The 57,671-nt window shown below is 36.6% G+C and carries 47 protein-coding genes and 1 tRNA gene (1 of these 48 only partly in view); 32 read left to right on the top strand and 16 right to left on the bottom strand.

Annotated elements, in window-relative coordinates; genetic code table 11:
- A protein-coding gene (locus JEM65_RS05410; RefSeq protein ID WP_199597904.1) for a dihydroorotase crosses the window boundary here: on the top strand, window positions 1-320 show its 3' portion. It extends 1,027 nt beyond the left edge of the window; only the last 320 of its 1,347 coding nucleotides appear in the window; its start codon lies off the left edge, out of view; its stop codon occupies window positions 318-320.
- Entirely contained in the window at window positions 317-748 is a 432-nt protein-coding gene (locus tag JEM65_RS05415) for a DUF4296 domain-containing protein (protein ID WP_199597906.1), read from the top strand. The genes JEM65_RS05410 and JEM65_RS05415 overlap by 4 nt, the downstream gene beginning before the upstream one ends.
- 3 nt (window positions 749-751) lie before the next feature.
- Here the strand turns inward: JEM65_RS05415 and JEM65_RS05420 are convergent, their stop codons facing one another.
- Window positions 752-1,771: an NAD-dependent epimerase/dehydratase family protein gene (locus JEM65_RS05420; RefSeq protein WP_199597908.1), complete on the bottom strand. Its 1,020-nt coding sequence runs from the start codon at window positions 1,769-1,771 to the stop codon at window positions 752-754.
- Window positions 1,772-1,863: 92 nt separating this feature from the next.
- Here JEM65_RS05420 and tyrS point away from each other — a divergent pair, with 92 nt between their 5' ends.
- Window positions 1,864-3,174: a tyrosine--tRNA ligase gene (tyrS, locus tag JEM65_RS05425; RefSeq protein ID WP_199597914.1), complete on the top strand. Its 1,311-nt coding sequence runs from the start codon at window positions 1,864-1,866 to the stop codon at window positions 3,172-3,174.
- Window positions 3,175-3,484: 310 nt separating this feature from the next.
- Here tyrS and JEM65_RS05430 read toward each other — a convergent pair whose 3' ends face one another.
- Together JEM65_RS05430 and JEM65_RS05435 are read right to left on the bottom strand one after the other, a co-directional pair.
- Window positions 3,485-4,465 carry a LuxE/PaaK family acyltransferase gene (locus tag JEM65_RS05430; RefSeq protein ID WP_199597916.1) on the bottom strand — a complete coding sequence of 327 codons (981 nt, stop codon included), beginning with the start codon at window positions 4,463-4,465 and terminating at the stop codon, window positions 3,485-3,487.
- Between the two features lie 144 nt (window positions 4,466-4,609).
- Complete coding sequence (locus JEM65_RS05435) at window positions 4,610-4,942, bottom strand: T9SS type A sorting domain-containing protein (protein ID WP_199597918.1); 333 nt, start codon at window positions 4,940-4,942, stop codon at window positions 4,610-4,612.
- Between the two features lie 189 nt (window positions 4,943-5,131).
- On the opposite strand from JEM65_RS05435, the gene JEM65_RS05440 reads away from it, so the two are divergent.
- Entirely contained in the window at window positions 5,132-5,815 is a 684-nt protein-coding gene (locus JEM65_RS05440; RefSeq protein ID WP_199597920.1) for a response regulator transcription factor, read from the top strand.
- Entirely contained in the window at window positions 5,815-6,858 is a 1,044-nt protein-coding gene (locus JEM65_RS05445) for a sensor histidine kinase (RefSeq protein ID WP_199597922.1), read from the top strand. Before JEM65_RS05440 ends, JEM65_RS05445 begins: the two co-directional genes overlap by 1 nt.
- On the opposite strand, the gene JEM65_RS05450 is transcribed toward JEM65_RS05445, so the two are convergent.
- A complete protein-coding gene (locus tag JEM65_RS05450; RefSeq protein WP_199597924.1) occupies window positions 6,832-7,887 on the bottom strand; it encodes a glycosyltransferase in 1,056 nt (351 codons plus the stop codon). The two genes, JEM65_RS05445 and JEM65_RS05450, sit on opposite strands and share 27 nt — an antisense overlap.
- A 301-nt stretch (window positions 7,888-8,188) precedes the next feature.
- Here JEM65_RS05450 and trmB point away from each other — a divergent pair, with 301 nt between their 5' ends.
- From trmB to JEM65_RS05485, 7 genes are all read left to right on the top strand, one after another.
- On the top strand, window positions 8,189-8,863 hold the full coding sequence (gene trmB, locus JEM65_RS05455) for a tRNA (guanosine(46)-N7)-methyltransferase TrmB (protein WP_199597926.1): 675 nt from the start codon (window positions 8,189-8,191) through the stop codon (window positions 8,861-8,863).
- A gap of 2 nt (window positions 8,864-8,865) precedes the next feature.
- Window positions 8,866-9,495 carry a LysE family translocator gene (locus JEM65_RS05460; RefSeq protein WP_199597929.1) on the top strand — a complete coding sequence of 210 codons (630 nt, stop codon included), beginning with the start codon at window positions 8,866-8,868 and terminating at the stop codon, window positions 9,493-9,495.
- Entirely contained in the window at window positions 9,492-9,821 is a 330-nt protein-coding gene (locus tag JEM65_RS05465) for an MGMT family protein (protein ID WP_199597930.1), read from the top strand. Before JEM65_RS05460 ends, JEM65_RS05465 begins: the two co-directional genes overlap by 4 nt.
- A 306-nt stretch (window positions 9,822-10,127) precedes the next feature.
- A complete protein-coding gene (locus JEM65_RS05470; protein ID WP_199597931.1) occupies window positions 10,128-11,279 on the top strand; it encodes an Mrp/NBP35 family ATP-binding protein in 1,152 nt (383 codons plus the stop codon).
- 47 nt (window positions 11,280-11,326) lie between these two features.
- Window positions 11,327-11,569: a NifU family protein gene (locus tag JEM65_RS05475; protein WP_199597990.1), complete on the top strand. Its 243-nt coding sequence runs from the start codon at window positions 11,327-11,329 to the stop codon at window positions 11,567-11,569.
- Window positions 11,570-11,761: 192 nt separating this feature from the next.
- Window positions 11,762-12,823 carry an NAD(P)/FAD-dependent oxidoreductase gene (locus JEM65_RS05480; RefSeq protein WP_199597932.1) on the top strand — a complete coding sequence of 354 codons (1,062 nt, stop codon included), beginning with the start codon at window positions 11,762-11,764 and terminating at the stop codon, window positions 12,821-12,823.
- 2 nt (window positions 12,824-12,825) lie between these two features.
- Window positions 12,826-13,158 (top strand): 2Fe-2S iron-sulfur cluster-binding protein, encoded by a 333-nt coding sequence (locus JEM65_RS05485; RefSeq protein ID WP_199597933.1) that lies wholly within the window; start codon window positions 12,826-12,828, stop codon window positions 13,156-13,158.
- 386 nt (window positions 13,159-13,544) lie between these two features.
- Here JEM65_RS05485 and JEM65_RS05490 read toward each other — a convergent pair whose 3' ends face one another.
- From JEM65_RS05490 to JEM65_RS05505, 4 genes are all read right to left on the bottom strand, one after another.
- Window positions 13,545-14,723: an acyl-CoA dehydrogenase family protein gene (locus tag JEM65_RS05490; RefSeq protein ID WP_199597934.1), complete on the bottom strand. Its 1,179-nt coding sequence runs from the start codon at window positions 14,721-14,723 to the stop codon at window positions 13,545-13,547.
- Between the two features lie 65 nt (window positions 14,724-14,788).
- On the bottom strand, window positions 14,789-15,520 hold the full coding sequence (locus JEM65_RS05495) for a tRNA1(Val) (adenine(37)-N6)-methyltransferase (protein WP_199597935.1): 732 nt from the start codon (window positions 15,518-15,520) through the stop codon (window positions 14,789-14,791).
- A 13-nt stretch (window positions 15,521-15,533) separates the two neighbouring features.
- The gene (gene rimM, locus JEM65_RS05500) at window positions 15,534-16,061 is read right to left on the bottom strand and encodes a ribosome maturation factor RimM (protein WP_199597936.1); all 528 of its coding nucleotides are present in this window, start codon (window positions 16,059-16,061) and stop codon (window positions 15,534-15,536) included.
- Window positions 16,062-16,295: 234 nt separating this feature from the next.
- Window positions 16,296-16,865, bottom strand: coding sequence for a 30S ribosomal protein S16 (locus tag JEM65_RS05505; protein WP_199597937.1), 570 nt, complete (start codon window positions 16,863-16,865; stop codon window positions 16,296-16,298).
- Window positions 16,866-17,570: 705 nt separating this feature from the next.
- Here JEM65_RS05505 and dnaE point away from each other — a divergent pair.
- The 6 genes from dnaE to JEM65_RS05535 all read left to right on the top strand — a co-directional run bounded on the left by dnaE (window position 17,571) and on the right by JEM65_RS05535 (window position 26,095).
- Window positions 17,571-21,959, top strand: a complete 4,389-nt coding sequence (dnaE, locus tag JEM65_RS05510) for a DNA polymerase III subunit alpha (RefSeq protein ID WP_199597938.1) — start codon at window positions 17,571-17,573, stop codon at window positions 21,957-21,959.
- Window positions 21,960-22,209: 250 nt separating this feature from the next.
- The gene (gene trxA / locus JEM65_RS05515) at window positions 22,210-22,527 is read left to right on the top strand and encodes a thioredoxin (RefSeq protein WP_146890162.1); all 318 of its coding nucleotides are present in this window, start codon (window positions 22,210-22,212) and stop codon (window positions 22,525-22,527) included.
- Between the two features lie 166 nt (window positions 22,528-22,693).
- The gene (locus JEM65_RS05520) at window positions 22,694-23,239 is read left to right on the top strand and encodes a ClpP family protease (protein ID WP_199597939.1); all 546 of its coding nucleotides are present in this window, start codon (window positions 22,694-22,696) and stop codon (window positions 23,237-23,239) included.
- Window positions 23,240-23,522: 283 nt separating this feature from the next.
- Window positions 23,523-24,452 carry a DUF58 domain-containing protein gene (locus JEM65_RS05525; protein ID WP_199597940.1) on the top strand — a complete coding sequence of 310 codons (930 nt, stop codon included), beginning with the start codon at window positions 23,523-23,525 and terminating at the stop codon, window positions 24,450-24,452.
- 120 nt (window positions 24,453-24,572) lie between these two features.
- A tRNA-Asp gene (locus JEM65_RS05530) sits at window positions 24,573-24,646 on the top strand.
- Window positions 24,647-24,874: 228 nt separating this feature from the next.
- The gene (locus JEM65_RS05535; protein WP_199597941.1) at window positions 24,875-26,095 is read left to right on the top strand and encodes a site-specific integrase; all 1,221 of its coding nucleotides are present in this window, start codon (window positions 24,875-24,877) and stop codon (window positions 26,093-26,095) included.
- Between the two features lie 524 nt (window positions 26,096-26,619).
- Here the strand turns inward: JEM65_RS05535 and JEM65_RS05540 are convergent.
- The 5 genes from JEM65_RS05540 to JEM65_RS05560 are packed head-to-tail and all read right to left on the bottom strand — an operon-like array spanning window position 26,620 to window position 31,296.
- Window positions 26,620-27,426, bottom strand: coding sequence for an alpha/beta hydrolase (locus JEM65_RS05540; RefSeq protein WP_199597942.1), 807 nt, complete (start codon window positions 27,424-27,426; stop codon window positions 26,620-26,622).
- A 6-nt stretch (window positions 27,427-27,432) separates the two neighbouring features.
- The gene (locus JEM65_RS05545) at window positions 27,433-28,557 is read right to left on the bottom strand and encodes a Zn-dependent alcohol dehydrogenase (protein ID WP_306465078.1); all 1,125 of its coding nucleotides are present in this window, start codon (window positions 28,555-28,557) and stop codon (window positions 27,433-27,435) included.
- Between the two features lie 13 nt (window positions 28,558-28,570).
- A complete protein-coding gene (locus JEM65_RS05550; protein ID WP_199597943.1) occupies window positions 28,571-29,815 on the bottom strand; it encodes an NAD(P)/FAD-dependent oxidoreductase in 1,245 nt (414 codons plus the stop codon).
- On the bottom strand, window positions 29,815-30,123 hold the full coding sequence (locus JEM65_RS05555) for a 2Fe-2S iron-sulfur cluster-binding protein (RefSeq protein WP_199597944.1): 309 nt from the start codon (window positions 30,121-30,123) through the stop codon (window positions 29,815-29,817). Before JEM65_RS05555 ends, JEM65_RS05550 begins: the two co-directional genes overlap by 1 nt.
- A gap of 3 nt (window positions 30,124-30,126) precedes the next feature.
- Window positions 30,127-31,296, bottom strand: coding sequence for a cytochrome P450 (locus JEM65_RS05560; protein ID WP_199597945.1), 1,170 nt, complete (start codon window positions 31,294-31,296; stop codon window positions 30,127-30,129).
- A gap of 163 nt (window positions 31,297-31,459) precedes the next feature.
- Between JEM65_RS05560 and JEM65_RS05565 the strand changes: the two genes are divergently transcribed.
- Window positions 31,460-32,311: an AraC family transcriptional regulator gene (locus JEM65_RS05565; RefSeq protein WP_199597946.1), complete on the top strand. Its 852-nt coding sequence runs from the start codon at window positions 31,460-31,462 to the stop codon at window positions 32,309-32,311.
- 108 nt (window positions 32,312-32,419) lie between these two features.
- Here JEM65_RS05565 and JEM65_RS05570 read toward each other — a convergent pair whose 3' ends face one another.
- From JEM65_RS05570 to JEM65_RS05580, 3 genes are read right to left on the bottom strand one after another with little or no spacing between them, the layout of a single operon-like run.
- Complete coding sequence (locus JEM65_RS05570; protein WP_199597947.1) at window positions 32,420-33,988, bottom strand: hypothetical protein; 1,569 nt, start codon at window positions 33,986-33,988, stop codon at window positions 32,420-32,422.
- 5 nt (window positions 33,989-33,993) lie between these two features.
- Complete coding sequence (locus tag JEM65_RS05575; RefSeq protein WP_199597948.1) at window positions 33,994-35,715, bottom strand: RagB/SusD family nutrient uptake outer membrane protein; 1,722 nt, start codon at window positions 35,713-35,715, stop codon at window positions 33,994-33,996.
- Between the two features lie 11 nt (window positions 35,716-35,726).
- Window positions 35,727-38,822, bottom strand: coding sequence for a SusC/RagA family TonB-linked outer membrane protein (locus JEM65_RS05580; RefSeq protein ID WP_199597949.1), 3,096 nt, complete (start codon window positions 38,820-38,822; stop codon window positions 35,727-35,729).
- A 931-nt stretch (window positions 38,823-39,753) separates the two neighbouring features.
- On the opposite strand from JEM65_RS05580, the gene JEM65_RS05585 reads away from it, so the two are divergent.
- The 13 genes from JEM65_RS05585 (at window position 39,754) to JEM65_RS05645 (ending at window position 57,265) form a co-directional block, all read left to right on the top strand.
- The gene (locus JEM65_RS05585; protein WP_199597950.1) at window positions 39,754-41,397 is read left to right on the top strand and encodes a hypothetical protein; all 1,644 of its coding nucleotides are present in this window, start codon (window positions 39,754-39,756) and stop codon (window positions 41,395-41,397) included.
- A gap of 213 nt (window positions 41,398-41,610) precedes the next feature.
- Complete coding sequence (locus tag JEM65_RS05590) at window positions 41,611-42,627, top strand: zinc-dependent alcohol dehydrogenase (protein ID WP_199597992.1); 1,017 nt, start codon at window positions 41,611-41,613, stop codon at window positions 42,625-42,627.
- Between the two features lie 27 nt (window positions 42,628-42,654).
- Window positions 42,655-43,425: an SDR family NAD(P)-dependent oxidoreductase gene (locus tag JEM65_RS05595; RefSeq protein ID WP_199597951.1), complete on the top strand. Its 771-nt coding sequence runs from the start codon at window positions 42,655-42,657 to the stop codon at window positions 43,423-43,425.
- Window positions 43,426-44,035: 610 nt separating this feature from the next.
- On the top strand, window positions 44,036-45,490 hold the full coding sequence (aldA, locus tag JEM65_RS05600; RefSeq protein ID WP_233530533.1) for an aldehyde dehydrogenase: 1,455 nt from the start codon (window positions 44,036-44,038) through the stop codon (window positions 45,488-45,490).
- 7 nt (window positions 45,491-45,497) lie between these two features.
- Window positions 45,498-46,592 (top strand): mandelate racemase/muconate lactonizing enzyme family protein, encoded by a 1,095-nt coding sequence (locus tag JEM65_RS05605; RefSeq protein WP_199597952.1) that lies wholly within the window; start codon window positions 45,498-45,500, stop codon window positions 46,590-46,592.
- Between the two features lie 4 nt (window positions 46,593-46,596).
- Window positions 46,597-47,715, top strand: coding sequence for a glycoside hydrolase family 117 protein (locus tag JEM65_RS05610; protein ID WP_199597994.1), 1,119 nt, complete (start codon window positions 46,597-46,599; stop codon window positions 47,713-47,715).
- A 30-nt stretch (window positions 47,716-47,745) separates the two neighbouring features.
- Entirely contained in the window at window positions 47,746-48,768 is a 1,023-nt protein-coding gene (locus JEM65_RS05615; RefSeq protein ID WP_199597953.1) for a sugar kinase, read from the top strand.
- 6 nt (window positions 48,769-48,774) lie between these two features.
- Window positions 48,775-49,107, top strand: coding sequence for a LacI family DNA-binding transcriptional regulator (locus JEM65_RS05620; RefSeq protein ID WP_199597954.1), 333 nt, complete (start codon window positions 48,775-48,777; stop codon window positions 49,105-49,107).
- A 154-nt stretch (window positions 49,108-49,261) separates the two neighbouring features.
- A complete protein-coding gene (locus JEM65_RS05625; RefSeq protein WP_199597955.1) occupies window positions 49,262-49,939 on the top strand; it encodes a bifunctional 4-hydroxy-2-oxoglutarate aldolase/2-dehydro-3-deoxy-phosphogluconate aldolase in 678 nt (225 codons plus the stop codon).
- A 16-nt stretch (window positions 49,940-49,955) separates the two neighbouring features.
- Window positions 49,956-51,515 carry a sugar porter family MFS transporter gene (locus tag JEM65_RS05630; protein WP_199597956.1) on the top strand — a complete coding sequence of 520 codons (1,560 nt, stop codon included), beginning with the start codon at window positions 49,956-49,958 and terminating at the stop codon, window positions 51,513-51,515.
- A 31-nt stretch (window positions 51,516-51,546) separates the two neighbouring features.
- Complete coding sequence (locus JEM65_RS05635; protein WP_199597957.1) at window positions 51,547-53,688, top strand: beta-galactosidase; 2,142 nt, start codon at window positions 51,547-51,549, stop codon at window positions 53,686-53,688.
- Entirely contained in the window at window positions 53,675-54,718 is a 1,044-nt protein-coding gene (locus JEM65_RS05640) for a family 16 glycosylhydrolase (RefSeq protein WP_233530534.1), read from the top strand. Before JEM65_RS05635 ends, JEM65_RS05640 begins: the two co-directional genes overlap by 14 nt.
- 30 nt (window positions 54,719-54,748) lie before the next feature.
- On the top strand, window positions 54,749-57,265 hold the full coding sequence (locus JEM65_RS05645) for a glycoside hydrolase family 2 protein (protein ID WP_199597958.1): 2,517 nt from the start codon (window positions 54,749-54,751) through the stop codon (window positions 57,263-57,265).
- The last annotated feature ends 406 nt before the right edge of the window (window positions 57,266-57,671 follow it).

Here is a 57,671-nt window from a genome sequence, read left to right on the forward strand (position 1 = left end):
TGATTGAAGCGTACCATAAAGGGAAGATAAGTTTAGAAAAGATTGCTGAAAAAATGTGTCATAATCCTGCCATATTGTTTCAAGTAGAAAAGCGTGGGTATGTCAAGCGTGGCTACTATGCTGATTTGGCCATTGTAGATATTAACAGCCCTTGGACGGTTAAAAAGGATAATATTTTATACCAATGTGGTTGGTCTCCTTTTGAGAACGTGTTGTTTAAATCGAGAATCACCCATACCTTTGTAAATGGGTCGTTAGTGTACAAAAACTTTAAATTTCTAGACGTTAAGGCGGGAAAACGATTAACTTTTAAAAGATGAAACACATTTGTTACATAATGGTTTTAATGATAATGGTTGGGTGTAGCGGTATGGATAAACCTAAAAAACCTAAAAATTTAATCGCCAAGGAGAAAATGGCAGAGATCATGTATGATCTGCACATTTTAAATGCCGCTAAAGGGGTCAATAGGAAAATATTAGAGGCCAGCGGAATCATGCCCTTAGAATATCTCTACCAGAAGTACAATATTGACAGCTTGCAATTTGCAGAGAGCAATACGTATTATGCCTATGATACCAAAGGCTATTTGGCAATCATAGAAAAAGTAAAAAAGGACCTCCAAAAAAATAAGGACCTTTACGAAAAATTGAATGTGGAAGAACAAAAAGTTAAAGACTCGATAACTAAACTTAACAAAAAAAAGAAAGATACGCTGGTGGATTTAGAGCGTTCTTTACCTCAATAAGGCTCATTTTTTCAAATCGTTTAAGAATAACTTAGCGGTATCCTTTATGGAAATAGCCATGGGTTTGAATTGAAAATCCAAAGCATTTTTTAACTTGGAGGCATCATATGTTGTGATGCTCTTTGCGCTTTTGGTCATTTGTTTGGACAATCTTCGGCGTTTGCCTGTTAGCAACTGATATAGCCAATCCAAACGCCAACCTAGTGCAAGGATAAAAGCTGTGGCCTCTTTTGCTGGGGGCTCTACATTGAGTGCCAAAGCCGTTTGGTGCTGAAATTCTTTAAACGATAGATTTTCTGAAATGACAATAAAACGTTCGTTTTTTATATCGCTGAGCATTAATAGAAGCATTGCATTAACCACATCATCCACATCTACATAGCCTGTAACACCATGCGTAAAATACGCCATGCCTTTGTAAATCTTTTTGATGAGACTGCTACTGCCGCCACTGTTCCAAAAGCCTGGCCCGATAATGATTCCCGGATTGAGTATCACGGCATCAACACCCTCTTGCGTACCGCGCCATACTTCAGTTTCAGCGCCATATTTTGTAATAGCGTAGGTGCTGTTATCGTCGTCTTGATTCCAAAACGTTTCTTCCGTGATGACTTGCCCCGGGTTTTGGTGATGGCCAATGGTGGCTATAGAGCTCACATAGCATAACTTTTTAATTTGGTTAGAAATACATAGGTTCACCACATTTGCTGTACCTTCAATATTGATTTTGCGAAGTTGGCGGTACTTATCAGGTTCAAAGCTTACAAGCGCAGCACAATGGTATACATAGTTGACCTGTTTAAAAGCCTCTGCCAAAGATGGTACATCAGTAATGTCAGCTTCTAGCCATTCAATTCTTTTGTAAAGCGATTCAACGTCTTCAGTGTAGTATGAAAAGACTTTCTTAACCAAATCCAATTTCTGTTCCCTTCTGTAAATTGCTTTCACTTTGGCATTGGTTTGCAGTAACTTAAAAAGTAAATGGGAACCTACTAATCCTGTGCCTCCTGTAACTAATATCATGTGACTAAAATAAAGAATTATTAGATATTAATTCCTAATTCTCTAGTGATGTTTATCTTTGCAGAATATTTGAAAATTAATAAAAAGAATTCATGACAAATGCGTTTGTAGAAGATTTACGTTGGCGAGGAATGGTCCACGATATCATGCCGGGAACAGAAGAGCAACTCAATAAAGAAATGACCAGTGCTTATATAGGCTTTGATCCTACTTCTGATTCATTGCACATTGGGAGTTTGGTACCTATCATACTATTGGTGCATTTGGAAAAGGCAGGCCATAAACCTTATGCGTTAGTTGGGGGTGCAACAGGAATGATTGGTGACCCTTCTGGCAAAAGCGATGAACGTAATTTGCTTGATGAAGAGGCGTTAGCGAAAAATGTGGCAGGAATAAAGTCTGTGTTGTCAAGGTTTTTAGATTTTAATTCCAAAGAAAAAAACGCCCCCGTATTAGTGAACAACTATGATTGGATGAAAAATTTCTCCTTCATAGATTTCGCCAGAGATGTTGGTAAGCGTATTACCGTCAATTATATGATGTCTAAAGATTCCGTTAAAAAGCGGTTTTCTGGAGAAGAAGGCAGTGTTGGGATGTCCTTTACTGAATTTACCTACCAACTGATCCAAGGCTATGATTTTTACTATCTACACAAGCACCATAATGTGGTGTTGCAAATGGGAGGAAGTGACCAATGGGGAAATGTAACTACCGGAACTGAATTGGTAAGACGTATGAATGTGGGCGAAGAAGCAAAAGCTTACGCCATGACCTGTCCGTTAATCACTAAAGCAGACGGTTCGAAGTTTGGAAAGAGTGAGGGCGGAAATATTTGGCTGGATACCGATAAAACATCTGTATATAAATTCTACCAATTTTGGTTGAACACGAGTGATGAAGATGCTGAAAGATACATTAAGATTTTTACGTTTTTAGACAAAGAAGCAATAATCAGTTTAATTGCTGAACACAAAGAAGCACCACATTTACGTCTGTTGCAAAAACGTTTGGCAGACGAAGTCACCACTTTTGTGCATTCTAAGGAAGATTTTGAAAATGCTGAAAGAGCCTCCAATATTTTATTTAGTGCCAGTTTTAAGCAAGACATAAAAACCTTAAATGAAGCCATGTTTTTAGAAGTTTTTGAAGGGGTACCTCTAGCAGAAATTTCTAAAGCAGAATTTGATGAAGGTGTAGATATGATTGCGGCACTTGCGGCCAAGACTAATTTTTTAAATTCTAATGGTGAAGCCCGCCGTGCATTAAAGGAAAATTCGATCTCTGTGAATAAAGAAAAGGTAGGCGAAGATTATATATTGTCTGCTGATGATTTGATTAATGGTAAATATATCATTCTTAATAAAGGAAAAAAGAATACCTATATCATAAAAGTGAACGCTTAGTGTGAAGTCATTTCACCTATGGGCGAAAATGATATGATTTAAATTTTCATTTAGAGATCCCGCCTAAAAGCGGGATTAGTTTAGCTACGCCATCTTAAAAAGTTGCTTTGAAGCTTTGTAAGATTACTGTATAACTAAAAAAACGCCTGACGAAGTAAACTTCAATTAGGCGTTTAAAAAACCAACCAATCAACTTAAAAACTTCTCTTTTTCAATTATAGAATACTTTTTTTTGGTTTCCCAAAGTTAGCTTTTTAAGTATAGGGTCAGTCGTATCTAACCCATTGGCATTACAGACTTTAACATAGATTTATAATACCATGAGGTTGCAACCTCTAATATCTGAGTTGTCAAATCGGCCAATAATTTCAAATCGGTTGCCCGGCAATAACTTCCCTAAATCTTGAGTGGCAATAAAAGCACAAGAATTGATATTTGCCAAATCAATTACATTAATGCCGCCAGTTTTATTTTTTGGAAGGATGGTCAGCGCATCTTCAGGATCTCTTGTCAATACCTGCATCCATTTTGGACATTCAAAAATACCTTGACCTTTAGAGTACGCCTGACTCAATAATTCAGTCATTCCATATTCACTATGGATAGCGGTTACGCCAAAACCTTTTTGCAAAATATCATGAAGTTCTTCTCTTATCAATTCCTTACGTCTGCCTTTCATGCCCCCAGTTTCCATGATGATGGTATTTTTCAATTGAAATTGATACAATTCAACAAGATCTAAAAGCGCAAAAGAGACCCCAATAAGCAATACCTTCTTTCCTTGCGCATCTAAAGAAATCAATATGTCCTTCAGTTCTGATAAGTTATCAAGATAAAAGCCACTCGCTAGTTGTCGAGACTGTTTGATTAAATCGTCTACCATATAGATCAATGAAGAGCCGTCGCGCTCCAAATAGGACGGTAATAGTGCTAATACGACATAATCTTCAATAGCGCCATAAAAATGTGAAAACGCACGTCTAAAGCTTTCTTTGTAAACCGCAATATCGGTTACTTGATGCTTGCTGGTGATTGCGCCCGTAGTTCCTGAGCTTGTAAATACCTTTTCAACGGGTTGTGCACTGCTTAATACATCGTGAGATTTAAAGAATTGGATCGGTAAAAAAGGGATGTTCTCTATTTTGGTCACATCACTAGGGTGGATGTAGAGCAAATCGCAAAATGAACGGTACACGCTATTGTTTTCAAATTGATATCTAAAAACCTCTAGGCACACCGATTCAAATTGCCCCCCTGTTTGAATATTAAAAATAGCGTTGGTCCTAATCATACTGCAAAAATATAGAAAATAAGAAAAGCGCTACCTATATAAGATAACGCTTTTCTATTATTTTAAAATGTGTTAGTTCATCATGGATGTCGCTGATCTAGTGGCATAGAATTAAATGTTTACCAACATAGCATGGGGTAGTAATTAACGCACCACCAATTTTCGAGTCGCAGAATTAACACCTTCCTTAATTTTTAAAATATAAATGCCGGGTGTGAGTCTAGAAATATTCAGCTCCTTTCCAAAAAGAGCGTTGGAAACAATTTTTTTCCCCAAGACATCGTAGATTTCAACTTGTTTTGACAGGTTTTGTTTTGTGGTAATATAGATCTTCCCATTGCTTACAGGGTTTGGATAAATGACCAAATTAGCAATGTCATTTGATGTAGAGATTTTAGAAGGTATTGTTTGTGAAACACCCGTTGCGCCAAAACCAAGGCCAATCGTCAAAAAAAGAATAAAAAGGTAGTTTTTCATCAAATGCGGTCTTTTAATAAAAGTAATGAATTATTACAAAACTCGTACCAAAATACTGTTAAACAATTATTTTTTTTATGGCAGAGTCACGCCAATGTTTCCTCTGGGTTATTTTATTGTTACCAATGCTTTGGTTTTTTTATCTATGTGTTAATAATCCTATCTTTACCTTATAATCTTGAAACACTGATGAAAAAAAAGGACATAAAAATACTGTTGGTTGATGATGAGCCAGATATTTTAGAAATAATTGGTTACAATCTCTCAGCAGAGGGGTACCACGTCATTACCGCAGAAAATGGTGTCCAAGCCGTTAAAAAGGCTAAAAAAGAACGGCCCCAGCTTATTATTTTAGATGTTATGATGCCTGAAATGGATGGCATTGAAGCTTGCGAGCAAATTCGCAAAATTCCAGAACTCCGCAATACCATTATCACATTCTTAACTGCTAGAGGAGAAGATTATTCACAAATGGCAGGTTTTGATGTGGGTGCTGATGACTATATTACAAAACCTATCAAACCTAAAGTGCTGACCAGTAAAGTGAAGGCTTTATTGAGGCGCTTAAAAGAGGAAGAGCCCTCAGAAGCCATTTTGACAATTGGCGGATTGATCATTAATCGAGAAGAATACAAGATTTCAAATCAAGGTCAGGAGATTATTTTGCCCAGAAAGGAGTTCGAATTGCTATCTTTGTTAGCAACAAAGCCCAATAAAGTATTCAAACGAGAAGAGATCTTAGAAAAAGTATGGGGTAACGAGGTTGTTGTTGGTGGCCGGACCATTGATGTGCATATCAGAAAGTTACGGGAAAAAATTGGCGACGACTGCTTTAAGACCGTAAAAGGTGTGGGCTACAAGTTTGTTGACTAATGAAAAAAACCATCAAAAAATCCTATAAGTTCGCGACCAAAACAGCCTTCTATATTACACTGGTTATAACAGTGCTCATCACTGCGGTGTTAATTGTATCTGAAGCTTTTAATATTGGGGTGCTTTTAGGTTTTATTGCGTTTTGCTATATCACTTCATTTCTTATCATCCAATACCGTGTGGAACGTTTTATATACAGACGCGTCAAAAAAATATATGACGATTTAACGTTGTTGGAATCTGCCTCATTGCGCAAACAGCCCATTACTACAGACATGGCCACGTTAACTCAAGAAATTGACAAGTTTGCAAAAGATAAAAAGCTCGAAATTGAAACGCTCAAAGTACGGGAAGAGTATAGAAAAGAGTTTCTAGGAAATGTGTCCCACGAATTGAAAACGCCATTATTTACCGTTCAAGGCTATGTTTTAACCTTGTTGGATGGCGCCATGAATAATGAGAAATTAAGGGAAAAATATTTAGAGAGAGCCAATAAGGGCGTGGAGCGTTTAATCTATATCGTGCAGGATTTGGATATGATAACCAAGTTGGAGGTAGGTGATTTAAGTTTAAATATTGAAATTTTTGACATTGTAGAGTTAGTGGCCAGCGTTTTTGATTTGTTGGAAATGAAGTCTGCCAAGAAAAAAATCACCCTCACTTTTGATATGCTGTATCCCAATCCTATATTGGTAAAGGCTGATAAGGAACGCATCCGTCAGGTGCTGACCAATCTGGTGGTCAATTCTATTAAATACGGCAGAATTAAAGGCACCACTGAAATCAGTATCGAAAATTTAATAAAAAACAAGGTAATTGTGAGAGTCACCGATAATGGCGAAGGTATTGCCAAAGCCAATATTCCGCGTCTTTTTGAACGATTTTATAGAATCGATAAAAGTGGCTCGCGTAAAGAAGGGGGGTCAGGTTTAGGCTTGTCCATTGTAAAGCACATTATTGAAGCGCACGACGAAAAAATATATATTGAAAGTGAGCTGAGTGTGGGGAGTGAATTCTCATTTACCCTCGAAAAGGCAAAATAGTTCTTTAAAATTAGTTTCCTGATCCTTAGTTTCAAATCCATTATAGCCCCCTACAGTGTTTAATCTTTCTAAACTGAAATTCTTTTGTTCACAACTCGGCGCCCAATTGTTTTTCATCATTATTTTTGCTAAATAGCGCTGTTCAGGTTGACCAGGAGTAGGAATAAAGAAAGCCCTTTTACCCAACTTTGCTAAATCCATAATGGTGGTATAACCGGAACGCGCAACAATCAATTTACTGGCGTTAAGTGATTTTTCTAGCATCTCCGTAGTCATGTAGTTATAGATGGTCAGGTTTTTAGAAGTGTAATACGTTTGCTCATTTTCCATAACGCCTCTAACAAAAAGGACTTTTGCATCATAATCCTTAAATAGATCAAGCAATTTTCTCTCTAAAATATCGCGTTGCGGCTCAGGACCGGAGAGGAGGACCATAATCTCAAACTCAAAAGGGCATGTCAATTTTTGGAACCTGCTAAGTGGTCCCATATAAGTCACATTAGGATGCGCCTTATTACGATGTCCCATAGTTCCGCTTAAGTTAGGCGTATCGGAATAATCAGGAACCCAGCACGCATCAAACCGTCTGATGATTTTTTGATGCAGGGCAGTGCTCAACCATGTGGTGTTTCCGCTTAGCACTTTTAACTGGTGTGTTATAAATACGGAAGGAATATCCTGGTGATAAATCCCAAAACGGTTATCAGAAATGATGCCGACAATGGCATGGTTTTTCACAATAGTATTGATAGCGCGCCGTTCCTGCTTAATGGCTCTCAGGATTTTAGGCGTGTCCATCAGCAGCTTAAGTTTTAAATAGTAGCCGTTTTTAGAATAGCTAATGTTATATGAAGGCAATTCGACCGTCTCCAACTCAGGAAATTCTTTTTTTAAAAGAGACAAAGCAGCACCGTCACTTGCAATAATAGGAATAAAATTGTGTTGCAAAAGTGCATTAATAATGGGGATACAGCGTGCCGCATGACCCAATCCCCAATTGAGAGGTGCAATGAGTATCTTTTTTTTCATCTTTATATGGGCGCGACCACCCCTCTCCATAAAAGCCAAACGAGTGGTCGGGTTTTTCGCTGTATCTTTTTTTGCCAAATAAGCGGTAATTGGCTGTATCATCAGGACCAGGCAAAAAAAGGATGCCGCTGCAACCCCTCGCGCAAATCGAGTACCTATTCAAAACTTCTGATAACATTCAAAGATAAGAATATAATGGCTTCCATATATTTCCTTAATTTTGCCAACTCTTAAAAGACAAGCGTAGTCGGATCGCGTTCAAACTTAAAACCTTAAATAGGAAACCTGAAACAATAACAAAGTGGGAAGTAAAAACAAACTCAAAAGATTTAGAGAAAATGAAACGTTTTCAAACGTCTATCAGCCAACACGAGATGAACTGGTTAAGGGTGAATTTCAAATTAAGGGCAATTGGAATGCTGAAGTGTTCAAAAATGACAACCCTCTGGTCTTAGAACTGGGTTGTGGAAAAGGGGAATACACACTTGGGCTGGCAAAGAAGTATCCCAATAAAAATTTCATTGGTATCGATATTAAGGGCGCCCGTTTTTGGAGAGGGGCAAAAACTGCGGTTGAGGATGGTGTTTCTAACGCTGCTTTTTTAAGAACCCAAATTGAACTTATTGATCACGCGTTTGGTAAGCATGAGGTAGATGAAATTTGGATTACCTTCCCCGACCCACAAATAAAATATAAGCGCACCAAGCACCGCATGACCAATGCCACGTTTTTGGAGCGCTATAAATCCATCCTTAAACCAGAAGGTGTGGTGCATTTAAAAACGGACAGCGAATTTATGCATGGGTACACCTTAGGCTTACTGCACGGTGCAGGGCATGAGGTGCTTTATGCTAACCATAATGTGTATAAACAAGAGGGTAGCCCTGCTGAGGTTACTGAAATACAGACCTATTATGAAGGTCAGTATTTAGAAAAGAACAAAGCAATTACTTATATTAGGTTTAAAATCAAATAGTCTTGAATATTACTGTCATATTTTTTCTCGGGATGATTATCGCTCTTGTTGGTGTTATTCCACCCGGATTGTTAAATATGACCGCGGCTAAAATAAGTCTTAAAGAAGGGCATGTAAGAGGTGTTATGTTCTCTATTGGTGTTTGTGTGATTGTGTTTTTGCAGACCTATATTGCCGCCATGTTTGCCCGGTATTTAACCAACCATCAAGATGTGGTTGAGGTGTTGCAACGGGTGGCCTTAGTGATATTTGTACTCATTACGGTGTATTATCTTCTGATTGCAAAAGCGACTTCCAAAACAGAAATCGACCCACAATCTAAAAGTAAGCACAGCCGATTTTTTCACGGACTCTTGCTGTCAGCCATCAATGTATTTCCTATTCCCTATCAGGCGTATATGACCATTACTTTGGCATCTTTTGGATGGTTGGAGTTCAATAGAACCATGATTATTTCTTATGTGTCGGGTGCCGTATGTGGTACATTTGTAATGTTATATATGTATATTTTCTTTTTTGATAAAATCAAGAATAAAAATCTGACCTCTCAAAAAAATATGAACTATATCATTGGGAGTATTACAGGCATTATAGCCATTGTGACGCTAATCAATATTTTAACGGAATCATGAAACCTGAAACACTGAACTTTTTTGATAGGGTGTATGCGGTGGCCAAGCAAATTCCCTATGGACGTGTCACCAGCTTTGGTGCAATTGCCAATTATTTGGGGGCGGCAAGAAGCGCAAGAATGGTGGGCTATGCGTTAAATGGCTCTGTTGAAAAAGATGTTCCAGCGCATCGGGTGGTCAATAGAATAGGCTTGCTTACTGGTAAGCATCATTTTGATGGCACCAATTTAATGCAACAGTTATTAGAAAATGAAGGCATTGTTATAAAGGATAATCAGATTCAAAATTTTGACGCCGTGTTTTGGGACCCGCGTTTAGAACTATAAAATTTAGAGCAGTGATGTATAAAATTCCAAACCACGTTAGTTCTTAAAACGGAATTTAAAATGCGACGCTTTCAAGATGACAGCTGGACGCTCTAATTAGTCTAAAATGAGATGTTTCTGGAATGGTTTGTATTTATAGAATTAGTCAATCTTATCATTGAAAACTTCGTGCGTCCAGCTTCCTTCTTCCAGCTATATTAATTATATTTGTACTTTAGAATGATTCTTAATTAATATAAGCAAAGAATATGGGAACGAATTTGCAACATCGTCTCTATTCTTTTACTTTTTAGCATCTCAGAAAACATGAAATTACATAAACAAGATATCTTTAAAGCTCTCGAAAGCATTTCTGTTCCAGGAGAAGGAAAAAATATGGTAGAGAGCGGTGCTGTAAAGAACGTGGTGACTTTTGCCGACGAAGTTATTGTTGACATTACCATAAACAATCCAACGTTACAGGCCAAAAAGAAAACTGAAGTTGAAATCATGAAAGCCATTCATGAAAAAGTATATGAAAAAGCCAAAATTACAGTCAATGTAAAAGTTGATGCGCCTGCAAAATCTTTGGCCAACAGTATAAAAGGAAAAGCCATTCCCGGAATTCAAAATATTGTAGCCGTGGCGTCGGGAAAAGGTGGCGTAGGTAAATCTACAGTTACCGTGAACTTAGCGGTTACTTTGGCTCAAATGGGTTTTAAAGTGGGGATTCTTGATGCCGACATATATGGGCCCTCAGTGCCTATTATGTTTGATGTAGAAAAAGAACGTCCTATGGCGGTCAACATTGATGGAAAATCGAAGATGAAGCCTGTAGAAAATTATGGAGTTAAGATTTTATCCATCGGATTTTTTACCCAACCGGACCAAGCCGTAGTATGGCGTGGACCAATGGCAGCAAAGGCTTTAAATCAAATGATTTTTGATGCGCATTGGGGCGAACTGGATTTTATGCTCATTGATTTACCACCGGGAACGGGAGATATTCATTTAAGCATCATGCAGTCCTTGCCAATAACGGGAGCGGTTATTGTGAGTACCCCACAAAATGTAGCGTTGGCAGATGCCAAAAAAGGTGTGGCCATGTTCCAACAGGAAAGCATTAATGTGCCAGTGTTAGGAATTATTGAAAATATGGCCTATTTTACACCTGAAGTCCCGATAGCTATCGGGATGCCAGAAAACAAATATTATATTTTTGGAAAAGATGGTGCCAAAAACTTGGCTGAAGATTTAAATGTACCCTTTTTAGGGCATATACCTTTGGTGCAGAGCATTCGCGAAGCTGGAGATATTGGGCGTCCTGCAGCTATGCAAACCGCTACACCATTACAATTGGCTTTTGAAAAAATAACCCAGAATGTTGTGGAAGAAGTTGTGAGGCGTAATGACGATTTACCACCTACTGAAGCGATAAAAATAACCACCATGGCTGGTTGTTCAGCAGTAAAAAAATAAACGACGATACTTTTAAAAGGTTTCGTTAATACCTTAATATGAGAAAGATGACAACTGAAGAATTGAGATTAAATGTTGAAAAGGCACTTGATGAGATACGTCCATTTCTTCAAAGCGATGGAGGCGATATTTCGTTGTTGTCCATAGAAGATGATAATCTAGTTAGAGTGCAGTTAGAAGGTGCCTGTGTAGGATGTTCAGTCAATCAAATGACCTTAAAGTCTGGTGTTGAAATGACCATCAAAAAATACGCACCACAAATTGAACACGTCATCAATGTTGAGGGATAATTTCTATTTGTATTAAATTGCTGACTACAATTTGGCAGACCTAAGTTTGTCAGAGAAATAGGAGTTCCAAATGCAAATCCTAATGATTTTTTAATATGATTAATATCATAAAATTTAAATTTCATTAGTTGGATTTTTGCATGCTAAAATGAAGTTGAATTAAATGAGTTACCCGTTTTTTGGGTCTATTATATGATTAAAACAGATATACTTATCATTGGCGCAGGACCAACAGGATTATTTGCTGTGTTCGAAGCTGGATTATTAAAATTGAAATGCCATCTTATTGACGCTTTACCCCAGATTGGAGGTCAATGTTCTGAAATTTATCCCAAGAAACCCATATACGATATTCCTGGTTTTCCTGAAATATTGGCGGGAGATTTGACCACTAATCTTATGGAGCAGTGCAAGCAATTTGAGCCTGGATTTACTTTAGGAGAACGCGCAGAAACTATAGAAAAACAAGCCGACGGTAGCTTTATTGTTACCACTAATAAAGGCACACAACATCAAGCGCCGGTGGTTGCAATTGCTGGTGGCTTGGGTAGTTTTGAACCGCGTAAACCCTTAATTGCCAACATTGGTTATTTTGAAGACAAGGGGGTTGAGTACTTTATAAAAGATCCTGAAATGTACCGCAACAAGCGTGTGGTGATTTCTGGCGGCGGCGATTCTGCTTTAGACTGGAGCATTTTTCTTTCTAATATCGCTTCAAAAGTAACCTTAATCCATCGCCGTAATGAGTTTAGAGGTGCGCTGGATTCTGTGGACAAAGTTCAAGAGTTAAAAAACCAAGGCAAAATCAATCTTATCACCCCTGCAGAAGTGATTAATATTGTAGGAGATCATAAGGTGGAAGCTGTGGTAGTGGCGCAATCCAAAAATATCGAACGAGAATTTGAGGTGGAATGTGATCACTTTATTCCTTTATTCGGGTTGTCTCCAAAACTCGGTCCTATTGGCAATTGGGGGCTTGATATTGAGAAGAATGCGATTGTGGTGAATAATGCCTTGGACTACCAAACCAACATTCCTGGTATTTTTGCCATTGGCGATGTCAATACCTATCCAGGGAAATTGAAACTGATTCTTTGCGGTTTTCATGAAGCGACCTTGATGTGCCAAGCAGCGTATCAAATTATCAATCCGGGAAAAAAATATGTTTTAAAATATACCACCGTGAGTGGTGTGAATGGATTTGATGGAACACGTAAAGAAGCCCCCAAACAAGTAGTTAAAGCAATAGATTAACAATGGAACAGGATATTACTATAAAAATAACGGATAGAGAAGGGGTTGCCCATACAGTGTTAGCGCCTACTGATATGGCCATGAATCTTATGGAGGTGGTTAGAAGTTATGAGCTAGCTCCTGAAGGGACTATTGGAGTCTGTGGCGGAATGGCCATGTGCGCCTCATGTCAATGTTATGTGGTGAGTGCTACTGAACTCCCAGAAATGCAAGATGACGAAGAAGCAATGCTTTCTGAAGCATTTTATGTAAAAGACAATTCAAGATTGGGATGTCAAATTCAAATCACTCCAGAAATGGAAGGCCTAGAGGTGGAACTGGCGCCTGAATCTTAATAACGTTATACGAAGGTAAAACCTTTCACCTTTCAGTTTTGAATTTTAATACATTATTGTCCGACAAGAATTAAGACCGCTTCGCTTCTAGTCCCGGTAGCTATCGGGAAAAGAACAAAGATTTGATTGTAACTGACTGATAAACGGTTGTTGTTCTAAATTAAATTTGCCCAATCACTCTAAGTGGAATTGGTCTTAAAAAGCAAAGTGTCATTTTTAAGATCTCGTATCAGGTCTTGCCTTAATGGGGTTTGTAAACTTTTCACCTGTTTTACCGGACACTCATGGTTTTAAATACAAAAAAATGCTTCCCTTAAGAGAAGCATTTTTTGTTTTAAAGAAGTCTTTCAATTCAAATTACAAGATTACTGTTGGTACAGGTAAATTTATTTAAAGGCACTCAGTCCTGTAATATCAAGCCCTGTAATCAGTAAATGGATGTCATGTGTCCCTTCATAAGTAATAACGCTTTCAAGATTCATGGAATGGCGCATAATGCTGTACTCGCCAGTAATACCCATGCCGCCTAACATTTGCCGTGCATCACGCGCAATGGTAATTGCCATATCCACATTGTTACGTTTTGCCATAGATATTTGGGCTGAGGTAGCTGTTCCATTTTCTCTCATTACACCCAACCTCCAAGCCAACAATTGTGCTTTGGTGATTTCAGTAATCATTTCAGCCAATTTCTTTTGTTGCAACTGGAATTGACCGATTGGTTTTCCAAACTGCATGCGTTCTTTACTGTACCTTAAGGCTGTGTCATAACAGTCCATTGCTGCACCAATAGCGCCCCAAGCAATACCATAACGAGCCGAGTCCAAGCAACCCAGCGGTGCGCCTAAACCAGATTTATTTGGTAATAAGTTTTCTTTTGGAACTTTGACATTGTCAAAAATAAGCTCTCCTGTTGAAGAGGCTCTCAACGACCATTTGTTATGCGTTTCTGGAGTTGTAAAGCCTTCCATACCACGTTCTACAATTAATCCGTGAATACGACCTTCTTCACTTTTGGCCCAAACAACGGCTACTTGACAAAAAGGGGCATTTGAAATCCACATTTTTGCACCATTTAAAAGGTAATGGTCGCCCATGTCTTTAAAATTAGTAGTCATGCCGGCAGGATTGCTGCCGTGATCAGGTTCAGTCAGTCCAAAACTGCCCATCCATTCGCCACTAGCAAGTTTAGGTAAGAATTTTTGGCGTTGGGCTTCGTTGCCATATTTCCAAATTGGATACATTACCAATGATGACTGCACAGAAGCTGTACTTCTCACGCCCGAATCACCACGCTCAATTTCTTGCATGATCAATCCGTAAGAAATTTGGTCTAGTCCTGCACCGCCATATTCTGCAGGAATATAAGGTCCAAAAGCGCCTATTTCAGCAAGGCCGTTGATGATTTGTTTAGGGAATTCTGCTTTTTGGGCATATTCCTCAATTATTGGCGACACTTCACGTTTTACCCATTCTCTTGCGGCATCACGCACTAAACGATGCTCGTCATTTAATAACTCGTCTATATTGTAATAATCTGGTGCTTGGAACAAATCTGGCTTCATGCTGTTGAATTTAATTTTAGTCAATTACAAAAGTAACGAAATCGTTTGCAGTGTACAATTTAAAATTACATTTTGAGATAGAAGTCTTTGGTCAGTGCAATATAATCCTCAGTGTATTGGTGTCTAGCGGTTTCGATAACTAATTCCTTAGGATTGACAGTCGTTTCCTGAAACGAAAATTCAATTAAACTGCGTTTGATTTCGGACTCTGGAGTTCCTTTCACTCTTAAAATTCGCTGCGGATACAAGTGTTCTTTAGATGCCAACACCATAAAATCTTTCTCTTCTGAAAATGGAATGATCACAGAAAACAGACCTTGTTTAGAAAGTAATTTTGAAACACTTTCTATCAGATGTCTAAAGGGCATCGCATCTGCAAACCGTGCTAAATCGCGTTGCTGATTATCGCTTTTATAAGTGTCAGTGTAAAACGGCGGATTGGAAATAATTAAATCGTACGAATCATCCATCCCTGATTCGTCATCAGAAAGATCTTCAACAAACTCGTCTAAAGCAGCATGGTAGCAAAAGAGTCGATCGGCCCATGGCGACTGTTCAAAATTATCCACACACTGTACGTAAGCCGCATCGTCTATTTCAATGGCATCAATAAGTTCTGCTGCACTGCGTTGCGCCATCATTAAGGCCAAAACTCCTGTGCCCGCGCCAATATCTAAAATTGAATAGGGGTTGGCGTCTAAAGATGCCCAAGCGCCCAGTAAGACTGAATCTGTACCAATTTTCATGGCGCAACGGTTTTGGTAGACTGTAAACTGTTTGAATTGAAAAGGTTTCATAGAAAACGTCAATTTATTGTAGGTAGAGATCAATCAATCCTTCAGGCGCCTCTACTACAATCAATTTATTTTTTTTATCAACGTTCTTAATAAAAGCGTCGTTAAGCGGAATCAAGATTTCAATACCGTCACGATCAATTTCAAAAAGGGCTTGCGCCGTAGAGTCATTAACCGATTTGACAATGCCCACGGTTCCGAAATTGACATCTTCAACAGTAAACCCGATGATCTCGTGAAAATAAAATTTGTTACCCTCTAGCTTCGGAAGAAATTCTAAAGGAAGATAAATGTCAGATTTTAATAGGGCATCGGCATCCTGTTCGGTGTCTACATCTTCAAATTTGATGCGTAACAATTCTGATTTGTGCAACTGGGAAGATTCAATAAAAAAGGGTACTAAATTATTGCGAAGCTCTACAAAAACAGACTCCATATCTTCATAGATCTCTGGTTCGTCAGTATCCAATTTTATCAGTAATTCACCTTTAAAACTGTATTTTTTTACAATTTTACCAACGTAGAAGCAGTCTTTTTTATCCATTGAAACTATTTATTTTCATTTCCGCGAAGACGGAAATCCTAATTATTTATTATGAGATCTCGCTAAAAGCGCTGAAATTTACTGAAGAATTATGAGATCCCGTTATTTATGAGATCCCGCCAAAGGGCGGGATTTGTTCAATCACGCATTCTATTTAAAAAAATAGAATGCTATTTCACAAAAAAAAACTCCGATAGGTCATATCGGAGTTTAAAAGTATAAAAAATAAATTCTTTATTCTTCTGTTTTTGTTTCAGCATCATCCGCTGGAGCTTCTTCAGTAGTAGCTTCAACATCTGTAGCCTCTTCAGCAGGAGCATTTGCAGCCGCTTCAGCAGCTTCTGCGTCAGCAACTAACTTGGCCGCTTCAGCTTCACGTTTAGCATTTACTTCTTTTTCAGCTTCAAGAGCTTTAGCTTTAACATCAGCTTGCGCTTTTGCTAAACCATCCTTCTTAGCGTCAACTTTGTTTGCTTTTTCATCTAACCAAGCTGTAAATTTCTCTGCTGCTTGCTCTTCTGTTAAAGCACCTTTTCTGACACCACCTGCAAGATGATTTTTCAACATGGCACCCTTGTAAGACAAAATTGCTCTTGCCGTATCCGTAGGTTGTGCACCATTTTGAAGCCACTTAACAGCATCATCAACGTTTAATTCAATAGTTGCTGGGTTAGTGGTTGGATTGTAAGCACCGATTTTCTCTAAGTATTTACCATCTCTTTTTGATCGTGCATCAGCTGCAACAATCCAGAAATAAGGTTTCCCTTTCTTTCCGCGTCTTTGTAATCTAATTTTAACTGACATAAAAAATTAATTAGTGAGGTTCGCGACCTCTATTATTAATAATAAGAGCCTGCCCGACATAAACAATTTATGTCCTTCAGGCGGGCGCAAAGATACTATAAAATTTGTATTGATGTGTAATTTGTTGCAAATAAACATGCGTTTTAATATTCTTACAAATCTAAATGTAAGTAATTTTTTTACAGTTTATGTGGTTTGGTGTGAGGTTGTTACCTAAAGTGCCGCTATGGGATATTAGGTCGTTACTGATGATGGCCCTCACACTAAATCGAGAGAAAGAACTATTAAATCAACAGTTATTTCAGATCCTCAACAATCACTTCCTAAAGATAAAACCTGTCAAGTAGTTTCAGTGAACTTATATAGCGATCAAAGAGCGCGCTAAACTAATGAAGACGCGCCATCAGGAATTGTTCCAATTTTTATTTGAAACTGTTTATAACTTTCGTTTCAAAAAGCGTTAATTATATGTAATTTTAAAAACTTTTCTTTCAAAAAAAAACATTACTTAACGATTTAATAGTTAGGGGTGTCGATTTGAGTCTCTGTAAATAGAGACGTTAGCATTCACTTGGAAGAGCTTTTCTTTGATGGTATGGAAGTAGTCGCGACCCCAATAATTTATAAGCGATTTCAACTGACAGATTATAAAGAAAGAAACGACAAGGGTATATAAGAATTCACAATATATAGATTAAAAAAAGCATGTATTTAATTTTCGATACGGAAACCACAGGATTACCAAAACGTTGGGATGCACCCATTAGTGATACTGACAATTGGCCAAGATGCATCCAAATTGCATGGCAATTACATGACGCTTTGGGCAACTGCATTGAGCATCAGGATTATTTGGTAAAACCTGAGGGCTTCAATATTCCTTATGATGCCGAGAAAATCCACGGTATTTCTACCGAGCTTGCCCAGCAGCAAGGGATTCCGTTGGCCGAAGTTTTGGAGAAATTTAATGCGGCGTTGGCTAAAACGAAGTTTGTGGTGGGCCAGAATGTGGGGTTCGACTTGAATATCATGGGCGCGGAATTCCACCGTGAAAACGTTGACAATGTTTTGCAGAAACTTCCGGTTTTGGATACCTGTACGGAACATACTGCAAGTTTATGTCAACTGCCAGGAGGACGTTATGGTAAATTTAAGTTACCAACCTTAACAGAATTACACCAATTTTTATTCCATCAACCCTTTGCAGAAGCACATAATGCCACTGCCGATGTTGAAGCAACCACGCGTTGTTTTTTAGAATTGGTCAGACGTGAAGAGTATACCATTGAGCAGTTAGACGCCCCTTCAGATTATTTTGAGAACTTTACGAGGGAGAATCCGGCAACGATTCAGCTAATAGGGTTAAAGCATATCAACCTTAAGGCAGAAAGTGCGAAAATCAAAAAGCAGATTCAGGCGTTGCAGGAATCTGATGAGCCTTCCAAAACGGAGATTGCTCAAAATATTAAAGAATTAAAGGAGGTTGAGTTTGCGCATTTACACAACCACTCTCAATTTTCTGTTTTGCAATCTACCATCAGCGTGCCTGATTTGGTTGCTGCCGCAGCTCAGCAAAATATGCCTGCTGTAGCGCTTACGGATCATGCCAATATGATGGGGGCTTTTCATTTTGTAAAAGCGGTAAGCAATCATAATAGAGGGGTCGAAGCCAGAAATAAAACTGCTGAAGAACGCGGCGAAATTCCAAAGGAAAAGATTATTAAACCTATTTTAGGGTGTGAGTTTTTTGTGTGTGAAGACCATAAAGATAAAAGTAGAAAAGATAATGGCTACCAAATTGTGCTGTTGGCAAAAAACAAAAAAGGCTACCACAATTTAGCCAAATTATCTTCTCATGCCTTTGTAGATGGGTTTTACTATCTACCACGAATTGATAAAAAATTGATCCAACAGTACAAAGAAGATTTGATTGTGCTGACGGGGAATCTCTACGGCGAGGTGCCGAGTAAAATCTTGAATGTTGGCGAAAATCAAGCGGAAGAAGCACTGCTTTGGTGGAAACAAGAATTTGGAGCTGATTTGTATATTGAGTTGATGCGCCATAATCAGGAAGATGAAAATCGGGTTAATCCGGTGTTGGTAGACTTTGCCAGAAAACATGAAATCCAATTGGTGGCCACCAACAATACCTATTATTGTAAGAAGGAAGATGCCAATGCGCATGACATTTTATTGTGTGTAAAAGACGGTGAAAAGCAGGCCACACCAATAGGTCGTGGGCGTGGTTACCGTTACGGAATGCCAAATCAGGAATATTATTTCAAGTCGTCTGAAGAGATGAAAAAACTCTTTAAGGATTTGCCTGACGCGATTTCCAATATTCAGGAGGTGGTTGATAAGATTGAGCCTTTTGAATTGGCTAGAGATGTTTTATTACCGGCCTTTGGAATTCCTGACGAGTTTAAACATGACGAAGATCTAATTAACAAAGGGAAGCGAGGTGAAAATGCCTATTTGCGCCACCTCACCTATGAAGGCGCCAAAAAACGTTACCCTGAACTGACGGACGAAATTAAAGAACGGCTTGATTTTGAGTTGAGCGTTATTGAAAACACAGGATATCCAGGGTATTTCTTGATTGTTGAGGATTTTATACGGGAGGCACGTAATATGGATGTTTCTGTGGGGCCGGGACGTGGTTCAGCAGCAGGATCGGTGGTGGCGTACTGTTTAAAGATTACCAATATAGACCCATTGAAGTACAATCTGCTTTTTGAGCGTTTCTTAAATCCCGATCGTGTCAGTATGCCAGATATTGATATTGATTTTGATGATGAAGGTCGAAGTAGGGTTATGGATTATGTCATCAAAAAATACGGCAGTAGCCAGGTAGCACAAATTATTACCTATGGTACCATGGCGGCTAAGTCGTCCATTAGAGATACCGCCAGGGTTTTAGATTTACCACTTTTTGATGCGGATAGGATTGCAAAGCTCATCCCGACCATGTCCAAATTGGGCAAAATTTTTGGGTATGATGAAAAGCAGTTGAGTAAAGCCTTTAGATCAGAAGATTTAGAAAAAGTAAACGAGCTCCTCAATATCGCTGAAGGGTCAGGCTTAGAGTCGGAAACCGTTAATTTGGCACGCATGCTGGAAGGTTCTGTGCGTAATACGGGAATTCATGCCTGTGGGGTGATTATTACACCTGATGATATTACGAAGTTCGTACCAGTAGCTACGGCAAAAGATTCTGATTTATATGTGACCCAATTCGATAACTCCGTGGTGGAGGATGCGGGGTTGCTGAAAATGGATTTCTTGGGACTAAAAACCTTGACCTTAATTAAGGATACGGTAAAAATCGTAAAAGCAAAACACGATATTTTACTTGATCCGGATACCTTTCCTTTAGACGATGAACTGACTTATGAGTTGTTCCAAAAGGGAGAAACTGTGGGGGTGTTCCAGTATGAATCACCCGGTATGCAAAAACACCTTAAGGAATTAAAGCCGACTGTTTTTGAGGATTTAATTGCGATGAATGCCTTGTACCGCCCGGGACCAATGGAGTATATCCCGAGTTTTACCAGACGTAAACATGGCGACGAAGAGATAGAATATGACCTTCCTGCCATGGAAGAATACCTTAAGGAAACCTACGGAATTACGGTATACCAAGAGCAAGTGATGTTACTGTCTCAAAAATTGGCAGGGTTTACCAAGGGTGAGGCTGACGTTTTACGTAAGGCTATGGGTAAAAAGCAAATTGCGGTTTTGGACAAAATGAAACCTCAGTTTATTACTCAAGCAGCAGCAAAAGGCCACGATGCCAAAAAGTTAGAGAAAATTTGGAAAGATTGGGAAGCTTTTGCGAGTTATGCCTTTAATAAATCGCATTCTACCTGTTATGCTTGGATTGCCTACCAAACCGCCTATTTAAAAGCCCATTATCCTGCCGAATATATGGCGGCGGTATTGAGTAATAATATGAACGACATCAAGCAGGTGACCTTCTTTATGGAGGAATGCAAGCGTATGAAGTTGAATGTGCTTGGGCCAGATGTTAACGAATCCTATTATAAGTTCTCTGTAAATAAAGATTATGCCGTTCGGTTTGGAATGGGGGCGATTAAAGGCGTGGGGCAAGGTGCCGTCATGACCATTGTTGAAAATCGCAGGAAAGATGGTCATTATAAATCTATTTTTGATTTTGCCAAGCGTGTCGATTTGAGGGCAGCCAATAAGAAGGCTTTTGAAAACCTCGCTTTGGCGGGAGGATTTGATTGTTTCAGTGATACTCACAGAGCGCAGTATTTCCAGGATGAAGGTGATGGGATTACCTTTTTGGAAAAAGCAATTAAGTACGGCAGCAAACATCAAGAAAATGAAAACTCAGCCCAAGTCAGTTTGTTTGGAGATGCCAGTGATGTTCAGATTGCAGAACCTCTAGTGCCGCCCTGTGAAGAATGGGGGACTATGGAAAAATTGGCCCAAGAACGGGAAGTGGTCGGCATTTATATTTCTGGCCACCCACTGGACGATTTTAAAATTGAGATGAAAACCTTTTGTAATGCCGCTTTGGCACTCTTTTCAAATCTTGACCCTTATGTTAATAGAGAACTCACCTTTGGAGGTGTGGTTACAGATGTAGAGCACCGCGTAAGTAAGCAAGGCAAGGGTTGGGCCATGTTTACTATTGAAGATTATACAGATAGTTTTGAGTTTCGGATTTTTGGAGAAGAGTATCTGAGGTTTAGACATTTTTTGGTTAGAAGCTCTTTTGTGTACGTGAAAGTGTATGTTAAGGAAGGCTGGACCAATAAAGACACGGGAAAGAAAAGTGAGCCGAGGATGCAGTTTACCAGTTTCCAGTTGTTACATGATGTGATGGATACCTATGCTAAGAAGTTGTCCATTCAATTGGAAATTAAAGATTTGAAAGAAAGTAAAATCAAAGCACTCGATGAGGTGTTGAGTATGCATGAAGGCAATCATGCCTTGAGTTTTGTGGTTTATGACAACGAAGAAAAGATGAAATTGCATATGCCGAGTAGAAAACAAAAAGTGAAAATATCCCAGGAATTATTGGACGAATTGAACTATCAGAATGTGTATTATAGATTGAATTAGAATGTTTAGTTCAAATTTTGCGCAAGGGATTGCAGTGGCATCCTTTTGGCTACAGTTTAGCAGTAAAAAGACCCGCCTGAACGAACGGACAGGTATAACGGAAAGCCCGGTTTTATGCGCACAAAAAGCAGTCATAACTAGCACACATCCAACGATAACCAAAACAAATGTTAAGCGTGTAAGGATTGCTAAAATTTTTGACTAATTTTGTGCATTAAATAGAAGTGAAACAAATTAAAGTATAGAAAATATGGCATTAGAAATAACAGATGCAAACTTTGAAGAAATGGTTTTAAAAAGTGATAAACCAGTAATGGTAGATTTTTGGGCAGCTTGGTGCGGACCATGCAGGATGGTTGGCCCGATCATTGACCAAATTAGTGAAGAATATGAAGGTAAAGCTTTAGTGGGTAAAGTTGACGTAGATGCAAATCAGGAATTTGCTGCCAAGTATGGTGTGCGTAACATCCCAACCGTATTAGTGTTCCAAAACGGAGAAGTTGTTGGAAGACAAGTAGGTGTAGCTCCTAAAAATGCTTACACTGACGCTATTGACGGACTTTTATAGATCGTTTTTTAACAGAATTGGCATTTGTCGCTAAGGCCATTTTATATGTGCTAAGGGTAATGTATGATCCATTTTCTGTTAGTAACAATAGAATAATCAGATAAAATGATAAAAGGTTTGCTGTTATGGTAAACCTTTTTTTAATTTAGATAAAAAATTAAGAATAATGAGCGATAAAAAGAAAATACAAGATGCTATTGACAGCAAATTGATAGAAGAGCGTAAAGTGTTCCTTTGGGGACAGGTAGATGACAAATCGGCAAAACATGTGGTTGACCGTTTGATGTATTTGGATGCTTTAGAGACCAAAGACATTCATTTATATATCAATAGTCCGGGAGGTTACGTGACCTCAGGTTTCGCTATTTATGACTGTATGAGGTCTTTAAAGAGTGAGGTTTCTACCATTTGTACTGGATTTGCAGCCTCAATGGGGTCAATTTTGTTGTCAGCAGGAGAAAAAGGCAAACGTTTTATTCAGCCTCACGCCCGTGTGATGATTCATCAACCAAGTGGTGGTGCGCGTGGACCTGCAAGTGATATTGAAATTACGGCTCAGGAAATCATTAAAACTAAAGAGTTAAGTGCACGCTTATTAGCGGAAAATTGTGGTCAGACGTTGGAAAAGGTCATGAAAGACTTTAATCGTGACCATTGGATGGGTGCCGATGAATCTGTGGCTTATGGCATTGTTGACGAAATTTTGAAATAATAGGAATTGGAGTGTTTGTTTCGAAATGAACTATATTAAGAATGTATCGAGAATCTAATGGAAATAACTAAAGGTTCTCGATATATTTTTAGATATCCTGCTGAGCAGGTTATCTAAAAACACTCGAACTGACATTATTATATATTTTAAATTTTTGTGATGAAATTTTGCAAGATCTAATGGGTATTACCAGCATTAAGATATGGCTTCTAAAAGTATAAAACGGTGTTTTAATAATCTTAATACTTAATACTAAAAGCAAAGCGGTCTAACATCTTATTCAATGAATTTACAGGCAGAACTTAATAAAACCGGAGGATTTAAAAACCTCGAACTCCTCGCCAAACAGGTAGTGGAAGGCTTTATTGCGGGGATGCACAAAAGTCCGTTTCATGGGTTTTCAGCAGAATTTGCGGAACATAAGATTTACAACCAAGGTGAAAGTACCAAGCATATTGATTGGAAGCTGTATGCCAAAACCGACAAGTTGTTTACCAAGCGCTATGACGAGGAAACCAATTTACGGTGCCATTTGATTATTGATAACAGTAGCTCAATGCATTATCCTGAGATGACATCGTTTTCGATTGATAAGCTGAACAAAATAGCGTTTGCAGCGTTGGCATCAGCAAGTTTGATGCACATCCTTAAAAAGCAGCGTGATGCCGTGGGCATGAGTATTTATAGTGATGCTTATGATTACTATGCTCCAGAAAAAGGGAGTGAACGTCACCATCACATGTTATTGGGCGAACTGAGTAAAACAGTCGTTCAGAAACCCATTCAAAAACAAACGGAGACCTATACGTATTTACATCAAATTGCCGAGAAACTTCATAGACGATCATTGATCTTCTTTTTTACGGATATGTTCCAAACAACCACTGACGACTCTAAGGTGTTTGAGGCGCTCCGGCATTTAAGACATAAAAAGCACGAAGTGGTATTGTTTCATGTATTTGATAAAGGTAAAGAGGTGACGTTCGATTTTGAAAACACGCCTAAGAAGTTTGTAGATGTCGAGACAGGTGCACAGATCAATATGTATCCAGAAACTATAAAAGAGGCTTATGAGAAGGCGGTAAGTTCTTATTTTGACGCGTTACGGCTGAAATGTGGTCAATATCAAATTAAATATGTAGAGGCAGACATCACAAAGAATTTCGATAAGATCCTGACAACATACATGGTAGAGCGCGGGAAATTTAAGTAGGAAATTTTTTTTTAAAAAACCGCAAAAAATATTTGCGATATTGAAAATGCAGTGTATATTTGCACCCGCCTGAGCGATGAAAACGATAAGTTTAGTCGGGTAGGCTTGCATTAACGCAACGGTCTGGTAGTTCAGTTGGTTAGAATGCCGCCCTGTCACGGCGGAGGTCGCGGGTTCGAGTCCCGTCCAGACCGCGGAAGAGGTTGTTAAAAGCCTTCAAAACCCTGTAAATCTTATGATTTACGGGGTTTTATGCTTTTCAGGAAATCATAGAATTTGGTTCTATTTGATTCTGAAAGGTCACAAATCGTCAACATCTTTTGATTCTCCTAACTATGTTGACAGAATGATGTATCTTAATACCATATTTTAGTTGATTTGACTTTCGTCTATATAATGTTTAACCATTAAAGACGACAACTATGAGAACTTCTTCAACATTTTCAGTACTGTTTTGGGCATACGGTAAACGCGCCGTAAATAACAAAGCAAACATTTACGTGCGAATTACTTCAAACGGAAAACGTGTCAACATAAGTCTTAAAAAGAAAATCAATATTGCTACTTGGGATGAAAAATCTCAAAGAGCGAAAGGGAAAGATAAGGATTCACGTATTTTGAATTTATATTTGAATGAAGTGCAATCAAAAATCTATCGGATTTATGAAGAACTAAAAACAGCAGATAAGCCGTTTACCTCTCAAATGATTAAGGCTAAATTTCTAGGAGAGGATAAAAGGCACTTTACCTTTCGAGCTCTTATTGATTATTATAACAATAAGATGCAGCACAAGCTGCACATAAATACGAAAGGCCAATATAAAACTAGCCAAAAGTATATGTTATTGTATATTTCTGATGAATACAAGTTAACAGATATGCCTCTTTCTGACCTTGACTATGGTTTTGTAATAGGTTTTGAGAATTTTCTTCGTTCCTACATCCCAAAGATTGGACAACCCAAAATTGGAAACAATACAGCAATGAAGCATATTAAACGTTTGCGTAGAATGGTAACTCTTGGTTACCGAATGGAATGGATTGATAGAGATCCATTTGTCAATTTTAAAATGAAGATTGAGAAGAAAGAGCGAGGATTCCTTACAAAGGCAGAACTACAAGCTGTTGAAGATTTAAATTCCTCAATTGAACGTCTGGTTATTGTTCGAGATTTATTTGTTTTCAGTTGCTACACAGGTATATCCTATAGTGATATCATGGAATTGACAAGCAAAAACATTGTGAGTGGAATAGATGGTAATCCTTGGATAATGGCTACGAGAACAAAGACTGGAACTCCGTTTAAAATCCCGTTATTAGCAAAGGCTGGATATTTAATTGATAAATACAGTGAGCATATAAGGACTTGTGAAACTGATAATCTTTTACCCAAACTGTCCAATCAAAAATTGAACAGCTATCTGAAGGAAATAGCAGATCTTTGTAGTATCAAAAAAAATCTTACTTTTCATATGGCACGACATACCTTTGCTACGATTGTGACCTTAAGTAATGGAGTGCCAATCGAAACAGTTTCTAAATTACTAGGTCATACTAAATTGACAACAACCCAAATTTATGCACAGGTAGTGGAAAAAAAGGTAAGTCAGGATATGGAAAAATTGAAATTGATATTGGAGTGACATTGAGATGAATTATTTAATGGACTGAATTGAGGTGTTCAACTCGTGAGATATGACGCAATTTATGGTCAATAAGTTTGGTCAAAACAAAGTATCAAAGACATAGGGCTTAACCAAATAAATGTCCGTAAATTATTGAAAAAGCGGTCGTGGTGTTTGAGCTGACAGAAACGCTAGACTTAGGATCTGGTGGCACGAGGTGCGGAAATTTGAATCTCCACGCCAGTACCTTTTAAAGGTGATGATAGTCGTAGAGAGTCTCTCAATTTTAGGTTTTTTTTGCTCAGGTGCAACATTGGTGCAGCATTAATTTTTTTATTGTGAAAGGGACTATCTGATAAAGTGTGTAAGTTAAAACAATAGCGGGGGCCGGCCCCCGCTAATGTTTGATTATAAAAAAAGTGTTCTAATTAAATTTTTTAATATTGAATTCAACTTTCTCTTTTCATCCCAACTTTATAAAGGGCTACAAACGAAGAAAGATGTACCCTGCTTTATGTTTAATATGATTCAAAACCTAGAACTTATGATTCTTTCTTTATAAAATCAAAAAACAACAGAGTATCTTGAATGTGCTTTTGCCAATAGGACCATTCGTGAGTACCATTAAATTCCTGATATATGTGATTCACAGCTATTTTATCGAGTTTTCTGTGCAGTTCTCTATTGTGTTCAATTAGCAAGTCATCCCTTCCACAATCAAATCGGATGGGGGGTAAGTTTTTTTTGTTTTTTTTCATCATGTCGAAAACACTGTCATCCTTCCTGCTGTTTAGATAGTGATGGTTTTCATTTTCTTCTATAAATAAATGCATCTGGTCTTTATTGGTGATTGAAGAATGTCCTGAAATTGCCTTGTATTTCTCAGGGTATTTTGCGCCAAGTCGCAATGCACCATAACCTCCCATTGATAATCCAGAAATGAACAAATCTGATTTTGAGCTAGTACAGGTAATGTTTTCAATAACTGCATCAATTACATCTTCAACGATCCATTTCTCAAAATCAAGATTGTTATGTGGTATGTACGCAGAACCATCACCCCATAGTCCGTCCGATGGCATGGCAATCACCATTGGTTTTATTATTCCTTTATTTATCATTCTTAAAGCGGTAAGATGCACGCCTGCTTTCTGGGTCCAAACCCAGGCACTACCATAAACGCCATGTAAAAGTGTAACTATGGGTAAGTCTTTTAAATCCTCACCAGGAGGAACAAATACACAAATGTCACCTCTTCCTTTAAGATTATGAGTTTTTACTGTGATAAATCGAACGTGATTATTTTCAAATTCTGGTTCGGAAATTTCTGTGGTTCTGAATTTTGACATATTATTTTATTCGAAAACGATTACACCTTTGGCATTTTTGCCTGCCAACATATCATCAAAAGCTTGTTGCAGTTCACCAATAGTATATGTTCTAGTGATCATTTCATCTAACATTAAATCACCTTTATCATAAAGTTTCACTAATTTTGGAAAATCTATTTGTGGACGACACTTGCCGTAAAGCGGATTAATATAAATTTTATCCCACTCAAACAAGTTCATATCAATTGAAATGGTTTCTTCTATACCACTAACTTGAACTGCTGTCCCGGCATTTCTTATCATGGCCAAAGGGGCTGCGCCTAAGGCTGGTACGGCAGTGCATTCAAATGCATAGTCTGCACCTCTACCTTCGGTTAATATTTTCACTTTTTCAGATGCCTGTAATAATCCGATATCATTTATATCTGCAAGTATGGTGTGTGTAGCACCAAAATTTACAGCCATTTCAAGACGCTTTTTATTAATGTCTATTGCAATTATTTTAAATGCACCAGAAATTCTTGCTCCTTGAATAACATTTAAACCAACGCCCCCAGTACCTAGAATAACCGCTGAACTACCTGGAGTTAATTTTGCAGAATTTACTACCGATCCATAACCAGTCATTACACCACAGCTAATAATACTTGCCGAGGGCATAGGCATATCACTTTCTAACTTAACACAAGCCGATTCTTTAACCAAAGCGTATTCAGAAATAGTACCGATATTGAAAGAACGCTCTATAGGCTCGTTGTTCCATTTTGTGCCTTCCAAATGGGCATGACCGGGTGTGTAGCCATTTCCGCCAGCTGTTACAGGCGAATTATTTTCGCAAATATGTTGATTGCCTTCTTGACACTGAAAGCATTTCATACAAGGGGTAGCCCAATTTAAAATCACCTTATCGCCAATCTTAAAATCTGTAATAGCGCTGCCAATCTGTTCTACAATACCTGCGCCTTCATGACCTATAACAATTGGTTTGCCCCATTTTAGAGAATCGTGATCGGTATGGCAAAGACCAGCAGCTTTTATTTTAACGATTATTTCATCTGCCTTAGGCTCTGCGATAGAGACTGTGTCGATGATAAAATTACCATCGCCTGTTGCTATTGCGCATTTTGACTGTATCGACATATTTTTCATTTTAGTACGGAATTTAAATAAAGCTGGTTGGTGTTATACCAATGGAAATATCTGAAAGTTTATTTTTATCAATTATCTGATTTTTTTGAATAAATCTAGTTCCCAATATATACGCTTTTGCATTATTAATGGCATCAACTGCGAGTAATTCATCATCCTTAAAATACCAAACTGATTGGCAGTTGTCCCTTTCTGTTTCTATTCGCTTAATAGTTTGATTGTACCCTTGTGATAAACCCACCATTTGTAATTTCACATCATATTGGTCTGACCAAAACCAAGGAATGGAGTTATATGCTATGTCTTCACCACAAATAGATTTTGCCGCAATTTTTGCTTGATCCACCGCATTCTGCACTGATTCTAATCTGATATATTTTTTGTAGTGCAAATTATAATGATAGGTACAATCACCTAAAGCATATATGTTTTCGTCATTGGTTTTGCAGTAGGCGTCAACTTTTATTCCGTCTTTAATTTCTAAACCAGCTTTCTCAGCTAATTCAGTATTTACTTTAATACCAACGCCAACGATGATGATATCTGCTTTATAGCTAGAACTATCATCACAATGAACTTCATTGATCTTATTATGAAAATCAACTGATTTTACATTTTTATTCGATAAAATGGAAACCCCATGATTATGATGCAACTCTTCAAAATAGGTAGACATTTCAGGAGCGGTAACACGAGAAAGCACACGTTCTTCGCGTTCTAAAACAGTTACCAAAGCGCCCTTTTTACTTAAAGATGCAGCAGTTTCTAGACCTATGTATCCACCACCAATAATGACTACTTTGTTATGGTTTTTTTTAAGTGCATTTCTAATATTAATAGCATCTTCTGCGGTTCGCATTGCAAAAACATTATTTGCTGTATTCAACCCTTTTATTGATGGAATGAAAGGTCGTGACCCTGTTGAAATAACTAATTTATCGTAGTGCTGAACTGAACCATCAGAAATTGAGATGCTTTTTTCTTTACGATGAATTGAGCTGATTGTTTGCCCTAATTTCAGGGTCACATTATCAGTTTCGTAATTTTGTTTCGGAAACAATAAATCGTGTTGTGTGCCTTCTTCACTCGTTAAATATGCTTTGGATAAGGGCGGTCTGTGGTAAGGGAAATCAGGATCACTATCAAATAAAATAATCTCACCTTCCCAACCTTCTTTTCGTAGCGCGAATGCGAAATTCACCCCTGCATGACTTGCGCCGATTACGACACAAATTTTATTTGATGTTTCCGTCAACATTATTTTACTACTTTTAAAACTACCCCATCAATTGCATCTGTTACATCGATTTGACAGCAAAGACGACTATATTCGCTTACATTTTCGTCGAACTCAAGCATGTCATTTTCTAATTCACTTGGCGCTCCGATTTTCTCCCAATGCTCGGCTTCTACGTGTACATGACAGGTTGCACATGAGCAAACACCGCCACAGTCGCCGTCTATTCCTTTTACTTTATTTTGGACTGCAAGCTCCATAACACTACCAGTAGTACCTTCTGCAATTATAGTTTCATTATCATTTGTAATAAATGTTATTGTTGCCATTTTTTATTTTTTTATTTTTTTTGAATTGAATTTAACGTGCAGGCTATCAAATCCTACTTTACGTTTAAAGGCCCCTAAATCTTCAATGTTTTCTTTATAATCTAAAATGTCTATAGATTTCACTTCATTTATTAATGTCCTTATAAGAACTTTCATTATTTGTCTTGCATGTGTAGCTCCTAAACAGTTATGTGTCCCGAACCCGAATGCGACATGCGGATTTATTTTTCGGTCTATAACGATTTCATTTGCATTTTCAAAAACGCTTGCATCACGATTTGCAGATGCCCAACATAACGATATTTTACTATCTGCTTTTAAGGCATGTTCGCAAACTGAAGCACCTTCGGTAGATACTCTTCCCATTTGTGTTAATGGAGAGAAATAGCGAATAAGTTCTTCTATTGTTGAATTTAGAATTTCTGGTTCTTTGCGAAGTCTTTCAAGTGACTCTGGGTGCTCTGCAAAATAAGAAATAGAGTTTGTTACCGCATTTATAACCGTATCTCTTCCTCCAGCAAAAGTTAATATTATGACCCCCTTAACTTCCTCTTTAGTTAATTTCTTACCATTAGCTTCAGATGCCAATAAAACAGAATATAAATCGTCGGTAGGATTAGCAATTGCTCTATCGATTTCTTTATCAATATAATCATATAAAATATTAGCCTTATCGCCATCTAAAGCGGTATCTTCACTTCTAAACACATGAGTACCCCAAGAAACCCAAGTATCTGCATGAGAATATGCGGTATTGAGTAGTAGAGTTAAAGCTCGAGACTGTAATGGCAATGCGAATTTGCTCACCACATCTAAAGAGTCCATTTTCAAAACGGATTTCACTAAAGATTGTATTTGACTTTCAAGGTTTGAAGTATACTCTTTTTTTAATGGTCGTTTAAACCAAGCATCTAAAATCGCTCTATACCCCCCATGCAACGGTGGATCAACTTCAAAAGGTATTTGACGTGTTTCTCTAATATTTTCTTCAGAAGGTATTACAATTCTGCCGGGAGCCGCTCCAGATTGATAGATTTTATGATTATGTGCACATCTTCGAACATCTTTATGACCTAAGACCATGGTAACTTCTTCACCTTGGTCATCCATTTTTCCATATCCTTTTTCAAGTCTTTCCTTTTCAAAAGGGTCTAAAAATTTACTTGCATTCATGGTGTTAGTCTTTGTGTTTTAAATTAAGATTCTTTGCTTCACAAAAATCAGCCTTTTAATTTGGTGCTTATTACACTTTATTAGCCATTAAGGTGCCTATTTTGATAAAGTAAAAGTTAACTTTGCCTTTTGAACAACATAATTGATTATAATTTAAGATTAATTGAAAGCACAATTTGAAAAAATAAGTTCGAATAAAAACGGTTTACACTGTTTTGTTTATGAGGATGTAGAATTTGACGCTCCATGGCACTTTCATCCTGAGTATGAGTTAACGTATATTGTTAGAGGAAAGGGAATGCGCTATGTAGGCAACAATATTCAAAAATTTGAGGAGGGAGATTTTGTTTTATTAGGGGCAAACTTGCCGCATTGTTGGAAAAACACAGATCAACACAAAGGTTCTGTAAAATCAATTGTATTTCAGTGGAATGACGAATTATTGGGTAAAGACTGGGCTCAAAAGCCAGAATTTTATAATATAAATATGCTGTTTAAACAAGCATCAAAAGGTGTTCTATTTAATAGATCCTTTTCGGAAGGAAAACTGAATAAATTAATGAGTATTTTGGAAAAAACACCGTTGGATAGATTGCTAAGCTTTATTTATCTACTAGAAGGTTTATGCGATGCTGATAATAGGGAATTATTGACCACTGCAGGATTTTCACCTAATCTAAACTTAAAAGCAAATCACAGGATAGATTTGGTGTATGATTATGTAGAAAAGCATTATAATAATAAAATTAAATTAGATGATGTTTCAACTTTGGTGTCTATGGGAAATGAAGCTTTCTGTAGGTTCTTTAAAAAAACATTAAATAAATCGTTTTTTACATTCGTAAATGAGTATAGAATTAATCTTGCAAGTAAAATGCTCTTGGAAACCAATAAGCAAGTGAGCCAAATTGCATACGATTGCGGTTATGAAAGTCTCCCATTTTTTTACAGGCAATTTCATAAATTCATGAAATGTTCACCGTTAGTGTTCAAAAACCAATACACAAAATTTTAAAATTTACGTTTGCATTTATAGTGGGTAATATAAACTGAGTAAAAAAGAAGAGAGTACCAAAAGGGACTCTCTATCTTTTCATTAATATGTTAAGAAGTTAGTTTAGTTTTATGGCCTTAAATTTACCGGGGCTATTGTTAAATTGTCTAAATAAAACTTTAACTTTTGATTTGCGCCCTCATTATATCCTCTCAAAACTAAATCAATAGCTCCAGAAAAATCTGCGGTTATAAAACTAGATCTATAAACCCATTCTCCTATCGGGAAATTTTCATCGAAATTAACAGGTACTGCTTCAAAGTCGAAACTAGATGGGTAAATCCTAAGATCAGAAGCAAAAAGTCCAGGAAGAGGATAATTGCCTGGAGTAAACCATGGCTCTACAACATACACCCAAACTCCAATTTCATATGTTTGTCCAGATGTAAATGTCACCTTAATAGGGGTTCCGCCAATAGTATTATGACCAATAATCATGCCTCCTTGTTCATGATATTCAATGTAAGCACTTTTCGTTCCATCTTGAGCTCGGGATGAAGAGATAGCTAGGTCATACATTCCCCACGTTCCGCCCCACCATTGGTATGGCCATTGTGCAGCAGTGGAATTCTCAAAGCTATAATCGAAGTTTTCACTTTTTAAAATATTGTTTAAATTGAACAGCAAAATCTCATCTGTAAATGCTGTAGCGGCCATCCCATCTAAAGTCGTTAAAGTCCCTGGGGTATAGGACACCTTTATCGTATCATCATTATAAATTCTTTCATTGTTTAAAGATAATATAACAATGTTTCCATTGCTTGGGTCAACTTCTGCTAATTCAATATTGGTCGTTATAACGTCACTGCCATTTTCGATAGTTATTGCAAATTGAGCTGGGTTAAGTGTTGATGGATCGATGTCTCTACTAAATTCAAGAGCAACTTTCCCGTCTATATCGAAAACTCTTTCTAAATCAACCGGCTTTGTTGAAGGTATAACTTTAATTAATTTCTTAAATTGAATTGTATCTCCGCCAAATGGTCTCTCTCTTGAGGCAATAAATTGCATATCATAAGTGCCTACACTTCTATATTTTACATCGACTTCAGGATTTGCTCCTTCATATGTTTGAGGACTTCCCCCTTCAAATGTCCATTGAAATATTTCAGGCTGCCCTATTACTGAATAAATGAATCTGACTTTTTCACTTGCAATAATTTCATTTTCTGCGTTATCAGACATAGTAAGCTCAGCTCCCAATGAATCATCCTCATTTAGTTTAAAGGCTTGAACAATAGCGCTAACAGGTTCTAATACAGTAATTACAATAGTAGTGTCTAGTTCTCTGCCTTTTAGAGTTTTATCTACATATGCATTTCCTTTAAATATTTGATGTAGAGTGACATTATGTGAGCCAACTTTGTTGAAAGTTGCTTTAACTACTGATTCAGAAGATGTTTCAATATTTGCTGCTCCTGATGGAAAAGTCCAAGTTCTAGATTCTATACCCGTAGATACGTCTCCAAATGTAATTTCTCCGTTTACTTCAATTTTATTGTCAAAATTCATTTGAGATGTATAAATAACCCTATGATTAGGTTCGCTAAAATCATTGTCATCAGAGTTGTCACATGCGCTTATACTTAAAAAAAGTAAAAGGTATATGCTAATTTTTGTTATCTTATAAATCTTCATCGCTATTATTTGTTTAATTGATTATTTGTTTGTACTTCACTCGAAGGAATAGGAAGATAATCATGCTGACTTGACGTATAATTTTGCGCTGCCAAAAAGAAATCTGGTCTAACTCTTTCTCTAATAAATAATGGAGCAATGCCGTTATTATTTAATTGAAGTAAATCAAGGTTATTCTCTCTCCATATTTCATCTTCACGCAGCTCAGAAAATACTTTATCTACTATTCCCCAACGCACTAAATCCTTCCATCTATGACCTTCGAAACATAATTCTAGCGGACGCTCCACACGTTGTAAATGCGTCATTATTGTTTCTGAGGTGGGTGAAACCATTGGATGTACGCCATGCACCTGAGCACTTACATGAAGTTGAGGGAATGTGTTTGAGTTTTCATCTAAATACTTCTGAATTGTTTTAACACCTGCTCTTTTTCTGACCTTATCAATATAGATTATAGCATTTGAATAATCTCCAGTATTCTTAATAAGGGTCTCCGCATACATTAAATACACATCTGCCAGCCTAATATGTCTGAAGTTTATGCCAGATCGATTATTGCTATCTTCAGCACTTAAATGATACCAGTTTGTATATTTTTTAACATAAGCGCTTTGTCCAAACCCCCATCCTGGTCGTTGATTTATCTTAAGACCGTAGTACAAACCTTCGCCATTAAGAGGCACTATTGAGGCGTTCATCCTTTTGGATTGTAAATTGCCAGAATTATTTATAGGGTTTGTTGGGTCAATTTCATCGTACCAAAACAGTTCATGCAAATAATAAGAAGGTAATACCGTATTATAACCTCCAAAACTTAATTGTCCGATAGCAGATGCTATTGTTGAAGCTTCTGCTCCACTTTCAGTTGGGCTATCATCAACTGCATCTCCACTTGCTCCAGGGTTTAATTCTGCAGAGTAAGCCACTTCAAAGATAGATTCTGAATTAAATTCATTTTCATCAGTAAAGTTGTCCATTATTTTTGGTGTCAAAGCATATATGCCTGAGTTGATTACTTCTTCAAACATATCTGAAGCCATTTGCCAATTTTCATTAAATAAATATACTTTCCCTAGAAGTGATTTTGCAGATCCCCAAGTAACTCTTCCTAAACTGCTAGCATCCCAAGACTTAGGAAGGTGGTTTTGTGCAAATTCTAAATCAGGAATAATAACAGTGTTAGTTACTTCTTCTATTGACGAAAAAGGTAAAGATTCATCGCTTACTTGTGTTCGAAGTACTGCTCCGCCATAATTATGAGCAACTTCAAAATAAAAAAACGCTCTCAAAAATCTTGCTTGGGCTTCAATTTCTAATTTACTGTTTCCCGAAAACTTGCTGTCGTCCGCCTCTTGGATATATTCAATAACTTGATTTGCTCTGAAGATGCCAACGTACAATTCGTTCCATTTATCCGATACATAATAGATCCCATCATTATAGGTCAGATTTCTAAAGGCATATGGTCGATACCAAGATTCTGTGCCCGCAATATCTCCACGCACATAATCATACTGCAGTGAGCCTCCACTGATACTTTGAAATTGTAAGGCACCATATACAGTTGTTAGTGCTGCATTAAAATTTTTTTCTGTAGCCCAAAATGTTTCTGTAGTAATAGCATTTGGGTTAATTTCTTCTAAGAACTCCTCCTCACTACAGCTCGTGTATGTTAAAAGGAAAAGGAAAAAGGAAAATAAACTGATGTTTTTTATTTTTTTCATAATTCTATTTTTTAAAAACTTAATTGAAAACCTATAAAGAATTGACGAGTAACTGGGTAGTTTCCTCTGTCAACACCTCTTGTGAATAAACCATCTCCACCAACTTCAGGATCGTAACCTTCATATTTCGTAAATGTAAAAGGATTAACTGAAGAGAGATAAATCCTAACCTTTTCTATACCAACACTTTCTTTTGAATTATTAATGGTGTAACCTACGGTAAGGTTTCTTATCCTCAAGTAAGTTCCGTCTTCTAAGAAATAATCTGATCTTGCCCTTACATTATTATGAAAAGCATTTTCTCTATCTGTGGGGATGTTAGAATCTGAATTCTGCGGAGTCCACATATAGAATTGGTCCGTGTGTCGACCTATTTGGTAAGCATATAGTTTTGCTCCATTATAAATTTTTGCACCATGAGCATAATATGTTTGAGCAAAAAAGTCAAAATTTTTATACTCAAGATTTAGATTAAACCCAGCCTCAAATTCAGATTGTCCGGATCCTGAATAGACTCTATCATTATCATCAATCTTATTATCTCCATTTTGATCAATATATCTCATATCCCCTAGTTGTGCGCTTGCATCAATTGTTCTATATTCAGCTAATTCTGCAACGTCTTTTATAACCCCCGCATTTTTCACTAAGAAAAATGCTCCAGCTTCATGACCTACTGCCAAATAGGTTGTATAATCTATATTTTCTCCTTGCGATAATACAGGTCTACCATTTGCATAACCTCTTTGAATTCCATTTAAATCTGTAACTTTGTTTTTATTTTTAGTAAAGGTTGCAGAAAGTTGGTAATTGAGGCCTTTTTCAGTTATATTTTTATAGCTCAATGCAAACTCCATCCCTTTATTAATCATGTTCCCTGCATTAATCACTTTAACATCATAAACGCCACTTGCTCGTGGTTGCGAAGTACCTGTTGAAGGTGCCAATCGTTCTTCAAGTAAGAAATCCTTTTTGTCGTTAGAATAAATATCTGCTGTAAAATTTAATTTATTTTTGAACATGGCGATATCTATTCCAATGTTTTTTGAAATAGTTGTTTCCCACTTAATGTTTTTATCATAAAACCTCTTTTGTACATAACCAAAACCTAGTTCTTCATTAGGGCCAAAAGGATAATTTATACCGCTTTCTATTACGGATTGATACGCATAATCTCTAATTTGATCATTTCCAAGCTCTGCCCAACTTGCTCTTATTTTTAAATTATTTAATGATTGTAAATTTAAGTTTTCAAAGAATTTCTCTTCGCTAATGTTCCATCCTGCCGAAAATCCTAAGAAAGTGCCATACTTGTTTGAATCTGAGAACTTCGAAGATCCGTCGCGTCTTATTCTTCCTGAAAGTAGATACCTATCATCATAATTGTATTGAAGTCTTAACATTTTTCCTGCTAGAGTAGATCTGTTGTCAACTCCAACTGGTGTTAATGCTTCTGCTCCAGAGCTTAAGTTTTGAAGATCATTTGTAGCATCTTCGCTAAAGATCACTCCAGTTCCAAGAGTTTTATTATCCAAACTTTCATACGCTAACACGCCAGTTAAGTCAAAACTATGGGCTCCATAGCTTTTATTATAGGTTGCAATATTCTCTATAGAATTTCTTTCTGACCATATAAAGTCTTCATTTAAAAGCGCTTGCTCGCGAGAAGCTGTGGGTTTTAAAGTGCCATCGATTCCATATACCAAATATTGAGGTCTAAAGAATTTTCTCTGATAGTTCCAGATGTTTCTACCTAGGCTAATTTTATATTTCAAACCCTCAAGCAATTCATATTCTACATTAAAGGCAATGTTAGTGCTGTTTACTTCTCTTTCATCAATATTTTTTAGTTGCTGAGATAAGTAACTATATAAAATTTCATTTCGAACGGGAATTATGACTCCGTTGTCACCAACCGATTGAAGCTGATCTAATCCGGGTTGCCAAGGTCTTTGGCCAATTGCGTATTCATATAACGACCAAGGCTCTTCCTCTCTATTTTCTTTTGTGAACCCTATAGTCGCAAAGGCTTTGAATTTACCTTTTTTAAATTCACCAGTTAATCTATTGCTTAATCTGTTAAAACCAGAATTTATTAAAACTCCTTTTTGATCAAAATAATTTGTATTAAAACTTAAAGTTAAATCCTCATTTCCCCCAGATAGTTGCAGGTTGTAATTTTGTGTTATCGCATTATCATTTTGAACTTCGGCAACAAAATCGGAATTATAATCTAAAGCATTGGGGTTAAAGAAAAATATTAAAGGAGCTAGTCCTAATGCTTCAAGTTTTACTTCTTCAGCATACATTTGTTGTAATGTATTCATCAAAGGTGTCCCTGAAGTGATATTTTGTATCCCTGTATAAGTAGTTAGGTCAATCGTCAATTTTCCCGCTGTACCTCTTTTTGTTTTAATTAAAATTACACCATTGGCACCTCTAACGCCATAAATGGATGCAGACGCCCCATCTTTTAAGATGTCAATGGATTCAATTTGTTCTGGAGCAATACCAGGATCACTGTTTCCTAAAGGCACACCGTCTACTACGTACAATGGGCCTAATGCTGAAGAATTGACAGAACCCAAGCCTCTAATCTGAACATTGGCAGCTTCTCCTGGTCTTCCACTTGATGCTTGAATATTCACGCCCGCTACTTGACCTTGTAGTGCTGTTCCAATATCTGAAACAGCAGTTCTGATAATGTCTTCGGCTTTAACATTATTGACAGCCCCAGTTACTTCTATTTTTCGCTGAGTTCCATAGCCTACTACAACTACTTCATCTAATTCGGAAGAATCGATTTCTAATACTAAATTTATTGTCGTATTGTTCCCTACCGTAATTTCTTTGGTTTTAAACCCTATATAACTAAATAATAAAACATCATTAGTTTTGGCGTTAATCTGGTAGTTGCCATCAAAATTTGTAATGGTACCGTTGTTTGTGCCTTTCACAATGATATTGACCCCAGGGATTGGTTTCCCATCAGCCGTCACATTTCCGCTTATTCCTAGGCTCTGGGCCTGAATTAAACTGAAACTAATTAACATCAGTGCGGTTATGCCGCATTGTTTGAGATTACGTATTCGTAATATTGATTTCATGTTTTTTGTGAATTTTAATTAAACCTTCTCAAATATTGTTAAAATATTAACAATAATTAAATTGTGCTACTTGACAAAAACTGAACAACTCTATTTATTTGGGTTTAATTAACTTGATTCTGCCTGCATATTAGAATTATACATATAAGAGTCATTCTCATTACTTTAGCATTAAAGGGCTTTTAGTGATATTCGAGCACTAATTATCATTCAATTTGTATCATGGGTTAACTTACGTATTATAAAACTCTGATTTGTGTATTAATATAATTGTTCGACAGTTTCTGCTTAGTATGCACATTTTTAAAATCATTATCTCAAAATATCCCCACCCACTAGGTGAAGTTTTTTAAAAAATGACCTATGTTGAGTCTATTTCAGGAAGCTTAACTTTGTAAGTGTTGTTTTCTTTAAATTCTTTTATTGCATATTTATCTATAAATTGAATATAGGTTTGTTTCCAATCCTTCTAAATTATTTAAAAATCTGAACTAGCTCCGAAAGCTAAGTGCTCATAATTGAAACTCCATTAAAGCATTTTTTTACCTATGATTCATATATTTTTATGGACTACAGTCCTTTTGCAATGAGCACTTATTTATATGCAAAACTTTTAAATTGTGATTCTACTAAAAATGAGTATGATCTCCAATTTTTATCGCTGGCTTTTTTAATTAGATAGGTTTGGATGATAGCCATGTTTCTAATGTTCAGCAAGCAAAAAAACATGGGAGGATTATATGCTAAATAATATAGGAGGTCACTGGTGTTTTTCTGTTAAATCAATGGTTTGGGTTTAAGTCATTAATTTTGAGCATTCTAGTTTTGTTTTTTTTTTTTGGGGTATTGTAATTTTGTTTTTTTCAGACTTTGATTATCTTTCCATATTAGTATAACACCCTTTTTAAATAAATCATAATATTATATTAGAATGACAATACTTTTCAGAAATTTTAGCAATTCCGTTACTTTCAAATTTAAAGTTTGCTTTTTGAGTGCTTTTTGCATAATTGCTTCTGGGTTTTCTCAGGAAGTGACAAAGCCTGATAAATATTTTACAGAGGGTTTGCAAATAAGGTCTCAAAATCCAGATAGTGCTGTAGCTTTATTTGATTACAGTTACAAAAAGTATTTACAGTTAAATGACACAACGAATGCAACCAATAGTTTGCTTGAAAAATCAATGGTGTTAGAGAATAATGCTAAATACGCACAATCTTATGATGCTTTATGGAGTGCACTCATTTTGATTGATAATACGGACGATGCAAGACAGAAGTCTGTTATATATTATAGGTTAGGAAGAATTTACAGCTATTACAAAAGAGAAAGGGAGTCAATTAAGTATCTTAAAAAAGCTTTAGAACTTCAAAAGGAATTAGTGAAAAATTCTGATCTTAAACCATCAGATTTAGTGCCTTATTATTATTCAATTGCAGTTACAAACAGAGAGTTGGAGCGTAAAGAATTAACAAAGGTTTATTTAGACAGTTCCTATTTATATTATTCAAATGATAATAAAATTTTACCTTATGAATACTTAGAGTTTGAAAAAGCGAATTTATTGGCCTTAAATAATGAGAATCAAAAAGCCATTGAAATTATGGATAGTATTTATCCGTGGTTTAAAGAAAATGAACCAACTTACCTCGTCTTATTTTATAAGTACTTAGGGGATGTGTATCTGAATTTATCCCTTCTTGATGAAAGTGAAGGATATTATCTAAAATCTCTAAAAGTTTCTGAATATAATAAAAGTCATATTGATTTTACTCCGCTAGTATATGAAAAACTTACACAAATATATGTCAAGAAAAATGATTACAAAAGCGCATTTGAAAGTCAAGGAAAGGCTAAAGAATTAGATTCTAAATATTTTGATGCTAGAGGGTCTATAAATCAATCTTTACTTGAAATAAGGAATGATTATCTTGTAGAAAAAGATCGCCAAGAAAAGCTTATACAGCATCAGTATTTAAAACAGTTGGAGCAAGAGGATAAGATAAATAAACTTCAATTAATCATTTTATTAGGATCAATAGTTTTTATAACTATTATTGGTTTCGCCTATTTTAAGTACCTGCGTTCAAGGCATAAAATAGAAAAGGAATTAATTGCAAGAAATAAGGAATTAGAAATTCAAAAACAACGGGAGTTGATTGAGATGAAGAACAAAGAGCTTGCTTCTTCTGCACTTCAGCTTATAGAAAAGGATGAGTTTTTAAAAGACTTAAAGTCAAAAATTAGAGTAGGGAGTGATAAAATAAAAATTCACGAAATAAATAAGGTCCTAAGAACTGTTTCTAGTGGTAACAATAATAATTGGGAGGAGTTCAAGTTGCGCTTTATTGATGTGAATAAGGAATTCTACGATAAAGTTTATGAAAAATATCCTAATCTTAGTCAAGGCGATCAAAAAATATGCGCTTTGATAAAATTAAATTTGTCAAGTAAAGATATGGCCCGGCTTCTGGGTATTTCTGTGGAATCCGTGCATACTTCAAGGCATCGCATCAGAAAAAAAATGGATTTAGCGCGAAGTGTTAATCTAGAAGATTTCATTAATTCACTTTAAAACACAACTAACATTTTCTGCACACCCTTGTTTTGTTTACATGTAAAGTTTTTGTCAAGTAGCTAAAGCTGCTCGTGCATTTGTTTTAATCTATTTTGGTTGTTGATTTAATACAAAAGGTATTTCATTTTAATGACGAAGAGGGGGTCTCTTTTTTCTAAAATCAGATCAAATAAATTTAAAACTTATAAATCAATGTATATGAAAACTAAGATGATGGCAACCCAATATGAGGGCAATAAAACATTTACGATATTCGAAAAAGAAAAAGAGCAACCATCTAAAAATGAAGTACGCATCAAAGTCGCATTTGTAGGTGTTTGTGGAACTGATGTACATATCTATCATGGAATGATGGATAAACGTGTGAATATTCCAGTAACCATTGGGCACGAAATGTCAGGAGTAATTGACGCAGTTGGAGAGGGTGTCTCAGATTTTGTCATTGGGGACAAAGTTGTAGTTAGACCATTGGATGATAGAAAAGTTAAGCCTTCTGATAAGGGTTTCAATCACATTTGTGAAGAATTGAAATTTATCGGTATTGATAGTCCCGGTGCAATGCAAGAGTATTGGAATGTTCCAGCATTCGTTCTTCATAAATTAAATAATGATACTGATCTTAAATTAGCAGCCCTAATTGAGCCATTATCCGTGGCTACTCACGATGTTAGAATGAGTGGTTTACAGGCGGGCGAAACGGTAGTTATATTAGGTGGGGGTCCAATAGGTTTACTAATTGCCTTGGTGGCAAAAGAATCAGGTGCTCAAGTGATTGTTTCAGAAATAAACGAAACAAGAATTGCAAAAGCGAAAGAATTAGGATTAACTACTGTTAATCCGATGCAGGTTGATGTGGTTGCGTATGTGAAAGAGCAGACTGAAGGAAGGCTCGCCGATGTGGTTTTTGAGGTGGCTGGAGTTCAATCTGCTCTAGATGTTATGACAGAAGTGGCTGGAATAAGAGGCCGAATAGTTATGGTGGCAATTCATGGAGAAAAAAAACCTGTTGATTTATTTAAGTTTTTTTGGAAAGAATTGAAATTAATTGGCGCACGTGTTTATGAAAAAGAGGATTATGAAAAATCAATTGCATTAATAAATGCTAACAAATTACCATTTGAGGCTATGATAACGGATGTGCAGCCGTTGAGTAACATTCAGCAGGTTTTCGAAAATATCGATAAGAATCCCGACGGCATGAAGGTGTTGATGGATTGTAGCTTATAGAATTGAATCATAATTAAAAAAATAGAAATGAGTGTATTAAATAAATTTAGTTTAGAAGGTAAAACAGTATTGGTTACAGGTTGTAAAAGAGGAATTGGCAAAGCCATGGCTATTGGATTGGCAGAAGCCGGTGCAAATATTATTGGGGTTTCGGCATCATTAGAATTGTCTGGAAGTGCCGTAGAAAAAGAAGTGGTAGCCCGTGGAAAAAAATTCAGTGCATACCAATGTGATTTTTCAGATAGAAAAACATTGTACCAATTTATTGCTGAAGTAAAAAAAGACCATCCACAAATTGATGTCTTGGTAAACAATGCGGGAACCATTTTAAGAGCTCCCGCGGCTGAACATTCAGATGAATTGTGGGATAAGGTAATTGAAGTAAACCAAAATGCACAATTCATATTAACTCGAGAAATTGGCAAGGAAATGGTAGCTCGTGGATTTGGAAAAATAATATTCACTGCTTCATTATTAACCTTTCAAGGTGGAGTTACAGTGCCCGGTTATGCTGCAAGTAAGGGTGCTATTGGACAGATGACGATGGCCTTTGCTAATGAATGGGCTGCAAAAGGTGTAAACGTAAATGCCATTGCGCCGGGGTATATATCTACAGACAATACCGAGGCATTACGTAAGGATCCTATAAGGTCAGAATCGATCTTATCTCGTATTCCGGCAGGACGCTGGGGGGAAGCTGAAGATTTTGCTGGGCCCACCGTGTTTCTAGCGTCGGAAGCTGCCAGTTATATGAATGGAGCGATTGTTCTTGTGGACGGTGGTTGGATGGGTAGATAGTCAGATAAAAACTAATGGGGATAGTAGCAATTTCATCGGATGATACGGGATGCTCTGATTTTGGTTTTCGATAAAGTAGACATCACATATCCCTAATATAGATAAATCAGTTTCAAGAGAAGTGAGATTGACATAGGTTTAAATTATAGTACTGTTTGTTCGCCATACCATGCGAGACTTAAAACAGGGAATTGCTATAAAGAAATTACTTAGAATATAAAAGAGTGCCAAGAATTAGGTGTTAATGGTGATCGCAAGGTGCGGAAATCGAATTCTCTTTAGATTCTATCACTGTTGTTAATCATATATAACAATTCGGTTACTCAAATGTAACTTTATCTTGGAAAAAAAAGGGAAGCTCTTTACGAAGTGGGGGTTGAAGTCTATATTTCCAGATCGAACGGCAGAGCTTTAATTATGAGGTGAAAATATTTCAGACGTGAAAGATCTGTCTTCCAAATATCACTAAAGGGTAAAGGAAATAAATGTAGAAGAAATTATCTGAACTTACTCTAGACGAATGATTGGAAATCATGCAGAAAAAATTATTATGAAGCTGCTGAAGGGTGGATATACATAGAAAACAGAATTAAAAAATAAAACGAAAATCATGACAGAAATAAAAGTTTATCAGCTTTTTATAAATGGAGAGTGGGTAGCGTCAACTTCAGGGGAAACAATAGATATTATTAATCCATCAACTGAAGTAATTGTTGCACGCGTACAAAACGGAACTGAAGAAGAAGCTGCTAGAGCATTAGAAGCGGCTGAAAGTGCACAGAAAGAATGGAAGAAGCTGCCAGCGCGTTCTCGGGCAAATTTATTATATAAACTTGCCGCTGAAATAAAAGCAAACTCAGAATATTTGGCTGAATTGCTTGTTAAAGAGCAAGGGAAATTATTGAAAGTTGCGAAAGGGGAGGTTGCTGCAGCTGCTTCTTTTATAGAATACGCTTGTGAAGGTGCGCGCCGAATAGAAGGAGATATCGTTCCTTCCGATAATCCAAATGAACAGATCTGGATTCAAAAAATTCCTAGAGGAGTCGTTGTTGCTATAACCGCATGGAACTTCCCATTAGCGTTAGCTGCAAGAAAATTGGGGCCAGCTTTAATTGCAGGAAATACTATTGTAATAAAGCCTGCTTCGGAAACACCTTTAGCGACTTTAGAATTAGGGTATCTCGCCAACAAAGTAGGTATTCCTGCGGGAGTAATCAATATTTTAACTGGACCTGGACGTCTTATGGGTAATGCCTTGGTAGAAAACCCTATAACCAAAATGGTAACAATGACAGGTTCTACTACAGTAGGACAGCAAATTGCACGGAATGCGGCCGTTAACCTAACCCACGTTCAATTAGAGCTAGGTGGAAAGGCTCCTTTTATAGTGTTTGAGGACGCAGATATTGATGCTGCTGTAGCTTCTGCTTTGCATTCACGTTTTGACAACTGCGGACAGGTCTGTACCTGTAATGAGCGTATGTACCTTCATGAAGAGATTTATGATGTGTTTATGATAAAGTTCATTGCAGCAGCAAAAGCTCTGAAAGTGGGAGATCCCATGTTGCATGATACTGATATGGGACCAAAGATTAATGATGCAGAATTGAAAAACATGGAGCGCTTAGTAGAAATAAGTGTCAAGGAGGGAGCAACAATAGCAACAGGAGGAAAGCGTCCTGAAGGGGCGCAGTTTAATAATGGATTCTGGTTTGAACCAACAGTACTCACTAATGTAACTCAGGACATGACTATTGTGCACGAAGAATCGTTTGGGCCAATACTACCAGTTTTGAAATTCAAAACCTTTGAAGAGGTTATTTGCTATGCCAATGACAGTCACTATGGTTTAGCCGCCATGATATTTACCAATGATATGAATACAATCATGAAGTGTAATGAAGAACTTGAATATGGAGAGATTTATGTAAATAGAGGTCATGGCGAACAACATCAAGGCTTTCACAATGGCTATAAGTTATCGGGTTCAGGAGGTGAAGACGGTAAATATGGTTTTGAACAATATCTAGAAAAGAAAACTTTTTATATCAAACATAAAATATAGTTAAAGTATGAGTACTAGAATCTCTAAAATACAAACCCAGTTGTTTACGGTTCCTTTGCTAGAAGTCCTTTCTGATGCAAAACACGGAGATCATTATCATTTTGAGTTAGTTACCGTAAGTATAACTTTGGAGGATGGGAGCGAGGGTACTGGGTACACCTATACAGGAGGGAAAGGTGGTTTTGCCATTAAGGCTATGTTAGAGCACGATTTCACTAGTGCGCTTATAGGTAAAGATGGTGCGGATATTGAAGGAATCTACGAATTTTTAGAATGGCATATCCATTACGTCGGTAGGGGTGGAATTGCATCGTTTGCAATTTCTGCCGTAGACATCGCGCTTTGGGATATTCGTTGTAAAAAAGCGGATCAACCATTATGGAAAATGGCAGGTGGTGAGGGAAATACTTGTAAAGCATACTGTGGCGGAATCGACTTAATGTTTCCTTTGGAAAAACTCTTAGCCAACATAAAAAATTATCTAGAACGTGGTTTTAATGCGATTAAGATTAAAATTGGTCGAGAAAATTTAAATGAAGATTTGGAACGTATCAAAGCAGTAAGAGAATATGTTGGTCCAGATGTCACATTTATGGTCGATGCCAATTATTCTATGACCATACAGGAAGCTATCAATGCTATTGAGGGTTTTAAGCAATATGATATCACCTGGTTTGAAGAACCCATCATTCCTGATAACTACAAAGGTTACGGTGAGATAGTTGATGAAACTGGATTTCCTTTGGCTATGGGGGAAAATCTACATACTATTCATGAATTTGGATATGCCATGGAACAATCAAAATTAGCGTTTATTCAACCAGATGCCTCTAACTGTGGAGGTATTACTGGATGGTTGGCTGCCGCTAAATTGGCTGCTAAATACGATATTCCAGCATGTTCTCACGGCATGCAAGAGTTACACGTGAGCCTAGTGTCTTCACAACCTAATTCTGGATGGTTAGAAGTGCATAGTTTCCCTATTGATGAGTATACGATGCGACCTCTGGTAGTTAAAGATTACAGAGCGGTTGCGCCAGAAAACCCAGGGATTGGAGTGATTTTTAACTGGGAGAAATTAGAGCCATTTGAACAAAAATAAATATATGAGAATAGAAATAACAGACGAACAGTTGGATTTTTTGGGAATTACAAATAAAGATTATTTAAGCGCAGCTAGTAAGAGAGCATTACAATGGCCAATGGATTTAGGAAACGAATGGTTTTTTGAGTATGAAGTTGAAGATGTAAAAGGCGATTTAGCATACGAAGAAGGCATTGTAAGGAGAGATCCTAGCGCGATGATTAAGTATAATAATAAATATTTTGTGTGGTATTCGAAATCTGTAGGTCCTACTGACGGTTTTGCTGGTAATCTTGAAAACAGTAAAGTGTTTCCTTGGGATAGGTGTGATATATGGTATGCAACATCTTATGATGGAATTACATGGAAAGAAGAAGGTTTAGCTGTAGCTAGAGGAAAAGCTGGGACTTATGATGATCGTTCTGTTTTTACTCCAGAAATTATGGAGCATGACGGAATATACTACCTTACTTATCAAACCGTAAAATGTCCTTATACAGTGAGAGTAAAAGAAGAGGTGGCTTTAGCTTGGGCAAATTCACCTTATGGTCCTTGGACTAAAAGTGTTGGACCAATATTAAGTCCTGCAAATAATGGCATTTGGAAAGATGATATAGATAGCAGATTTGCCGTTGAGAAAAAGGGGGATTTTGATAGTCACAAAACCCATGACCCTTGTATAATACCATATAAAGGAAAGTTTTATTTGTACTATAAAGGAGAGCAAATGGGCGAAGCTATAACTTTTGGTGGCCGACAAATTAGGCATGGCGTTGCTATTGCTGAGAATCCAAAGGGGCCTTATATAAAATCTCCCTACAATCCGATCTCCAATAGCGGTCATGAGATTTGTGTTTGGAAGTATAATGGCGGCATAGCCTCTCTGATAACCACAGATGGTCCAGAAAAAAACACAGTCCAATGGGCTCCTGATGGAATTAATTTTGAAATAAAATCCATTGTTAAGGGAGCGCCCCATGCCATTGGATTAAACCGAACTGTAGATGCGGAGATACATCCAACGCATATTTTACGATGGGGTTTGACTCATCAATATATGAATGATGACTATCAATATATTCGAAGATTTACCACTTGGGAAATAAAGCATCATACAGCTAAGGGGGAAAAAGAAAGTTAAAATTATAAGAAGTAAAATTTTAAAGTGAATATGCAAAAAGTGGTCACATTTGGAGAGATAATGCTGCGATTTTCAACCGAACATCATTTACGATTTTCGCAGGCTAAATTCTTTGAAGCAACTTATGGTGGTAGTGAATTTAATGTTGCGGTTTCTTTGGTTAATTACGGTGTCCCAACAGTCTTTGTGACACGTATTCCTAATAATGATATTGGGCATTGTGCCTTGAAGGAAATGCGGAAATTTAATGTGGAGTCTACGAAAATACAGTTTGGTGGGGATCGATTAGGTGTGTATTACCTTGAACAAGGTGTTAGCTCAAGGGGAAGTAATGTGGTTTATGACAGAGCGAACAGTTCTATGGCAACCATTCAAAAAGGCTCTATCAATTGGGAGGAAGTCTTTCAGGGCGCTACTTGGTTTCATTGGAGTGGGGTTACACCTGCTATCTCGGACTCGGCTGCGCAAGTTTGTTTAGAGGCCGTAATTGCAGCCCATGAATTAGGAGTCACTGTTTCTTCAGATCTTAATTTCCGATCTAAACTTTGGCAATACGGAAAATTCCCTAAAGACGTTATGCCTGAATTGCTCCAATACACCAATGTGATGCTTGGTGATCTTGAGACTGCCTTTTTTATGTTGGGAAAAGAGAAAATCAAACCAAAATATCAGGATAAAAAAGCACTGGCTCCGCTATACCAGACGTTGTTTGAGTTGTGTCCAAATTTAACTATTGCTGCCACAACATTAAGAAACTCTATCAGTGCTTCATATCAGCAAATTGGAGGCATCTTGTATGATGGAAATCAAATTTTTACTTCAGACATTAAAGATGTTAGACCTGTTGTGGACAGAGTTGGAAGTGGTGATGCATTTATGGGCGGATTGATTTATGGACTTTTGGAATATAATAAAGATTTGCAAAGAACATTGGACTTTGCAGTAGCCGCCTGCTGTTTAAAGCATACAATTTCCGGAGATTATAATTTAGCAACGCTTCAAGAAATTGAAAAAATGCTCCAAGGTGATATAAGCGGAAAAGTTTCAAGATAAATCACTATGATGACCTTAAAAAAAATATCATATCTCACCGACTTTTCACTATCAACAGTGTCCAAAGGGCTTAATAATAGTTTTGATATCAGCAACGCAACTAAAAAGATGATTCAAGATATTGCATTTGAGTACAATTATACACCACACCCTTTAAGAAGGAGCAAAACCAATATGATTGCCGTGATTATCTCACACGTAAACCATCTGTCTTATGGCAACTCCCTATTTGATATTGAGAAATCAGTTTCCAAATATGGATATCGAATTTTGTTGCACCAATCCTTTGAAAAAGAAATAAAAGTAAAAGGAGTTTTTGCTAGAAATTACAGATGGTAATGTCGATGCGGCCATTATGCTTTCAACCATTGTTTATGTACAACAAGGCACAATTTATTGAACATGTACAAATCCATAAGCACCAAACAGAGGAGGATTTATTGGAAAGTTGTAAAATCAACTTTCAAAATTTATTAAAACAGATCAACTAAGTATGGCACAATTTACAAGGATAGAAGTAGCGCAAATAATGAAAGATTCTGGTCTGGTTCCATTATTTTATCATGAAGACATTTCAGTATGCAAAGCTGTTTTGAAGGCCTGCTACGATGGTGGCGCCCGTTTATTGGAGTTTACCTCGAGAGGAGATTTTGCTCATGATGTGTTTGCTGATTTGATAAGGTATGCTATTAAGGAACTACCAGGAATGATTTTAGGTGTTGGTTCTGTAACCGATTCTGCTGGTGCATCATTATATATGCACTTGGGAGCAAACTTTATAGTTACGCCTGTGTTAAGAGAGGACATAGCTAATGTTTGTAATAGACGTAAAGTGTTTTGGTCACCGGGTTGTGGAAGTCTAACAGAAATTACAAAAGCTGAAGAATTAGGTTGTGAAATAGTAAAGTTGTTTCCGGGAGATATTTACGGGCCACAATTTGTAAGAGCAATCAAGGGACCGCAACCTTGGACAAGCATTATGCCTACAGGAGGTGTATCTCCAACAGAAGAAAATTTAACAAGTTGGTTTCTCTCTGGGGTAACTTGTGTAGGTATGGGGTCTCAACTTATTGCAATGGATTCGGATGGACAATTTGATTATAACAATATTGAGAGGGTAATTCGAAATACCTTAAAGATAATAAAAAAAATAAGAGAGATTAATCAATAAAAAATAAACTTTTAGAATGTCAAGTAAGCAGTTATATACAATACGCATTTCGGCAATAGTTGCATTAGGCGGCTTTTTGTTAGGATTTGATGCCTCGGTTATTTCGGGAGTCGTGAAATTTATAGAACCAGAGTTTAGCCTTACAAAAATTGAGCTTGGTTGGGCGGTAAGTTCTATAACATTAACAGCAGCCTTAGGTATGATAATTGCTGGTCCCATGAGTGATAAACATGGGAGAAGAAAGCTACTAAAATATGCCGCACTGTTATTTACAATTTCTGCATTAGGTTCTGCCTTAGCAGGAAGTTTCTTTTGGCTTATCATTTTTAGAATGATTGGTGGATTAGGTGTTGGTGCCGCCTTAATTATTGCACCTATGTATATTGCTGAAGTTGCGCCACCTGAAAAACGAGGGCAATTGGTGTCATTTAATCAGCTAAATATTGTTATTGGTATTTCAGTAGCCTTTTTTACCAATTACCTTATTCTCAAATGGGGTAGTTCAGACGCACAATGGACTAAAACGTTAGGTTTTGAGAAATGGAATTGGAGGTGGATGTTAGGTATTGAAACCCTTCCTGCTATATTGTATTATATAAGTTTAAAAGTTGTGCCTAGAAGTCCACGCTGGTTAATGACTCAAAATAAAAGAAAAGAGGCATTAGAAGTCATGAAAATGGTGGTTTCTGAAGAAGCTGCAGTTTTCCAAATTAATGCAGTAGAGCAAAGTATTAATGAAGATAAAAATAATCAGAAAGCAAAATTTGGAGATGTCTTTAAAAAGTCAATGCGAAAAGTAATTATAATAGGGTTAATTGTTGGAGTTTTTCAACAAATAGTAGGTATAAATGCAGTGCTTTTTTACGCTCCAATGATTTTTGAGCAAACGGGTATTGGAACAGATGCTTCATTTATCCAAGCTGCTTTGGTAGGGGTTACAAACCTAGGTTTTACCATAGTAGCAATGTTGGTCATAGATAAGTTTGGGAGAAAACCTTTGCTAATTTTTGGAATGATAGGTATTGCCGTTTGTTTGTTCTTGCTGAGCTATGGGTTTAACGAGGCGACCTACACACTTACTCAAGATGCTATAGCAAATCTTCCAAAAGAAATTAACCAACAACAAATTTCACAACTTCAGGATAAGGTATTTGAAAACGATCTTGACTTCAAAGCAGCTATAATCTCAACTTTAGGTGAAGAGAATGCAAGAGTTCATGAAGGAACCCTAGTTACTGCATCAGCTAAAATGAACACGCTTTTAATTCTTATGGGAATTATAGGGTTCGTTGGTGCTTTTGCTATGTCCATTGGCCCTGTAATGTGGGTGTTGTTTTCCGAATTATTTCCAAATAAAATTCGAGGTGTTGCTATTTCATTTGTTGGATTGGTTAACCTTGGAGTTGCTTTTTTAGTACAGCTTTTATTTCCATGGGAACTTTCGGTGTTGGGCAATTCTGTGACCTTTTTGATATTCGGTGTATTAGCAGTCATAGGCTTAGTTTTTATTTGGTTTAAAGTGCCAGAAACTAAAGGGAAATCATTGGAGGAGTTAGAGACTTTATTAGTTAAATAAAACATATTAATTAAAAATTTACACATTCAAGATGATTTTACTGAAGAAATGGGCAAGACTGGTAATGATGATGATAGTTATCTTTTTAATGTCTACCAATTGTAAAAGTGAACTAGATCGAAAGCAAAAACAAGAACACAAGCTGTTATTGTTTGATTTCGAAGATCTAGCGCAAACTCAATTCATAAAACCTCAAGATGCCACCTATGAATTGGTGGGAAATGAAGGGAATAGTCATGTCAATGTAGTTACGGGAACAACTTTAAGAGAGGCTGGTGTGCGACTGCTTAGTCCAGAGCATGAGCCATGGGATTTATCAAGTTATTTTCAAGTAAAAGCTGATATCACTAATCTCGGAGAAGAAATTATACAGGTTGAATTATTTGTAGGGAATGATCCAGATGATATGAAAAGATGGTATTGTTCTGATTATGTAGATCTAGCACCTGGTGAAAGTAAAACTATTTCTGTAGACCTGGCTTGGACACCTTGGATTTTTGAACCACAGATTGAGGTTAAGGGACTGAGAGGGATTCCAGGCCAATTAAAAGCCGACTTGACAAAAATAACGGAGTTGACATTTTGCTCGAGATATGCAACAGAACCTAATAATTTTACAATAGATAATGTTAGAGCAGTAGGCAAGTATGAAAAAAGAAATCCTAGAAATTTCTTTCCATTTGTTGACGAATATGGTCAATATATTCATGATGACTGGAAGGGTAAAATTCATTCTGACGAAGAATTAGAGGATAAGGCAAAAGGAGAATTAGAATATTTATCAAAAGCTACGGGCCCAAAGGATCGAGGTAAGTTTGGAGGCTGGACTGCAGGTCCGAAGTTGAAAGGAACTGGTTTTTTTAGGACGGAAAAAAAGGATGGGAAATGGTGGATTGTGGATCCTGAAGGATATCTATTCTGGACTGCAGGTTTAAATTGCGTTGCATCAGATGCAGTTCCTACTGGCGTTTCCAGTCGTGAAAATTATTTTTTAAATCTGCCTGAAAAAGATGGCGAATTTCATCAATTCTATGGTCAAGGAATAAATGCTTCACATGGTTTTTACAAAGATAAATATCCTTATGAAACCTATAACTTCTATCAAAGTAATTTGTATAGAAAATATGGTGAAGACTGGTTAAGTACATTTCAAGATTTAGCTCATAAGCGCATAAAAAACTGGGGGATGAACACCATTGGTTTCGTTTCGGATTTTGGTGCAACACGCCAGGCTAGAACACCTTACGTTGGTTCGATTTGGATTTATGAAACCCCGAAAATTGAAGGATCTGAAGGTTTTTGGGGTAAATTCCATGATGTATTCGATCCTACCTTTAGATATGCGGTGCGTAATTCTATAGAAATTCAAAAAGAAGGCGCTAATGATCCATATTGTATCGGTTATTTTGTAGACAATGAGCTGTCATGGGGTTTGTTGGGATCTTTGTCGATTAGCACATTAAAAAGTCCAGCTAGCCAATCAGCTAAAATCGAGTTTGTAAATGACCTTAAGGCAAAATACTCGCAAATTGAAAATCTGAATGCAGTATGGGGAACCAGTCATAAAACTTGGGAAGCATTATTACAATCTACGACACCTCCAAATCAGAAAAAAGCGAACGAAGATCTAGTGGAGTTTTATGGGAAAATAGCTGATACTTACTTTAAAACTATAAACGAAGAACTTAAAAAGATAGCACCACATCAAAACTATTTAGGATGCCGATTCGCTTGGGCAAATAATGATGTTGTGTTATCTCAAGCAAGTAAATATTTAGACATTATGAGTTTTAATAAATACGAATATAGCATCGAGAATTTCTCATTACCTAAAGGTGTTGATATGCCGGTTATGATCGGAGAATTTCATTTCGGTGCATTGGATAGGGGAAGTTTTCATATAGGTATCAAAAAAGCAAAAGATCAAGCTGAACGTGGTCAGATGTATCAAGATTATATCCAAGGAGCTTTAAGACACCCTAATATTGTTGGCGCGCATTGGTTTCAATATATCGATGAACCAAATACAGGGCGTTTTGATGGAGAAAATTACAATGTGGGTTTTTTAGATATATGCGATAATCCTTATGAAGAATTAATAGCTAAAGTTAAAGAAACTACATATTCCATGTATGATTACAGAATTAATACAACTACAGATGAAAAGCAATAAATTGATTAGAAGAATTATGAAACGAAATAAATGGAAGCATAGTGTTTTGATGGTATCACTGGGCTCTTTGCTTTTTTTTATGGGCTGTAAAAACACATCTAGTTCGACAAATTCAAAGAAGATTAAAGAGATGTCTTCAACTATTAAAGAGAGTGATTTCGGGTTTTCAATCGATGATTTTAAGAATTTAAATCCGGACTATCCTTCTTTTGTCTCCTTAGATGATACCACTCCTGAGGATAAGAAATGGGTCAAATTGGAGGACATGTCCGATGAGTTCGAATTTTGGGATAGTTCAAAATGGTTTAAATCTACTTGGAATTATGAGGTTCCTGTTTACATGTCGACATCCGATATAAATTCAGGTGTTATAAATGGTGAATTGTGGATAAAAGCAACTTTAAATGAAAGCAATCCTGAGGGAAGGTGGTTTCAAACGGCGAGAATACATTCTAAAGCTAAAATTAAATATCCAATGTACACAGAGGCAAGGATAAAGTCATCTTATATCTCTGCCTATAATACATATTGGCTGAATAACGGAGATATCAATAACAGAGATGAGATTGATATTATTGAGAATAATGCAAAACCCTCTTGTGATGGATGCCAACCCGATTTTCCAAATAAAATGAATTCACAGTATTTTCATGCGGATTCCAGTATGTCGCCAGAAACCATTAGAAATGCGAGTAATTTTTCAAACACATATTTATCAAATGCAAACCCGCAAAAGGGGGTCAAATGGAATGAGGACTATCATGTTTTTGGAGTTTGGTGGAAAGACTCTAAACACATACAATTTTACCTAAATGGAGAGCCAGCAGGAGCTGTTGTTGTTGGTGAGGATAGATCTGGAGAAATATATCATGGTCGTGAATTTACTCGTGATCTAGAAATAATCTTCGATTTGTGGACTAACGAAGCTGATTATCTCGGTGGTCTTCCTCCAAAAAAAGATTTAAATGATGACACTATTAATACGATGCGAATTGATTGGGTTAGAACATGGACATTAGAAGACTTGTAGTACTTTTTTACTAAAACAAAAAACAATAAAATGAAAAATATCAGTCAAGAAGAGAGAGAGTATTTAGCTCAACAAGGCAAAGAATCTAACGAAAAAGTTGTTTTCGATTTAAGCGGAAATAAATGGCAATTTGAAGGAATAAGACCAGATGAAGGTGTAAAAGTTGGTTTTCATGAATTGAACTTCGACATTACTGGAGATTCATTTAATTGGTCTTTTGCCAAAGTGCCAGGAGATGTATATACAGATCTTTGGAGAGCAGGTAGAATTGAAGACCCTCACTTTGGAAGAAATAGTGTAAAAGCAAAATGGGTTCCAGAAAACGAATGGTGGTATAAACGCCAGTTTGATGTACCAAAAACCATGTTTGATAAACATATTCAATTGGTTTTTGATGGTGTAGATTTTGGATGCGATGTTTGGTTAAATGGGAAGTTTTTAGGATCTCATGAAGGAATGTTTTCTAAATTTAAGTTTGACGTTTCTGAAGATATTCGTTTTGAAAATTTACGTTTTGGAACCAACGTTTTAATGGTTCGTTTGCATCCAGCACCAAGAAGATACAGTCAAGTTGCTGGTCGTAAACCTGCATGGCATGGAGATTATTGGGTAAGTTTACCTCCAACAGGAATTTGGAAACCAGTTTATTTAGAAGCAACAGGTAAAGTTACTATTGAAGATACATACGTAAAACCTGTTATTTTAACGGAAGATTCTGCAAGATTAGATATTGAAGTTGAGTTAAAAAATCATGAAGATGCAGAAAGAGAAGTAGCAATTAACATTGAAGTTGAAGGCGAAAATTTTGAATCTAAAACATATCAAGTTCATAAAAAAGTTAAGGTTTCAGAAGGAACAAATAACTATGAAATCAGTTTAGATATTGATGATGCAAAACTTTGGTGGCCTTGGGATTTAGGAGATCAAAATTTATATATAGCTAAAGTTACTGTTATTGAAGGTGAAGATAGTTTATTAGATACAACAGATACTTCTTTTGGAATTCGTGAAGTAAAAATGGTACACAATCCTGGGTTTACTTTAGAACAAGTAGAAAACCCTTGGACAGTTATGATTAATGACAAACGTCATTTTATGCGTTCAGGAACTTGGGGAGGACCACCAGATATTTTTATGGGTCGAGCACATCCAAGTAAATATGTAGAGTTAATTCGTTTAGCAAAAGAATGTAACTTTAATAACTTAAGAATATTTGGTTGGCATCCAGAAGAAATTCCGTTGTTTTACAAATTATGTAACGAAGCCGGAATTACAGTTTGGCAAGATGTTTTACCATTAGCAAGTTTGTCTTTACCAAAAGATGAAGAGTTTAAACAAGCTGTTTTTGCAGAAGCAATTGCATCAGTTAAAGAACAAAGAAATCATCCTTGTTTAGTATTGTTAGAAGGTTCTGAAGAGTTATTCATGACTGCTTCTGATCCAGAACACAATTTAGAATTTGTAAATGCATTGGGTGAGGCTATTAAACCTTATACTCCTTTACATTTTATTCCTTCTTCTCCTTTAAGTGATGAGGTTGGTTTAAATTTAGGTTTTAAACCAAACGAAAGTTTCCACGCTAATGATTTATTCTATGGTGAAGGAGAGTTTGTAATGGAAGAGTATTTCCCTAGTTTAGATTTTGCAGTAATTCCTGAATTAGCAATTTCATCATGTCCAAATGTTGAAAGTATTAAGAAGTTTATTCCTGCTGATGAAGTATGGCCTCCAGGACCAAGTTGGGGACATCACTGGACGGATTTTGATGCTTTAAGAACTTTAAATTTTGAAGTTCTAGGAGATCAAAGTAGAGATGGATTAGAAAAATTTGTTGAAGCTACCCAAATTGCACAAGGGGTTATCTTTCAATATGCATTAGAACACTTTAGAACAAGAAAACCAAAAACAAGTGCAGTTTGTATTTGTCACTATATCACTTTTGCTCCAGATATGAAATGGGGTATTGTAGATTATTATCAAAAGAAGAAAATATCTTTTGACTACGTGAGAAAAGCATATCAACCTATTTTAATTACTATGAAACATTATGACAGACGTTGGTTGCCTGGAGAAGATTTTAAAGGAGAGCTATGGGTTGTAAATGATTACTATAAATCATATAACAATTGTAAAGCTATTATCAAATTCTTAAATAATAACAAGACTATAATTAAAGAAGAAACGTTTGATATTTCTGAAATAAAAGGGGATAGTTCAGGTAAATTTGTTGATGTTTCTTGTAAAGTTCCAGGAGAAATAGGAGATAGATTCTATACTGAAATTTCTTTGGTTGATGCAGATGGAAATTCTATTTCTGAAAACGACTATATGTTATTAGTTGCAGATAAAGAAAAAGACAGAAAAGAATTAAGAGCCATTGGTTTAGAAGCTTTTGAAACTAAGGAAAAATTTGGTTGGGCAAATTACTTTAGATATTATCCGAGTTTGGGTGGCGAAGAAGGTTATTTGGAAGCAGATCAAGAAATGCCAGTTGCAAGAGGTTTTGGAGATAATGTTACTACTGAAAATAAAGGATTGGTAATTTAATTTAGACTTTTCATATAAATTGTAAATTTACAACTAGATAATTCTTTTGTATACATTAAAAGCTGTTTCATAAACTGAAACGGCTTTTTGTTTTCATTAGAAACTTCTTATTTATAAAATCAATACTGACGGATAAATATGATTCTTTTAAAATGTATCAATAGAGCGATTGAAATAAAAATTTATAAAATAGTTTGATATCCTAAAACTTTAGCTCCTCTTAAGTTGGGAGTGATTTTTCAAATTTCAAATTTGTTCAATTGAGATATGAAATAGCCGTCGTAGCGCAGAAGTTGGAAATAATGAAAGAGTTCATGGACTCTTGCACCGGATTACACCAATGGTAAAATGGAATTCAGATAAGTAGCTGATTTTAATGAAAAAAAGCTGAATAATATTTTAATTA

The organism is Gelidibacter salicanalis (assembly GCF_016469035.1).
Lineage (GTDB): Bacteria > Bacteroidota > Bacteroidia > Flavobacteriales > Flavobacteriaceae > Gelidibacter > Gelidibacter salicanalis_A.

Bases quoted from the DNA above. Each gene is read 5' to 3' on its own strand.
- JEM65_RS05415 (WP_199597906.1), top strand. From the start codon at position 317: ATGAAACACATTTGTTACATAATGGTTTTAATGATAATGGTTGGGTGT.
- JEM65_RS05420 (WP_199597908.1), bottom strand. From the start codon at position 1,771: ATGATATTAGTTACAGGAGGCACAGGATTAGTAGGTTCCCATTTACTT.
- tyrS (WP_199597914.1), top strand. From the start codon at position 1,864: ATGACAAATGCGTTTGTAGAAGATTTACGTTGGCGAGGAATGGTCCAC.
- JEM65_RS05430 (WP_199597916.1), bottom strand. From the start codon at position 4,465: ATGATTAGGACCAACGCTATTTTTAATATTCAAACAGGGGGGCAATTT.
- JEM65_RS05435 (WP_199597918.1), bottom strand. From the start codon at position 4,942: ATGAAAAACTACCTTTTTATTCTTTTTTTGACGATTGGCCTTGGTTTT.
- JEM65_RS05440 (WP_199597920.1), top strand. From the start codon at position 5,132: ATGAAAAAAAAGGACATAAAAATACTGTTGGTTGATGATGAGCCAGAT.
- JEM65_RS05445 (WP_199597922.1), top strand. From the start codon at position 5,815: ATGAAAAAAACCATCAAAAAATCCTATAAGTTCGCGACCAAAACAGCC.
- JEM65_RS05450 (WP_199597924.1), bottom strand. From the start codon at position 7,887: ATGAAAAAAAAGATACTCATTGCACCTCTCAATTGGGGATTGGGTCAT.
- JEM65_RS05465 (WP_199597930.1), top strand. From the start codon at position 9,492: ATGAAACCTGAAACACTGAACTTTTTTGATAGGGTGTATGCGGTGGCC.
- JEM65_RS05470 (WP_199597931.1), top strand. From the start codon at position 10,128: ATGAAATTACATAAACAAGATATCTTTAAAGCTCTCGAAAGCATTTCT.
- JEM65_RS05475 (WP_199597990.1), top strand. From the start codon at position 11,327: ATGACAACTGAAGAATTGAGATTAAATGTTGAAAAGGCACTTGATGAG.
- JEM65_RS05480 (WP_199597932.1), top strand. From the start codon at position 11,762: ATGATTAAAACAGATATACTTATCATTGGCGCAGGACCAACAGGATTA.
- JEM65_RS05485 (WP_199597933.1), top strand. From the start codon at position 12,826: ATGGAACAGGATATTACTATAAAAATAACGGATAGAGAAGGGGTTGCC.
- JEM65_RS05490 (WP_199597934.1), bottom strand. From the start codon at position 14,723: ATGAAGCCAGATTTGTTCCAAGCACCAGATTATTACAATATAGACGAG.
- JEM65_RS05495 (WP_199597935.1), bottom strand. From the start codon at position 15,520: ATGAAACCTTTTCAATTCAAACAGTTTACAGTCTACCAAAACCGTTGC.
- rimM (WP_199597936.1), bottom strand. From the start codon at position 16,061: ATGGATAAAAAAGACTGCTTCTACGTTGGTAAAATTGTAAAAAAATAC.
- JEM65_RS05505 (WP_199597937.1), bottom strand. From the start codon at position 16,865: ATGTCAGTTAAAATTAGATTACAAAGACGCGGAAAGAAAGGGAAACCT.
- dnaE (WP_199597938.1), top strand. From the start codon at position 17,571: ATGTATTTAATTTTCGATACGGAAACCACAGGATTACCAAAACGTTGG.
- trxA (WP_146890162.1), top strand. From the start codon at position 22,210: ATGGCATTAGAAATAACAGATGCAAACTTTGAAGAAATGGTTTTAAAA.
- JEM65_RS05520 (WP_199597939.1), top strand. From the start codon at position 22,694: ATGAGCGATAAAAAGAAAATACAAGATGCTATTGACAGCAAATTGATA.
- JEM65_RS05525 (WP_199597940.1), top strand. From the start codon at position 23,523: ATGAATTTACAGGCAGAACTTAATAAAACCGGAGGATTTAAAAACCTC.
- JEM65_RS05535 (WP_199597941.1), top strand. From the start codon at position 24,875: ATGAGAACTTCTTCAACATTTTCAGTACTGTTTTGGGCATACGGTAAA.
- JEM65_RS05540 (WP_199597942.1), bottom strand. From the start codon at position 27,426: ATGTCAAAATTCAGAACCACAGAAATTTCCGAACCAGAATTTGAAAAT.
- JEM65_RS05545 (WP_306465078.1), bottom strand. From the start codon at position 28,557: ATGAAAAATATGTCGATACAGTCAAAATGCGCAATAGCAACAGGCGAT.
- JEM65_RS05550 (WP_199597943.1), bottom strand. From the start codon at position 29,815: ATGTTGACGGAAACATCAAATAAAATTTGTGTCGTAATCGGCGCAAGT.
- JEM65_RS05555 (WP_199597944.1), bottom strand. From the start codon at position 30,123: ATGGCAACAATAACATTTATTACAAATGATAATGAAACTATAATTGCA.
- JEM65_RS05560 (WP_199597945.1), bottom strand. From the start codon at position 31,296: ATGAATGCAAGTAAATTTTTAGACCCTTTTGAAAAGGAAAGACTTGAA.
- JEM65_RS05570 (WP_199597947.1), bottom strand. From the start codon at position 33,988: ATGAAGATTTATAAGATAACAAAAATTAGCATATACCTTTTACTTTTT.
- JEM65_RS05575 (WP_199597948.1), bottom strand. From the start codon at position 35,715: ATGAAAAAAATAAAAAACATCAGTTTATTTTCCTTTTTCCTTTTCCTT.
- JEM65_RS05580 (WP_199597949.1), bottom strand. From the start codon at position 38,822: ATGAAATCAATATTACGAATACGTAATCTCAAACAATGCGGCATAACC.
- JEM65_RS05585 (WP_199597950.1), top strand. From the start codon at position 39,754: ATGACAATACTTTTCAGAAATTTTAGCAATTCCGTTACTTTCAAATTT.
- JEM65_RS05590 (WP_199597992.1), top strand. From the start codon at position 41,611: ATGATGGCAACCCAATATGAGGGCAATAAAACATTTACGATATTCGAA.
- JEM65_RS05595 (WP_199597951.1), top strand. From the start codon at position 42,655: ATGAGTGTATTAAATAAATTTAGTTTAGAAGGTAAAACAGTATTGGTT.
- aldA (WP_233530533.1), top strand. From the start codon at position 44,036: ATGACAGAAATAAAAGTTTATCAGCTTTTTATAAATGGAGAGTGGGTA.
- JEM65_RS05605 (WP_199597952.1), top strand. From the start codon at position 45,498: ATGAGTACTAGAATCTCTAAAATACAAACCCAGTTGTTTACGGTTCCT.
- JEM65_RS05610 (WP_199597994.1), top strand. From the start codon at position 46,597: ATGAGAATAGAAATAACAGACGAACAGTTGGATTTTTTGGGAATTACA.
- JEM65_RS05615 (WP_199597953.1), top strand. From the start codon at position 47,746: ATGCAAAAAGTGGTCACATTTGGAGAGATAATGCTGCGATTTTCAACC.
- JEM65_RS05620 (WP_199597954.1), top strand. From the start codon at position 48,775: ATGATGACCTTAAAAAAAATATCATATCTCACCGACTTTTCACTATCA.
- JEM65_RS05625 (WP_199597955.1), top strand. From the start codon at position 49,262: ATGGCACAATTTACAAGGATAGAAGTAGCGCAAATAATGAAAGATTCT.
- JEM65_RS05630 (WP_199597956.1), top strand. From the start codon at position 49,956: ATGTCAAGTAAGCAGTTATATACAATACGCATTTCGGCAATAGTTGCA.
- JEM65_RS05635 (WP_199597957.1), top strand. From the start codon at position 51,547: ATGATTTTACTGAAGAAATGGGCAAGACTGGTAATGATGATGATAGTT.
- JEM65_RS05640 (WP_233530534.1), top strand. From the start codon at position 53,675: ATGAAAAGCAATAAATTGATTAGAAGAATTATGAAACGAAATAAATGG.
- JEM65_RS05645 (WP_199597958.1), top strand. From the start codon at position 54,749: ATGAAAAATATCAGTCAAGAAGAGAGAGAGTATTTAGCTCAACAAGGC.